This window comes from Leclercia sp. W17, assembly GCF_003336325.1.
Lineage (GTDB): Bacteria > Pseudomonadota > Gammaproteobacteria > Enterobacterales > Enterobacteriaceae > Enterobacter.
In genome coordinates, this window is record NZ_CP031101.1 from 4,645,599 (window position 1) to 4,703,269 (window position 57,671).

The 57,671-nt window shown below is 57.1% G+C and carries 52 protein-coding genes and 1 riboswitch (1 of these 53 only partly in view); of the genes, 29 read left to right on the plus strand and 23 right to left on the minus strand.

Going from position 1 to position 57,671, the window contains the following annotated elements:
* Positions 1 to 35 precede the first annotated feature (35 nt).
* Positions 36 to 211: riboswitch (cobalamin riboswitch) on the minus strand.
* Positions 212 to 314: 103 nt separating this feature from the next.
* The gene (gene trmA, locus DVA44_RS22980; protein ID WP_103825227.1) at positions 315 to 1,421 is read left to right on the plus strand and encodes a tRNA (uridine(54)-C5)-methyltransferase TrmA; all 1,107 of its coding nucleotides are present in this window, start codon (positions 315 to 317) and stop codon (positions 1,419 to 1,421) included.
* Between the two features lie 78 nt (positions 1,422 to 1,499).
* Here trmA and DVA44_RS22985 read toward each other — a convergent pair whose 3' ends face one another.
* Together DVA44_RS22985 and fabR are read right to left on the minus strand one after the other, a co-directional pair.
* A complete protein-coding gene (locus DVA44_RS22985) occupies positions 1,500 to 1,859 on the minus strand; it encodes a YijD family membrane protein (protein ID WP_103177480.1) in 360 nt (119 codons plus the stop codon).
* Positions 1,860 to 1,869: 10 nt separating this feature from the next.
* Positions 1,870 to 2,508, minus strand: a complete 639-nt coding sequence (gene fabR / locus DVA44_RS22990; RefSeq protein WP_032615233.1) for an HTH-type transcriptional repressor FabR — start codon at positions 2,506 to 2,508, stop codon at positions 1,870 to 1,872.
* 196 nt (positions 2,509 to 2,704) lie between these two features.
* Between fabR and sthA the strand changes: the two genes are divergently transcribed.
* On the plus strand, positions 2,705 to 4,105 hold the full coding sequence (gene sthA / locus DVA44_RS22995) for a Si-specific NAD(P)(+) transhydrogenase (RefSeq protein ID WP_103177481.1): 1,401 nt from the start codon (positions 2,705 to 2,707) through the stop codon (positions 4,103 to 4,105).
* On the opposite strand, the gene oxyR is transcribed toward sthA, so the two are convergent.
* From oxyR to argC, 4 genes are all read right to left on the minus strand, one after another.
* Positions 4,088 to 5,005, minus strand: a complete 918-nt coding sequence (gene oxyR / locus DVA44_RS23000; RefSeq protein ID WP_103825228.1) for a DNA-binding transcriptional regulator OxyR — start codon at positions 5,003 to 5,005, stop codon at positions 4,088 to 4,090. The genes sthA and oxyR overlap by 18 nt on opposite strands.
* Before the next feature lie 291 nt (positions 5,006 to 5,296).
* Positions 5,297 to 6,670: an argininosuccinate lyase gene (gene argH, locus DVA44_RS23010; protein ID WP_114388288.1), complete on the minus strand. Its 1,374-nt coding sequence runs from the start codon at positions 6,668 to 6,670 to the stop codon at positions 5,297 to 5,299.
* A gap of 74 nt (positions 6,671 to 6,744) precedes the next feature.
* Entirely contained in the window at positions 6,745 to 7,521 is a 777-nt protein-coding gene (gene argB / locus DVA44_RS23015) for an acetylglutamate kinase (protein WP_103177484.1), read from the minus strand.
* 6 nt (positions 7,522 to 7,527) lie between these two features.
* Complete coding sequence (gene argC, locus DVA44_RS23020; protein WP_114388289.1) at positions 7,528 to 8,532, minus strand: N-acetyl-gamma-glutamyl-phosphate reductase; 1,005 nt, start codon at positions 8,530 to 8,532, stop codon at positions 7,528 to 7,530.
* Positions 8,533 to 8,620: 88 nt separating this feature from the next.
* On the opposite strand from argC, the gene argE reads away from it, so the two are divergent.
* From argE to DVA44_RS23045, 5 genes are all read left to right on the plus strand, one after another.
* Positions 8,621 to 9,772, plus strand: a complete 1,152-nt coding sequence (gene argE, locus DVA44_RS23025) for an acetylornithine deacetylase (protein WP_114316394.1) — start codon at positions 8,621 to 8,623, stop codon at positions 9,770 to 9,772.
* Between the two features lie 247 nt (positions 9,773 to 10,019).
* Entirely contained in the window at positions 10,020 to 12,671 is a 2,652-nt protein-coding gene (gene ppc / locus DVA44_RS23030; protein ID WP_114316393.1) for a phosphoenolpyruvate carboxylase, read from the plus strand.
* 100 nt (positions 12,672 to 12,771) lie between these two features.
* Positions 12,772 to 13,542 (plus strand): AraC family transcriptional regulator, encoded by a 771-nt coding sequence (locus tag DVA44_RS23035; RefSeq protein WP_114388290.1) that lies wholly within the window; start codon positions 12,772 to 12,774, stop codon positions 13,540 to 13,542.
* Between the two features lie 128 nt (positions 13,543 to 13,670).
* Positions 13,671 to 14,333: a fructose-6-phosphate aldolase gene (fsa, locus tag DVA44_RS23040; protein ID WP_114388291.1), complete on the plus strand. Its 663-nt coding sequence runs from the start codon at positions 13,671 to 13,673 to the stop codon at positions 14,331 to 14,333.
* Positions 14,334 to 14,345: 12 nt separating this feature from the next.
* Positions 14,346 to 15,449, plus strand: coding sequence for a glycerol dehydrogenase (locus DVA44_RS23045; RefSeq protein WP_114388292.1), 1,104 nt, complete (start codon positions 14,346 to 14,348; stop codon positions 15,447 to 15,449).
* A gap of 111 nt (positions 15,450 to 15,560) precedes the next feature.
* Here the strand turns inward: DVA44_RS23045 and katG are convergent, their stop codons facing one another.
* The 4 genes from katG to metB all read right to left on the minus strand — a co-directional run bounded on the left by katG (position 15,561) and on the right by metB (position 22,570).
* Positions 15,561 to 17,732 (minus strand): catalase/peroxidase HPI, encoded by a 2,172-nt coding sequence (gene katG, locus DVA44_RS23050; protein WP_114316389.1) that lies wholly within the window; start codon positions 17,730 to 17,732, stop codon positions 15,561 to 15,563.
* Positions 17,733 to 17,876: 144 nt separating this feature from the next.
* A complete protein-coding gene (metF, locus tag DVA44_RS23055) occupies positions 17,877 to 18,767 on the minus strand; it encodes a methylenetetrahydrofolate reductase (RefSeq protein WP_114316388.1) in 891 nt (296 codons plus the stop codon).
* A 207-nt stretch (positions 18,768 to 18,974) separates the two neighbouring features.
* Positions 18,975 to 21,407 (minus strand): bifunctional aspartate kinase/homoserine dehydrogenase II, encoded by a 2,433-nt coding sequence (locus DVA44_RS23060; RefSeq protein ID WP_103825238.1) that lies wholly within the window; start codon positions 21,405 to 21,407, stop codon positions 18,975 to 18,977.
* 2 nt (positions 21,408 to 21,409) lie between these two features.
* Positions 21,410 to 22,570 (minus strand): cystathionine gamma-synthase, encoded by a 1,161-nt coding sequence (gene metB / locus DVA44_RS23065; protein WP_103177499.1) that lies wholly within the window; start codon positions 22,568 to 22,570, stop codon positions 21,410 to 21,412.
* Positions 22,571 to 22,848: 278 nt separating this feature from the next.
* Here metB and metJ point away from each other — a divergent pair, with 278 nt between their 5' ends.
* The gene (metJ, locus tag DVA44_RS23070) at positions 22,849 to 23,166 is read left to right on the plus strand and encodes a met regulon transcriptional regulator MetJ (protein ID WP_015966498.1); all 318 of its coding nucleotides are present in this window, start codon (positions 22,849 to 22,851) and stop codon (positions 23,164 to 23,166) included.
* Positions 23,167 to 23,214: 48 nt separating this feature from the next.
* On the opposite strand, the gene rpmE is transcribed toward metJ, so the two are convergent.
* Positions 23,215 to 23,427: a 50S ribosomal protein L31 gene (gene rpmE, locus DVA44_RS23075; protein ID WP_103177500.1), complete on the minus strand. Its 213-nt coding sequence runs from the start codon at positions 23,425 to 23,427 to the stop codon at positions 23,215 to 23,217.
* Positions 23,428 to 23,628: 201 nt separating this feature from the next.
* Here rpmE and priA point away from each other — a divergent pair, with 201 nt between their 5' ends.
* The 8 genes from priA to DVA44_RS23115 all read left to right on the plus strand — a co-directional run bounded on the left by priA (position 23,629) and on the right by DVA44_RS23115 (position 32,713).
* A complete protein-coding gene (gene priA, locus DVA44_RS23080) occupies positions 23,629 to 25,824 on the plus strand; it encodes a primosomal protein N' (protein ID WP_114388293.1) in 2,196 nt (731 codons plus the stop codon).
* Between the two features lie 134 nt (positions 25,825 to 25,958).
* On the plus strand, positions 25,959 to 26,984 hold the full coding sequence (cytR, locus tag DVA44_RS23085) for a DNA-binding transcriptional regulator CytR (protein WP_114388294.1): 1,026 nt from the start codon (positions 25,959 to 25,961) through the stop codon (positions 26,982 to 26,984).
* 93 nt (positions 26,985 to 27,077) lie between these two features.
* Complete coding sequence (ftsN, locus tag DVA44_RS23090) at positions 27,078 to 28,064, plus strand: cell division protein FtsN (RefSeq protein ID WP_114388295.1); 987 nt, start codon at positions 27,078 to 27,080, stop codon at positions 28,062 to 28,064.
* A gap of 94 nt (positions 28,065 to 28,158) precedes the next feature.
* Positions 28,159 to 28,689, plus strand: a complete 531-nt coding sequence (hslV, locus tag DVA44_RS23095) for an ATP-dependent protease subunit HslV (RefSeq protein WP_032615282.1) — start codon at positions 28,159 to 28,161, stop codon at positions 28,687 to 28,689.
* Positions 28,690 to 28,698: 9 nt separating this feature from the next.
* Positions 28,699 to 30,030, plus strand: a complete 1,332-nt coding sequence (gene hslU / locus DVA44_RS23100) for an HslU--HslV peptidase ATPase subunit (RefSeq protein ID WP_103177504.1) — start codon at positions 28,699 to 28,701, stop codon at positions 30,028 to 30,030.
* Positions 30,031 to 30,094: 64 nt separating this feature from the next.
* Entirely contained in the window at positions 30,095 to 31,021 is a 927-nt protein-coding gene (menA, locus tag DVA44_RS23105; RefSeq protein ID WP_103177505.1) for a 1,4-dihydroxy-2-naphthoate polyprenyltransferase, read from the plus strand.
* Positions 31,022 to 31,112: 91 nt separating this feature from the next.
* The gene (gene rraA / locus DVA44_RS23110; protein ID WP_103825243.1) at positions 31,113 to 31,598 is read left to right on the plus strand and encodes a ribonuclease E activity regulator RraA; all 486 of its coding nucleotides are present in this window, start codon (positions 31,113 to 31,115) and stop codon (positions 31,596 to 31,598) included.
* Positions 31,599 to 31,690: 92 nt separating this feature from the next.
* The gene (locus DVA44_RS23115) at positions 31,691 to 32,713 is read left to right on the plus strand and encodes a hypothetical protein (protein ID WP_114388296.1); all 1,023 of its coding nucleotides are present in this window, start codon (positions 31,691 to 31,693) and stop codon (positions 32,711 to 32,713) included.
* Between the two features lie 81 nt (positions 32,714 to 32,794).
* On the opposite strand, the gene zapB is transcribed toward DVA44_RS23115, so the two are convergent.
* Positions 32,795 to 33,034 (minus strand): septal ring assembly protein ZapB, encoded by a 240-nt coding sequence (gene zapB, locus DVA44_RS23120; protein ID WP_103177509.1) that lies wholly within the window; start codon positions 33,032 to 33,034, stop codon positions 32,795 to 32,797.
* A gap of 401 nt (positions 33,035 to 33,435) precedes the next feature.
* Here zapB and DVA44_RS23125 point away from each other — a divergent pair, with 401 nt between their 5' ends.
* From DVA44_RS23125 to fpr, 4 genes are all read left to right on the plus strand, one after another.
* A complete protein-coding gene (locus DVA44_RS23125) occupies positions 33,436 to 34,290 on the plus strand; it encodes an MIP/aquaporin family protein (protein ID WP_114388297.1) in 855 nt (284 codons plus the stop codon).
* A 21-nt stretch (positions 34,291 to 34,311) separates the two neighbouring features.
* Positions 34,312 to 35,823: a glycerol kinase GlpK gene (gene glpK / locus DVA44_RS23130; RefSeq protein WP_103825247.1), complete on the plus strand. Its 1,512-nt coding sequence runs from the start codon at positions 34,312 to 34,314 to the stop codon at positions 35,821 to 35,823.
* Positions 35,824 to 35,919: 96 nt separating this feature from the next.
* Entirely contained in the window at positions 35,920 to 36,930 is a 1,011-nt protein-coding gene (gene glpX / locus DVA44_RS23135; RefSeq protein ID WP_114316381.1) for a class II fructose-bisphosphatase, read from the plus strand.
* Between the two features lie 96 nt (positions 36,931 to 37,026).
* Entirely contained in the window at positions 37,027 to 37,773 is a 747-nt protein-coding gene (gene fpr / locus DVA44_RS23140) for a ferredoxin--NADP(+) reductase (RefSeq protein ID WP_114388298.1), read from the plus strand.
* On the opposite strand, the gene DVA44_RS23145 is transcribed toward fpr, so the two are convergent.
* A complete protein-coding gene (locus DVA44_RS23145) occupies positions 37,774 to 38,193 on the minus strand; it encodes a DUF805 domain-containing protein (RefSeq protein ID WP_114388299.1) in 420 nt (139 codons plus the stop codon).
* Between the two features lie 113 nt (positions 38,194 to 38,306).
* Between DVA44_RS23145 and DVA44_RS23150 the strand changes: the two genes are divergently transcribed.
* The gene (locus DVA44_RS23150; protein ID WP_114388300.1) at positions 38,307 to 38,903 is read left to right on the plus strand and encodes a DUF1454 family protein; all 597 of its coding nucleotides are present in this window, start codon (positions 38,307 to 38,309) and stop codon (positions 38,901 to 38,903) included.
* 110 nt (positions 38,904 to 39,013) lie between these two features.
* Positions 39,014 to 39,781, plus strand: a complete 768-nt coding sequence (tpiA, locus tag DVA44_RS23155) for a triose-phosphate isomerase (RefSeq protein WP_114388301.1) — start codon at positions 39,014 to 39,016, stop codon at positions 39,779 to 39,781.
* An 81-nt stretch (positions 39,782 to 39,862) separates the two neighbouring features.
* On the opposite strand, the gene DVA44_RS23160 is transcribed toward tpiA, so the two are convergent.
* From DVA44_RS23160 to cpxP, 6 genes are all read right to left on the minus strand, one after another.
* On the minus strand, positions 39,863 to 41,167 hold the full coding sequence (locus DVA44_RS23160; protein ID WP_114388302.1) for an SLC13 family permease: 1,305 nt from the start codon (positions 41,165 to 41,167) through the stop codon (positions 39,863 to 39,865).
* Positions 41,168 to 41,225: 58 nt separating this feature from the next.
* Positions 41,226 to 41,984, minus strand: a complete 759-nt coding sequence (locus DVA44_RS23165; protein ID WP_114388303.1) for a CDP-diacylglycerol diphosphatase — start codon at positions 41,982 to 41,984, stop codon at positions 41,226 to 41,228.
* Between the two features lie 110 nt (positions 41,985 to 42,094).
* On the minus strand, positions 42,095 to 43,084 hold the full coding sequence (locus DVA44_RS23170; protein ID WP_114316376.1) for a sulfate ABC transporter substrate-binding protein: 990 nt from the start codon (positions 43,082 to 43,084) through the stop codon (positions 42,095 to 42,097).
* A 213-nt stretch (positions 43,085 to 43,297) separates the two neighbouring features.
* Positions 43,298 to 44,260, minus strand: a complete 963-nt coding sequence (gene pfkA / locus DVA44_RS23175; protein ID WP_103825256.1) for a 6-phosphofructokinase — start codon at positions 44,258 to 44,260, stop codon at positions 43,298 to 43,300.
* 175 nt (positions 44,261 to 44,435) lie between these two features.
* Positions 44,436 to 45,341, minus strand: a complete 906-nt coding sequence (fieF, locus tag DVA44_RS23180; RefSeq protein ID WP_103825257.1) for a CDF family cation-efflux transporter FieF — start codon at positions 45,339 to 45,341, stop codon at positions 44,436 to 44,438.
* 153 nt (positions 45,342 to 45,494) lie between these two features.
* Positions 45,495 to 45,995 carry a cell-envelope stress modulator CpxP gene (gene cpxP, locus DVA44_RS23190; RefSeq protein ID WP_103177522.1) on the minus strand — a complete coding sequence of 167 codons (501 nt, stop codon included), beginning with the start codon at positions 45,993 to 45,995 and terminating at the stop codon, positions 45,495 to 45,497.
* A gap of 150 nt (positions 45,996 to 46,145) precedes the next feature.
* Between cpxP and cpxR the strand changes: the two genes are divergently transcribed.
* Positions 46,146 to 46,844 carry an envelope stress response regulator transcription factor CpxR gene (cpxR, locus tag DVA44_RS23195; protein WP_039032144.1) on the plus strand — a complete coding sequence of 233 codons (699 nt, stop codon included), beginning with the start codon at positions 46,146 to 46,148 and terminating at the stop codon, positions 46,842 to 46,844.
* Positions 46,841 to 48,214 carry an envelope stress sensor histidine kinase CpxA gene (gene cpxA / locus DVA44_RS23200; protein WP_103177523.1) on the plus strand — a complete coding sequence of 458 codons (1,374 nt, stop codon included), beginning with the start codon at positions 46,841 to 46,843 and terminating at the stop codon, positions 48,212 to 48,214. Before cpxR ends, cpxA begins: the two co-directional genes overlap by 4 nt.
* A gap of 26 nt (positions 48,215 to 48,240) precedes the next feature.
* On the opposite strand, the gene yiiM is transcribed toward cpxA, so the two are convergent.
* The 4 genes from yiiM to rhaS (DVA44_RS23220) form a co-directional block, all read right to left on the minus strand.
* On the minus strand, positions 48,241 to 48,924 hold the full coding sequence (gene yiiM / locus DVA44_RS23205) for a 6-hydroxyaminopurine reductase (RefSeq protein ID WP_114316373.1): 684 nt from the start codon (positions 48,922 to 48,924) through the stop codon (positions 48,241 to 48,243).
* 66 nt (positions 48,925 to 48,990) lie between these two features.
* Positions 48,991 to 49,611 (minus strand): superoxide dismutase [Mn], encoded by a 621-nt coding sequence (gene sodA / locus DVA44_RS23210; protein ID WP_103177525.1) that lies wholly within the window; start codon positions 49,609 to 49,611, stop codon positions 48,991 to 48,993.
* A gap of 185 nt (positions 49,612 to 49,796) precedes the next feature.
* Complete coding sequence (gene rhaR, locus DVA44_RS23215) at positions 49,797 to 50,645, minus strand: HTH-type transcriptional activator RhaR (protein ID WP_114316372.1); 849 nt, start codon at positions 50,643 to 50,645, stop codon at positions 49,797 to 49,799.
* 73 nt (positions 50,646 to 50,718) lie between these two features.
* The gene (gene rhaS, locus DVA44_RS23220) at positions 50,719 to 51,555 is read right to left on the minus strand and encodes an HTH-type transcriptional activator RhaS (protein WP_114388304.1); all 837 of its coding nucleotides are present in this window, start codon (positions 51,553 to 51,555) and stop codon (positions 50,719 to 50,721) included.
* A gap of 300 nt (positions 51,556 to 51,855) precedes the next feature.
* On the opposite strand from rhaS (DVA44_RS23220), the gene rhaB reads away from it, so the two are divergent.
* The 5 genes from rhaB to DVA44_RS23245 all read left to right on the plus strand — a co-directional run.
* Positions 51,856 to 53,325: a rhamnulokinase gene (rhaB, locus tag DVA44_RS23225; protein WP_114388305.1), complete on the plus strand. Its 1,470-nt coding sequence runs from the start codon at positions 51,856 to 51,858 to the stop codon at positions 53,323 to 53,325.
* Positions 53,322 to 54,581: an L-rhamnose isomerase gene (gene rhaA, locus DVA44_RS23230; RefSeq protein WP_114388306.1), complete on the plus strand. Its 1,260-nt coding sequence runs from the start codon at positions 53,322 to 53,324 to the stop codon at positions 54,579 to 54,581. Before rhaB ends, rhaA begins: the two co-directional genes overlap by 4 nt.
* 96 nt (positions 54,582 to 54,677) lie before the next feature.
* The gene (rhaD, locus tag DVA44_RS23235) at positions 54,678 to 55,508 is read left to right on the plus strand and encodes a rhamnulose-1-phosphate aldolase (protein ID WP_114388307.1); all 831 of its coding nucleotides are present in this window, start codon (positions 54,678 to 54,680) and stop codon (positions 55,506 to 55,508) included.
* A gap of 81 nt (positions 55,509 to 55,589) precedes the next feature.
* Entirely contained in the window at positions 55,590 to 56,576 is a 987-nt protein-coding gene (gene rhaS / locus DVA44_RS23240; RefSeq protein ID WP_114316369.1) for a rhamnose ABC transporter substrate-binding protein, read from the plus strand.
* Positions 56,577 to 56,644: 68 nt separating this feature from the next.
* Positions 56,645 to 57,671: the 5' portion of a sugar ABC transporter ATP-binding protein gene (locus tag DVA44_RS23245; RefSeq protein ID WP_114388308.1), read on the plus strand. It continues 476 nt past the right edge of the window; only the first 1,027 of its 1,503 coding nucleotides appear in the window; the start codon lies at positions 56,645 to 56,647; its stop codon lies off the right edge, out of view.

The window sequence follows — 57,671 nt, forward strand, 5'->3', positions numbered from 1 at the left end:
CCGCAGGCCCCATCGATAGCACGCGATGATGAAACCAAATGCGACGTGATCCCGGCAGGTCTTCGGGCTAGGTGGCGTTTAGTGGATGTAGACTTCCCATTTTCACAGTGTCTGTTAACTCATCCCGCCAGTCTTTACCGCTGCGCGTCAGCTCCAGATTTGCACTGGATTCCCTTTTCACTCATAAGAGACCGGAAACATAATGCTACATTTAGACACGTATAGATGTCCAGACTGCCGTTGACCATTAAGGCTGGACATCCCCTGTACAATCCCTACAATCCCCGCGTAATTCATCATCAACAGGAAGCATCATGACCCCAGAACACCTCCCGACAGAACAGTACGACGCGCAACTGGCAGAGAAAGTCGTCCGTCTGCAAAGTATGATGACGCCTTTTGCTGCGCCTGCGCCTGAGGTGTTCCGCTCCCCGGTTAGCCACTACCGTATGCGTGCCGAATTCCGCATCTGGCACGACGGCGACGACCTGTACCACATCATTTTCGATCAGCAGACCAAAAGCCGGATCCGCGTAGACAGTTTCCCGGCGGCCAGCGAGCTGATTAACCAGTTGATGACGCTGATGATGGATGGCGTGCGCAATAATCCGCTGCTGCGCCATAAGCTCTTCCAGATCGACTACCTGACCACCCAAAGCAATCAGGCCATCGTCTCGCTGCTCTACCATAAGGCGCTGAACGACGAGTGGCGCCAGGCTGCAGAAGCCCTGCGTGATGCGCTGCGGGCGCAGAACATCAACGTGCATCTGATTGGCCGCGCGACAAAAACCAAAATCGCGCTGGATCAGGACTATATAGACGAGCGCCTGCCGGTTGCCGGAAAAGAGATGATCTACCGCCAGGTGGAGAACAGCTTTACGCAGCCGAACGCCGCCATGAACGTGCAGATGCTGGAGTGGGCGCTGAATGCCACCGAGGGCTCAACCGGGGATCTGCTGGAGCTGTACTGCGGTAACGGCAACTTCTCGCTGGCGCTGGCGCGTAACTTCGACCGCGTACTGGCCACGGAAATTGCCAAGCCGTCGGTTGCCGCCGCGCAATACAACATCGCGGCGAACCATATTGATAATGTGCAAATCATTCGCATGTCGGCGGAAGAGTTTACTCAGGCGATGAACGGCGTGCGGGACTTTAACCGCCTGCAGGGGATCGATCTGAAGAGCTACCAGTGTGAGACCATTTTCGTCGACCCGCCACGTAGTGGGCTGGACAGCGAAACGGAGAAGATGGTGCAGGCGTACCCGCGTATTTTGTATATCTCCTGTAATCCGGAGACCTTGTGTCAGAACCTGGAAACATTAAGCCAGACGCACAAGGTTGAACGTCTGGCTCTGTTCGATCAGTTCCCGTACACGCACCATATGGAGTGCGGGGTGTTACTGACGGCTAAAAACGCGTAGGCCGGATAAGCGAAGCGCCATCCGGCGCTTTTTGGCAGGTGGCGCTGCGCTTACCTGCCCTACAGCACGGCAAGATGATTACTCCGGCAGTTGCTGCTTACGGTTACGCATTTTAATGCCAATCCAGAACACCAGCGCCACTGACAGCACAGCCGGCAGGAAGTTAGAGCCAATGTCCGGGTACTCTGCGCGCACCACGGTGCTATACAGCAGGACGCCCAGCACAAAGAACGCCGCCGACAATGCCGGTAACCCCACCGGCATGGTGCGATTCTGATAACGCTGATGCAGACAGTACACCGTCAGCACCAGAGAGATCATCGGGAAAACCGAGAACGGTACAATAGAGCTAAAAAGCGCTGCGAACGTACCGTTAATGGATAAGCCAGCGATCAATGCCAGCAATAATGTTCCTTTATCCTGTCCTGTCTGTTTCATTACTCACCTTTCACTCATCGGATTGATGCGCCAGTTTTTCTTGTTCACGGCGATACCAGTAATAAGCCCCTTTAGAGATCATCCGCAGTTGCAATACCAGTCGCTCTTCGAGTTGCTTGCGTTGTTCAACGCTCACATCCAGTGCTTCGGCGCCCGCACTGAAGACTATTGTTACCATCGCCTCGGCCTGCGCCTCAGTGAAGGCGCGCGGCATATGGTTTTCGAGTTCAAGATAGTCGGCAAGTTCCGCAATAAAATGCTGAATCTCGCGGGCCACGGCGGCACGAAACGCGGCCGAGGTGCCTGAGCGTTCCCGTAACAATAAACGAAACGCGTTGGGATTATTGCCGATAAACTCCATAAAAGTGGAAACAGAGGTGCGGATCACGCTGCCCCCTTTGGCGATACGCTGACGCGCCTGGCGCATCAGCTGGCGCAGCATCAGCCCGCTCTCATCCACCATGGTCAGACCCAGTTCATCCACGTCACGGAAGTGACGATAGAAAGAGGTAGGCGCAATCCCGGCTTCGCGTGCGACTTCGCGCAGGCTCAGACTGGCAAAACTTCGCTCAGCACTCAGTTGACTGAATGCAGCTTCTACCAGCGAACGCCGGGTTTTCTCTTTTTGTTGTGCTCTTACGCCCATCACGATAGTTGAATCCTTCCAAAGGCCCGCAGGCACTATACCAGAGAATAAAATTAATCGGATTACCTGGCTTACAGAATGAAGGTTTACATGTTGTTTGTGCTCCACCGCGCGAAAAGAGCACAACGATAATTGGGTTATCCTGTCAATGATGTTACTATTCTGTTGCTTTTATGTATAAGAACAGGTAAGCCTTACCATGTCACATTCCTACGATTACGACGCAATTGTTATTGGTTCCGGCCCCGGCGGCGAAGGCGCTGCTATGGGACTGGTTAAACAGGGAGCCAGAGTAGCGGTTATTGAGCGCTACCATAACGTTGGCGGCGGTTGTACCCACTGGGGCACCATCCCTTCCAAAGCCCTCCGCCACGCCGTCAGCCGCATTATTGAATTTAACCAGAACCCTCTCTACAGCGATCACTCCCGTCTTCTTCGTTCCTCCTTTGCCGATATTCTGAATCACGCGGATAACGTGATTAATCAGCAGACGCGCATGCGCCAGGGTTTTTATGAGCGCAACCACTGCGAAATTCTGCAAGGCAGCGCGCATTTTGTGGATGAACATACGCTGGCGCTAGAGTGTCATGACGGTTCTGTTGAGACCATCACCGCAGAGAAATTTGTGATCGCCTGCGGCTCACGCCCGTATCGCCCGGCCGATGTCGATTTCTCACACCCGCGCGTGTACGACAGCGACTCCATTCTGAGCCTGCACCATGAACCGCGCCACGTACTCATCTACGGCGCCGGGGTGATCGGCTGTGAATATGCCTCTATCTTCCGCGGTATGAACGTGAAGGTCGACCTGATTAACACCCGCGATCGTCTGCTGGCCTTCCTCGATCAGGAGATGTCTGACTCGCTCTCGTATCACTTCTGGAACAGCGGCGTGGTGATTCGTCACAACGAAGAGTACGAGAAGATTGAAGGCTGTGATGATGGCGTCATCATGCACCTGAAATCGGGTAAAAAGCTGAAAGCCGACTGCCTGCTGTATGCCAATGGCCGTACGGGTAACACCGATTCGCTGGCGCTGGAAAACATCGGTCTGACCACCGACAGCCGCGGGCAGATCAAGGTGAACAGCATGTACCAGACCGCCCTGCCGCATATCTATGCCGTGGGTGACGTGATTGGTTATCCAAGTCTGGCGTCAGCGGCGTATGACCAGGGGCGCATTGCCGCTCAGGCGCTGGTGAAAGGGGAAGCGACGGCGCATCTGATCGAAGATATTCCGACAGGTATTTACACCATTCCGGAGATCAGTTCTGTAGGGAAAACCGAACAGCAGCTGACGGCCATGAAGGTGCCTTACGAGGTGGGTCGTGCCCAGTTTAAACATCTGGCGCGGGCGCAAATCGTGGGAATGAGCGTCGGTACGCTGAAGATTTTGTTCCATCGTGAGACGAAAGAGATCCTCGGCATTCACTGCTTCGGTGAACGTGCGGCGGAAATCATCCATATCGGCCAGGCGATCATGGAGCAAAAAGGTGGCGGTAACACCATCGAATACTTTGTTAATACCACCTTTAACTACCCGACCATGGCGGAAGCCTATCGGGTAGCGGCGCTGAATGGCTTAAACCGCCTGTTTTAAGGTGCTGTCGAAATGGCCATCCATTGCACCACGGATGGCCTCCGCCAGCTGCTCATAGCGGCTGCGCAGCGGTGAACCCGGACGATAAACCAGGCCAATGGTACGCCGCGGCTCCGGCTTGATGCATGGCAGATAGACCACGCCATCACGCTTATGTTCGCGCGGCACGGCCAGCGCAGGCAGCAGCGTAATACCGCTTCCCGCCGCCACCATGTTACGCAGCGTTTCCAGGCTGGTTGCGCGGAAGTGGGTATCTTCATCGGCACCGGCTTCAAAACAGAAGCCCATCGCCTGATCGCGCAGGCAGTGGCCATCTTCCAGCATCAGCAGCTTTTCGCCGGCCAGATCGGCCATCGGCACGCGATCGCGGCTCGCCCACGGGTGATCCTCATAGATCGCCAGCATCATCGGCTCATCAAACAGCGGCACTTCGATAAAGGCTTCGCTCTCTTTGACCAGCGCCAGAATGGCACAGTCGAGCTTACCGCTATCTAACTGCGCCAGCAGCTGATGGGTTTGCGCTTCATGCAGGTACATTTCGAGTTTAGGGAAGGTCTGATGCAGCAAAGGAATAATATGCGGCAGCAGGTACGGGCCAACGGTTGGGATCAGGCCAATATGCAGCGGGCCGGACATTGTCTCCCCCTGCTGGCTTGCCATTTCCTTGAGCACTTTGACCTCGCGCAACACGGTGCGCGCCTGATCCACCAGCAGCAGGCCTGCCTGGGTGAACAGCACTTTACGACTGGTGCGCTCCAGCAGCATTACACCAAGCTCGTCTTCCAGCTTACGGATCTGACCGCTAAGGGTTGGCTGGCTGACGTGGCAGGAGTCTGCCGCGCGGCGAAAATGGCGGTGTTCGGCTAACGCCACCAGGTATTCAAGATCACGAATATTCATTATTCATCCTCCGTCGCCACGATAGTTCATGGCGATAGATAGCATAGCAACGAACGATTATCCCTATCAAGCATTCTGTTGAATAATGCATCACAGAGACGAGGCGGCACCGATTACCCTTGAAGTCCTGCCCCGTCTTACGAGTTTCTCTCAAAACTCGCACAACTAAAGCCAACGTGAACTTTTGCGGACCCCGTGGTCCGCTTTTTTTTGCGTAAAAAAGCCCAACACAGGGTTGGGCTTTGGTTTGTAGGTCGGATAAGGCGAAGCCGCCATCCGACATATCAGGCATCACACCAGACGGGTTTTCGCATCCGCAATGGCCTGCGCCACCTGTTTCGGTGACACGCCGCCTTTTGCGGCACGCTTGTCCAGACAAGACTGCAACGCCAGGATCGGGTAGACATCATCGCCAATCACGTTGCTGAATTTCTGCAGATCGGCAAGCGGGAGATCTTCCAGCGCTTTGCCCTGACGAATCGCTTCCACGACCGCTTCACCGACAATATGGTGCGCTTCACGGAACGGAACGCCTTTCGCCACAAGATAGTCCGCCAGCTCGGTGGAGTTGGCATAGCCCTGCTGGGCCGCTTCCTGGCAGCGCGGGCGTTTCACCTGAATGCCGTCCAGCACCAGGGTCGCCATATGCAGACAGTCCAGCCAGGTGTCCAGCGCGTCGAACAGCCCTTCTTTGTCTTCCTGCATATCTTTGTTGTAGGCCAGCGGCAGACCTTTCAGGGTCATCATCATTCCGGTCAGCGCACCCTGCACACGGCCACATTTACCGCGGATCAGCTCCAGCGCATCCGGGTTTTTCTTCTGCGGCATCAGGGAAGAGCCGGAGGTCACGCGATCAGACAGCTCAACAAATCCGGCTTCGCCAGAGTTGAAGAAGATCAGATCTTCGGCAAAGCGTGACAGGTGGACCATACCGATAGAGGCGTTGGAGAGCAGCTCCAGCACGTGGTCACGGTCGGATACGCTGTCCAGGCTGTTACGGGTCGCAGAGGCAAAGCCCAGCCAGCCCGCCAGCTGTTCACGGTCGATTTCATAGGCGGTGCCGGCCAGCGCGCCGCTGCCCAGCGGGCTTACGTCCAGACGCTTTAAGGTATCCTGCAGGCGGCTTTCATCGCGCGCCAGCATCTCGACATAGGCCAGCGACCAGTGAGCAAAGGTGACAGGCTGCGCACGCTGCAGGTGGGTATACCCCGGCATCACCGCATCCTGGTTATTCTGCGCGGTCTCAACCAGCGCGCTCTGCAACTGACGGTTAGCCGCCAGCAGTTCCGCCACGGTCTCTTTACACCACAGCTTCAGATCGGTTGCCACCTGGTCGTTACGGCTCCGGCCAGTGTGCAGCTTTTTACCCAACTGGCCGACTTTGTCGATCAGTTTGCCTTCCACCCAGCTGTGAATATCTTCAGCGTCGCTTTCAAGAATTTGCTGCGGGTTAAGGCGCACCTCTTCCAGCAGATTGTTCAGCGCCTCTTCCAGCTGCAGCTGTTCGTCTGCGGTCAGCACGCCAACGGTGACCAGCGCTTTGGACCAGGCCACAGAGCCGACGATATCCTGTTCGGCCAGGCGGTAGTCGAAGCGCAAAGAGTCGTTGAACTGTTTGAACCGTTGATCCGCTGCCTGTGTAAAACGCCCACCCCAAAGTGCCATAACATCGTTCCTTTATTCGTTAGTTCCGCCGGGTGGCGCTGCGCTTACCCGGCCTACGGTCATTCATTAAAAACTTACGCTAGAATACGCGTGCCAATCGGCGTGCCGTTAAACAGCGCCGGAAGCTGCTCTGCGTGACGCCAGGAGGCGATATCCACCGGGCGACCCAGCGTGCGCGCGGCATCCAGCGCGGCGTTCACTTTGACAATCATGCCGTCGGTAATAATGCCCTGATCGATTAGCTGCTCGGCTTTTGCCGCGGTCATCTCCGCGATGCGCTGGCCTTTACCGTCCAGAATACCGCTCACGTCGGAGAGCAGGATCAGGTCCGCACCCAGCGTCGCCGCCAGGGCGGTTGCCGCCTGGTCAGCGTTGACGTTCATCAGCTGCCCCTCTTCGGTTACACCGATAGAGCTGACGACAGGCAGGAAACCGCCTTCCAGCAGCGTATTAATCAGTTTTGGCGAACCCGGCTGGGCCAGGCCAACGTGGCCAAGCTCTTCATCGAGCTGGGTCACCTTAACGCTGTCGCCATCGCCCAGGTAGAGACCCACGGAGGCGATATGATGTTTCTTCGCCCATGCCAGCAGGGTTTTGTTTGCCGTCCCCGCCAGCGCACCGGTAATGATGTCAATCTGATCGGCAGGCGTCACGCGCAGGCCGTTCTTCTTTTTCACCGGCAGGTTCAGGCCTTTCATTAACTCATCGACCACACAGCCGCCGCCGTGAACAATCACCAGCGGGCGTTGATGTGACTCGCGATAGTTAACCAGCGCGGTAAACAGACGCTCCAGCGCCTCTTCGCTGTCCAGCAGTACACCACCAAGCTTGATAATTAATGGGTTCATCATCACACCTTAAATAAGAGACTGCGTTTCAGCATAGCCAAAACGAATATTTGCGCACTGCATTGCCTGGGCGGCAGCGCCTTTCAGTAAGTTATCTTCTGCGGCCACCACAATCAGGTGCTCGCCCTGCACGGCAAAACCGATGTCGCAGAACGGCAGGCCGACCACGTTTTTTAGCGCCGGCACGCCCTTGTCATACAGACGCACCAGCGGTTTATCCGCATACGCCTGGGTAAAAGCCTCACTCACCTGCTCTTTGGTCACGCCAGGCTTCAGGCGGCAAGTAATGGTTTCGAGGATCCCGCGCGGGAAACTGCCCAGGTGCGGGGTGAAAATGACATCCGCGCCCAGATGGGTAGTAATTTCCGGGTGGTGGCGGTGGTTAAACACGCCATACGGTTGCAGGCTCACTTCACAGAAGCTGTTGGAGATAGCCGCCTTGCGCCCGGCCCCGCTCACGCCGCTGGTGGCGTTGATCACCGGCCACTGATTCAGATCCAGCAGACCGGCGTCGATCAGCGGCTTCAGGGAGAGCTGCGCCGCCGTTGGGTAACAGCCCGGCACGGCAATCAGGTTCGCTTCTTTCAGTTTATCCGCGCTCCACTCCGCCAGACCATAGACTGCCTTTTCAAGCAGGTCCGGGTGCTGATGGGTGAAACCGTAGTACTTTTCATAGAACGTGGCGTCGTTCACGCGGAACGCACCGGAGAGATCGAATACCACACAGCCGGCGGCCAGGAACTGCGGCGCCAGGTCGTGGCTGACTTCATGGGCAGTGGCTAAAAACACCACGTCCACGCCGTCGGTAAACTCGCTGATATCCGACATTGGCTGCAACGGCAGATCGACAATCCCTTTAAGCTGCGGATGTAAATCGGAAATTAACTTTCCTGCATCATTGCTTTGCGCTGAGACAGTCAAAGCGGTTATGGTCATATGAGGATGGCGATTCACGTAGCTTACAAGCTCTGCGCCCGCATAACCGCTAGCGCCTACAATCAGCGTATTCAACATCGGGTTCCTTTATGCTCAACGTTAATGTATTTTTATTCACATTTATTGCATGAATATTGATACTATCACGACCTAAGGTGTGTCAACAATGAAAATGAATTTACCGCCATTTATCGAGATCTACCGCGCCCTGATTGCCACGCCGTCCATCAGCGCAACGGAAGAAGCCCTGGATCAGAGTAATGAGACTTTAATCAATCTGCTGGCAGGCTGGTTCAGCGATCTCGGGTTTAAGGTGGAGGTTCAGCCGGTGCCGGGAACCCGTAACAAATTTAACCTGCTCGCCAGTACCGGGACCGGTGCGGGCGGCCTGCTGCTGGCAGGGCACACCGACACCGTGCCGTTTGACGATGGCCGCTGGACGCGCGATCCCTTCACCCTGACCGAGCACGACAACAAGCTCTACGGGCTGGGCACTGCTGACATGAAAGGCTTCTTCGCCTTTATCCTCGACGCGCTGCGTGACGTCGACGTGACAAAACTGAAAAAGCCGCTCTACATTCTGGCTACCGCCGACGAAGAGACCAGCATGGCCGGGGCACGCTACTTCTCGGAAAACACGGCGATTCGCCCGGATTGCGCCATCATCGGCGAGCCGACCTCCCTGCAACCGATCCGCGCGCATAAAGGCCATATCTCCACGGCGGTGCGCGTGCTGGGCCAGTCCGGCCACTCCAGCGATCCGGCGCGCGGCGTTAACGCCATTGAACTGATGCACGACGCCATTGGCCGCATCATGACGCTGCGCGACGACCTGAAGGAGCGGTATCACTACGATGCCTTCACCGTTCCTTACCCGACGCTGAACCTCGGCAGTCTGCATGGCGGCGACGCGTCTAACCGTATCTGCGCCTGCTGTGAACTGCATATGGATATTCGCCCGCTGCCGGGCATGACGCTAAGCGATCTCGATGGCTTGCTGAACGAAGCGTTAGCCCCGGTGAGCGAGCGCTGGCCGGGCCGCCTGACGGTCTCTGAGCTGCATCCGCCAATCCCGGGTTACGAGTGCCCGCCGGACCATCAGCTGGTGGAAGTGGTGGAAAAACTGCTCGGCGAGAAAACCGACGTGGTGAACTACTGCACCGAAGCGCCGTTTATTCAGACCCTCTGCCCGACCCTGGTGCTTGGCCCGGGCTCTATTAACCAGGCCCACCAGCCGGATGAGTACCTGGAAACCCGCTTTATCAAGCCAACCCGCGAACTGATCGCTCAGGTTGTGCATCACTTCTGCTGGCATTAATGACTGTTCCCCTCTTTCGCGAGAGGGGAAAAATCTCATGATCTTCGTCACATTCTCATAAGCATCTCTTATCTGACGCAAAGCGAATTAAATTTCGTAAATTGCCCCTATTTATTCGTTTGCTGAACCGTTTTCGCAGCAATTGACGACGGGGGTTTTACGTGGCTTTATAAAGGGAGATGACAAAATAATGTCCGCGAGATGGCTTTACGGGCATAAACAAAAATGATGGGGTGACTGGGTTTTTATGAACGAACAATATTCCGCGTTGCGTAGTAATGTCAGTATGCTCGGCAAGGTGCTGGGAGATACCATCAAGGATGCGTTGGGCGAGAACATTCTCGATCGCGTTGAAACAATCCGTAAGCTGTCTAAATCTTCCCGCGCGGGTAACGAAGCCAATCGTCAGGAGCTGCTCACCACGCTGCAGAACCTCTCCAACGACGAACTGCTCCCTGTTGCCCGTGCCTTCAGCCAGTTCCTGAACCTGGCAAACACCGCCGAGCAGTACCACAGCATTTCGCCGAATGGCGAAGGGGCCAGCAACCCGGAAGTGATTGCCCGCACGCTCAGAAAACTCAAGGACCAACCCGATCTTAACGAAGCCACCATCAAAAAGGCCGTCGAGTCCCTGTCGCTGGAGCTGGTGCTCACCGCCCACCCGACCGAGATCACCCGTCGTACCCTGATCCACAAAATGGTGGAAGTGAACAACTGCCTGAAGCAGCTGGATAACAAAGAGATTGCTGACTATGAACGTAACCAGCTGATGCGCCGTCTGCGCCAGCTGATTGCCCAGTCCTGGCATACCGATGAAATTCGTAAGCACCGTCCAAGCCCGGTTGACGAAGCCAAATGGGGCTTTGCGGTGGTGGAAAACAGCCTGTGGGAAGGGGTGCCAAACTACCTGCGCGAGCTGAACGAGCAGCTGGAAGAGAACCTCGGCTATCGCCTGCCGGTGGATTTTGTGCCGGTGCGCTTTACCTCCTGGATGGGTGGCGACCGCGACGGCAACCCGAATGTGACTGCCGACATCACCCGCCACGTACTGCTGCTGAGCCGCTGGAAAGCCACCGACCTGTTCCTGAAAGATATTCAGGTGCTCATCTCTGAGCTGTCGATGGTTGAAGCCACGCCGGAACTGCGCGAGCTGGCCGGCGAAGAGGGTGCCAGCGAGCCGTACCGTTATCTGATGAAAAAGCTGCGCGGCCAGTTGCTGGCAACGCAGGCCTGGCTGGAAGCCCGCCTGAAAGGCCAGCGTCTGCCGAAGCCAGAAGGACTGCTGAGCCAGAACGAGCAGCTCTGGGATCCGCTGTATGCCTGCTATAAATCGCTGCAGGCCTGCGGTATGGGCATCATCGCCAACGGCGAACTGCTCGACACCCTGCGCCGCGTGAAGTGTTTTGGCGTGCCGCTGGTACGTATCGACGTGCGTCAGGAGAGCACCCGTCACACCGAAGCGCTGGGCGAGCTGACCCGTTATCTCGGCATTGGCGACTATGAAAGCTGGTCAGAAGCTGACAAACAGGCCTTCCTGATCCGCGAGCTGAACTCCAAACGTCCACTGCTGCCGCGCAACTGGGAGCCAAGCAACGAAACCCGCGAAGTACTCAACACCTGCAAAGCGATCGTTGATGCGCCGAAAGGATCGGTGGCCGCCTATGTGATCTCCATGGCGAAGACCCCATCCGACGTGCTGGGTGTTCATCTGCTGCTGAAAGAAGCGGGCATCGACTATGCCCTGCCGGTGGCACCGCTGTTCGAAACCCTTGATGACCTGAACAACGCTAACGACGTGATGACCCAGCTGCTGAACATCGACTGGTATCGCGGCTTTATTCAGGGCAAACAGATGGTGATGATTGGCTATTCCGACTCCGCAAAAGACGCGGGCGTAATGGCAGCATCCTGGGCGCAGTATCAGGCGCAGGACGCACTGATCAAGACCTGCGAGAAAGCCGGTATTGAACTGACCCTGTTCCACGGTCGCGGCGGCTCTATCGGTCGTGGCGGTGCGCCAGCGCATGCGGCGCTGCTATCCCAGCCGCCGGGCAGCCTGAAAGGCGGCCTGCGTGTGACCGAACAGGGCGAGATGATCCGCTTTAAGTACGGCCTGCCGGAAGTGACCATCAGCAGCCTGTCGCTCTACACCAGCGCCATCCTGGAAGCCAACCTGCTGCCGCCGCCAGAGCCGAAAGCCGCCTGGTGCCATATTATGGACGAGCTGTCGGACATCTCCTGCGATCTGTACCGCGGCTACGTGCGTGAAAACAAAGATTTCGTCCCTTACTTCCGTTCGGCGACACCGGAGCAGGAGCTGGGTAAACTGCCGCTCGGCTCCCGTCCGGCCAAGCGTCGCCCGACCGGTGGCGTAGAATCCCTGCGTGCCATCCCGTGGATCTTCGCGTGGACGCAAAACCGCCTGATGCTCCCGGCCTGGCTGGGTGCCGGTGCCGCGCTGCAAAAGGTGGTGGACGATGGCAAGCAGAGCGAACTGGAGACCATGTGCCGCGACTGGCCGTTCTTCTCCACCCGTCTGGGCATGCTGGAGATGGTCTTCTCCAAAGTCGACCTGTGGCTGGCGGAATACTACGACCAGCGCCTGGTAAAACCGGAGCTGTGGACGCTGGGTAAAGAGCTGCGCGAACTGCTGGAAGGCGACATCAAAGTGGTGCTGGCTATCGCCAACGATTCCCACCTGATGGCCGATCTGCCGTGGATTGCGGAGTCTATCCAGCTGCGTAACATCTACACCGACCCGCTGAACGTTCTGCAGGCAGAGCTGCTGTACCGTTCGCGTAAAGCGGAAGAAGAGGGTCAGGAGCCAGATCCGCGCGTGGAACAAGCGCTGATGGTCACCATCGCGGGCGTTGCGGCGGGAATGCGTAACACCGGCTAATGGGTTCTGCCGGGTGGCGCTTGCGCTTACCCGGCCTACAAAGGCATCACGCAGGCCCGGCAAGCGCAGCACCGCCGGGCATTACCTCAGAACCTCCACTATGCACCACGATATCACCTCTATTCTGACTGACCTGATAAAGGGTACGCCGCCGCTGCGTCAGGTGCATTTTGCGCCTTTGGCCGAACGGGTTCCCCATACTTCTCCTCGTCTGGTCATTGTTCCTGAAGGCGAAACGCATGATGCGGTCTTCTCTTCCGTCGGGTTTATTGACGATCTTCCGTCCGTCACCCTACTCAGCATCAGCTTCGGTAAGCAGCAGCTGACGATTCAACTCCAGCGTGACAGTACCGTTTTATGCCAACAGCAGGTTGCCAGGCGCGGCCCGAGAACGGGTGCCTTTCTGCTGCAAACGCTCGCGGAGTTGCAGATGCAGCCGGATGAACAGGAGACGGCCAGACTGGTGGTGTTAAGCCTGCTAAGTCACTGCCGCGATCTGCTGGGCAGCGATATCCACACCGCCTCCCGCGGCCGGGCGCTGTTTGAAGCCCTTCGTCGCTATATCGAAGAACACCATGCCACCCCACTTACCCGCGAGTCGGTGGCACAGGCGTTTTATATTTCACCGAACTACCTTTCTCACCTTTTTCAAAAGACCGGCAGCGTTGGGTTTAATGAATATCTGACCCACGTTCGTCTCGAACATGCCCGGCATTTGCTCAAAGGCTACGATCTGAAAATTAAAGATATCGCCGCGCATTGCGGCTTTGCCGACAGCAACTACTTCTGTCGACTGTTTCGCAGGCACACGGAGCGCTCGCCTTCGGAATATCGCCGCCAGTATCACAGCCAGCTCACTGCCAAAAACTAGCATTGTGATCGTCCTCTCACTTCGCTAAGGACCTTACATTTGTCCAGTATTTGGCAAATTTGACTTCTGGTTCACGCCATCTGGCCCGCCGTATCCTTAATTCATACCCGCTGACTTAAGGAAAAATAATGGAACTGTATCTGGATACCGCCAACGTGGCGGACGTTGAACGCCTTGCCCGCATCTTTCCCATTGCCGGTGTGACCACCAACCCGAGCATCATTGCCGCCAGCGGAGAGCCGCTCTGGGAAGTCCTGCCGCGCCTGCAGAACGTCATCGGCCCGCAGGGCATCCTGTTCGCCCAGACAATGAGCCGCGACGCCGAAGGGATGATTGCCGAAGCCAGACGCCTGCGTAAAGCGATCCCCACTATTGTGGTCAAAATTCCGGTTAACGCTGAAGGACTGGCCGCGATTAAAGCCCTTAAAAAAGACGGTATTACTACGCTCGGCACCGCAGTTTACAGCGCCTCACAAGGTTTGCTGGCGGCGTTAGCCGGGGCGAAATACATCGCGCCCTACGTCAATCGCGTGGATGCCCAGGGGGGCGACGGGATCCGCACGGTACAGGAACTGCAAAGCCTGCTGGAAATGCATGCGCCAGGGAGCAGCGTGCTGGCCGCCAGCTTCAAAACGCCACGTCAGGCGCTGGACTGCCTGCTCGCCGGTTGTGAAGCGATCACCCTGCCGACTGATGTAGCGCAACAAATGCTCAATACGCCAGCGGTAGAGTCAGCCATAGACAAGTTTGAGCAGGACTGGAAAAACGCGTTTGGTAGCCTCAACCTGTAAAGGAGACATAGGATGGATCGTATTATTCAATCGCCTGGCAAATACATTCAGGGTGCAGATGTGCTCTCACGCCTCGGTGACTACCTAAAACCGCTGGCGGCGCGCTGGCTGGTGGTGGGCGATAAATTTGTGCTGGGCTTTGCGGAAGAGACGCTGCGTCAGAGTTTTAAACAGGCGGAACTGTACGTAGAAATTGCGCCATTTGGCGGCGAATGTTCGCAGAACGAGATTGACCGGCTGCGCAAGCTGGCGAAAAGTGCAGATTGCCAGGCAATCCTCGGCATCGGCGGCGGTAAAACACTGGATACCGCTAAAGCACTGGCGCATTTCATGGATGTCCCGGTCGCCATCGCCCCGACCATTGCCTCTACTGATGCACCCTGCAGCGCGCTTTCTGTTATCTACACCGACAGCGGGGAATTTGATCGCTACCTGATGCTGCCGCATAACCCGAACATCGTGATTGTGGATACCAAAGTGGTGGCAGAGGCGCCTGCACGTCTGCTGGCAGCCGGCATCGGCGACGCGCTGGCAACCTGGTTTGAAGCCCGGGCCTGCTCACGCAGCGGCGCCACCACCATGGCGGGAGGCAAATGCACCCAGGCCGCGCTGGCGCTGGCCGAACTGTGCTACAACACCCTGATTGAAGAGGGTGAAAAAGCGATGCTGGCGGCAGAGCAGCACGTGGTGACTCCTGCCCTTGAGCGGGTCATTGAAGCCAACACCTATCTGAGCGGCGTCGGTTTTGAAAGCGGTGGGCTGGCAGCGGCCCACGCCATTCATAACGGCCTGACCGCCATTCCGGACGCCCATCATTACTATCACGGCGAGAAAGTGGCGTTTGGCACGCTGACCCAGCTGGTGCTAGAGAATGCCCCGGTTGAAGAGATTGAAACCGTCGCGGCACTCTGCCACAGCGTAGGGTTGCCCATCACGCTGGCGCAGCTGGATATTACCGAAGATATCCCCGCCAAAATGCGCCTGGTGGCGACAGCAGCCTGTGCGAAAGATGAAACCATCCATAACATGCCGGGCGGGACAACGGCGGATCAGGTCTATGCCGCCTTGCTGGTGGCCGACCAGTACGGCCAGCGTTTTATGCAGGAGTGGGAGTAGCCCTTATTGCCGGGTGGCGGCTGCGCCTTACCCGGCCTACAAAACCCGTAGGCCCGTGCAAGCGTAGCGCCGCCGGGCAAAAAAATCCCCGCCGGAGCGGGGATTTTCTGTTTACAGCAGATCGAACCGGTCGAGGTTCATCACTTTCACCCATGCCGCGACAAAGTCCTTCACGAACTTCTCGTGGGCATCGCTGCTGGCGTAAACCTCCGCCAGGGCGCGCAGCACGGAGTTAGAACCGAACACCAGGTCGGCACGGCTCGCCAGGTATTTCACTTCCCCGCTCACGCGGTCGCGACCTTCAAACAGCTCGCTGGATTCATCGGTGGCTTTCCACTGTGTGCCCATATCCAGCAGATTGACGAAGAAGTCAGTGCTGAGTACGCCCACGCGGTCGGTAAAGACGCCGCTCTTACCGCCATCAAAGTTGGCGCCCAGCACACGCAGCCCGCCCAGCAACACCGTCATCTCTGGCGCGGTCAGCGTCAGCTGCTGCGCTTTATCAATCAGCAACGATTCGGTGGTGGAGACGTCAATCGCCGCCCGGTAGTTACGGAAGCCATCGGCAACCGGCTGCAGCAGGGTAAACATGCCGATATCGGTCTGATCCTGGCGCGCATCAACGCGGCCTGGCGTAAACGGTACGGTGATGTTGAAGCCTGCCGCTTTCGCCGCCTGCTCAACGCCCACCACACCGGCCAGCACGATGATGTCCGCCAGCGACGCTTTATGCGCCGATTTATAGATCCCTTCCAGCACCGGCAGTACACGCGCGGCGACGGCGTTGACATCCCAGCTACGCTGCGGTGCCAGCGCCAGACGTGCGCCGTTGGCCCCGCCACGCTTATCGCCACCGCGGAAGGTGGAAGCCGACGCCCATGCCACCGACACCAGCTCGCTCACCGACAGGCCAGAAGCCGCAATATCCGCCTTCAGGCTTTCGATATCTTCAGCAGTCGGGTGGAAGAACGGCTGCGGCAGCGGATCCTGCCAAATCAGCTCTTCTTTCGGCACTTCTGGCCCGATATAACGGGAAATCGGCCCCATATCACGGTGGGTCAGTTTGAACCATGCGCGGGCGAAGGCTTCGTTAAAGGCCTGCGGATCGTTGAGGAAACGACGGGAAATTTTGTCGAATTCCGGATCGAAACGTAGCGTCAGGTCGGTCACCAGCATGGTCGGTTTACGTTTTTTCGACGGGTCGAAGGGATCCGGCATGATTTCCGGCGCATTCGACGCTTCGAACTGGATAGCACCAGCCGGACTGCGGGTTTGCACCCAGTCGTATTTGTAGAGGTTCTCAAAGAAGTAGTTGCTCCACTGGGTCGGCGTCTGGGACCAGATCACCTCCAGGCCGGAGGTAATGGCGTCCGCCCCGATACCGGTACCGTGGGTGCTGGCCCAGCCCAGGCCCTGAGCCTCAAGCGGACCGCCTTCCGGGTCGACACCCACATGGCTGGCTTCCCCTGCCCCGTGGGTTTTACCCAGCGTATGGCCGCCGGCGATCAGCGCGACGGTCTCTTCATCGTTCATCCCCATGTTGCCAAAGGTGGCGCGGATAGCCGCCGCCGCCGACAGCGGTTCACCGCTGGCGTTTGGCCCTTCAGGGTTAACGTAAATTAGCCCCATCTCGGTGGCGCCAATGGCGCTTTTCGCCAGGCTTTCCGGGTGACGATGCTCCAGCCAGGCTTTTTCATCGCCCCAGTTAACGTCCAGATCGGGTTCCCAGACATCTTCGCGTCCGGCACCAAAGCCGAAGGTTCTGAAGCCGGAGTTCTCCAGCGCCACGTTGCCCGCAAGGATAAACAGATCGGCCCAGGAGATTTTCTGGCCATATTTTTGTTTGATCGGCCACAGCAGACGACGCGCCTTATCGAGGCTGACGTTGTCCGGCCAGGAGTTAAGCGGAGAAAAACGCTGTTGACCGCGGCCTGCGCCGCCGCGCCCGTCTACAGAGCGATAGGTGCCCGCGCCGTGCCACGCCATGCGAATGAACAGACCGGCATAGCTGCCCCAGTCTGCAGGCCACCACGGTTGAGAATCGGTCAGGAGCGCTTTCAGATCGCCTTTCAGAGCGGAGTAATCCAGCTTGCTGAATTCTTTGCGGTAGTTGAAGTCTTTGCCTAGCGGGTTGGAACGTTCGGAATGCTGGTTGAGAAGATCAATACGAAGTTGTTTAGGCCACCAGTCCCGGCTGTTGGTGCCGGCACCTGCACTCTTGTCATAACTGCCCTGATGGAAAGGGCACTTACCTGAATTCTGGTTCTCGTCGGACGTACTCATCGCTCTGCTCCCTCTATGGTTTTATCGTTAGGATATACACCACCGGGAATAAGAGATAATTGAAACAATCCACAGATTTGATAGTTAATACCGTTGTTATCCGGCTGAAATAAAAAAGCCCTCATCTTACTGAGGGCCTGGTCTTTACAGACCCGGGCGAACCCCTAACGTGTGGCAGATCGCGTAGCTCATTTCGGCGCGGTTGAGGGTATAGAAATGGAAATCCTTCACCCCTTCGCGGCTTAAAATCTTCACCATATCCATGGCGATACTGGCACCCACCAGCTTGCGGGTTTCGGCGTCATCGTCCAGGCCTTCATACATCTTCGCCATCCAGTGCGGGATACGCACGTTGGTCATGTCGGCAAATTTCTTGGCCTGCTTAAAGTTAGAAACCGGCAGGATGCCAGGGATAATTTCCACGTCGATGCCGGCAGAGACGCAGCGGTCACGGAAACGCAGATAGCTTTCAACATCAAAGAAAAACTGGGTGATGGCGCGATTGGCACCCGCATCCACTTTGCGCTTCAGGTTGAGCAGGTCCGCCTGGGCGCTTTTCGCTTCCGGGTGCACTTCCGGGTAAGCCGCAACGGAGATGTCGAAATCGCCCACCTCTTTCAGCAGCGTTACCAGATCGGTCGCATACATGTCCGGCTTACCGCTGCCCGGCGGCAGGTCGCCACGCAGGGCCACGATGTGGCGGATACCGTTATTCCAGTAATCCTGGGCGATGGTGCGCAGCTCGTCGCGGGTGGCATCGATACAGGTCAGATGCGGGGCAGCCTCCAGACCGGTACGATCCTTAATGCCCTTGATGATACTGTGCGTGCGGTCGCGCTCGCCGGAGTTGGCGCCGTAGGTCACGGAGACAAATTTCGGCTTCAGGCTGCTCAGGCGATCGATAGAGGCCCACAGGGTCTGCTCCATTTCACTGGTGCGCGGCGGGAAAAATTCAAAAGAGACGTTAATCTGGCCGTTTACTTCTGCCAGGCTCTGATTCAGGGCTTCCCGCTGGTTGGCGTGAAAAAAGCTCATACCTTACCTCATCAATCGCGTGTCGTTGTTTATTATGCTTCGAACTTCTATACGTTTAGACGTCCAGATGTAAAAATGACGGAAAAGCGGACTGGCGTCAACTGAAAATATCACCATTGACGGTGAGGAATGCTCAGGGAAGATGAAAAAAGTTCAGGATGGGAAAAAAGAAGGCCCGGTAAGCGTTGCGCCACCGGGCATAGGGTTTTACAGCAGTTGTGCCAGACGGTTGATATCGGACTGGATCGCCCCGGCGGTGACGTCGCGGCCCGCGCCTGGACCACGGATCACCAGCGGGTTATCGCGATACCAGCGGCTTTCGATGGCAAAGACGTTATCGCACGGCAGCAGCGCCGCCAGCGGATGTTCCGGGCGGACAGCCTCAACCCCAACGCGCGCCTTGCCGTTGGCATCGAAACGCGCCACGTAGCGCAGCACCAGACCCATTTCGCGCGCCGCTTCCAGCCGCTGTAGCATCTGCTCGTTCAGCGCTTCACCGTTCTCGAAGAAGTGATCGACAGACCCCTCTTCGCAGCCCGCTGGCACCAGCGACTCCACGCGCACCTGATTCGGCTCGATGTCGTAGCCCGCTTCACGCGCCAGGATCACCAGCTTACGCATCACGTCTTTGCCGGAGAGGTCAACGCGCGGGTCCGGCTCGGTCAGCCCCTGCTGCCACGCCTGATCCACCAGGTCGGTGAACGGCACGGTGCCATCAAACTGCAGGAACAGCCATGACAGGGTGCCGGAGAAGATACCGCTGATCGCCAGAATGCTGTCGCCGCTATCGATCAGATCGCGCACGGTGTGGTTCACCGGCAGACCGGCACCAACGGTGGCGTTGTAGAGCCAGTGACGGCCCGTTTTTTCAAAGGCGTCGTGGATCTGACGATAGTTGCGGGTATTGCTGGCCCCCGCCAGTTTGTTAGCGCTGATGACGTGGAAGCCGTGGCTGGCGAAATCAAGATACTGATCGGCCAGCTGCTCGCTGGCGGTGACATCCAGCACCACCAGATCATCATAGGGGTGGGCACGCATCCACAGGAACAGCGACTCTTCATCCTGCTCGATGGCTTCATCGTTGAAGAAGGCCAGCGCACGGCTGGCGTCCAGCCCTTCATAACTGAGCAGGCTGCGGCGGCTGTCCACCACGCCCGCCAGTACAAATTCAAAACCGGTACGCGCCGAGAGCGTGGTTTGCTCGCGGGCAAACAGCTCCAGCCAGCGGGAACCGATATTCCCTTTGCCAAACAGCATCAGACCGATGCGTTTTTCGGCGCGGAACAGCGACTGGTGCAGGCCCTGGATCAGACTCTCCGTTGGCCCGGTACGCATGACCGCCACCAGGCTGATGCCCTCCTCGGACTGCCAGGTAAATTCAACCGGCTGCCCTTTCAACTGCTGCCAGAAACGGTGGCAGTGCAGCGGGTTACGGGTGACGCCCGCGCCCACCATCGCAATCAGCGCCAGCCCCTGACGCAGACGAAGCTCGCCCGGCAGGCCCGCTTCATCGAGAATCTTCAGCGCGCTGTCGGCCACTTCGGCGGTGTAGCAGAACTGCAGCAGGTGACGATCGGTATGCACACCCACGGCCAGCGGGCGCACCTGGGCACGCTTGAGGATCAGGTCGATCTCTTTATGCGCCAGTTTGAAATCCTGACCAGCAGGAACGAGGAACTCAATCAGGCAGATATCGTCATGGCTGGTGACAATACGCGCCCCGGTGCCGGAAGCCAGCACGCGCTCAATGCGGGTGGAACCCTGATCCGGCGTATAGCTACAGCGCAGCTGCAGATCGATATCGCTGCCGGAAACCGGCTGCAGGGTACGGGCGTGGAGAACCGGGGCCGCCAGACGGGCCAGCTCGCTGGCTTCATCGAGACGCAGCAGCGGCAGCAGGCAGGCATCTTTGACCTTGCGTGGGTCGGCGCTATAGACGCCCGCCACGTCGCTCCAGATGGTGACGCGCGACACGCCCGCCAGCGCACCAATCTGTGTTGCAGAGTAGTCGGAGCCGTTACGCCCCAGCAGCACGGTTTCACCCGCGTTGCTGCGGCTGATAAAGCCGGTCACGACAATACGTTTATTCGGATGCTGTACCAGCAGCTGCTGGAGTAGCGGATAAGAGAGGCCTTCATCAACCTGCGGCTGAGCGCCACGTTCGGCACGCAGGAAGTCCCGCGCGTCCAGCCATGCGGCCTCCAGCCCCTGCTGTTGCAGAACCGCCGCCATCAGACGGGCAGACCACACTTCACCGTGGCCCACCACCTCGGCGTAAACGGCATCGGTCACGCCGCTGTCGAGTAAAGCGGCCAGCCGCTCCAGATCCTGGATAAAGTTGCTGATCAGGCCATCGGCCACGTCGGCAGGCAGTAACCCGGCGATCAATTCACTCTGATAACGGCGTAACGCTTGTTGAACCTGATGCGCAGAGAGACGATCGGTCTGGCTTAACTTCAGCCAGCTAATCAACTGGTTGGTGGTGCTGCCCGCCGCAGAGACAACCATCATGTCCCCCGGCATCGAATACTCTGCCATGATCCCCGCGACCCGCAGGTAACATTTCACATCAGCAAGACTACTACCACCAAACTTGTGCAGCTGGCGACCCTTCGCCCCTGCCTGCGCTATCACACTCATGATTACCCCTTGGCTGCGATCCGGAAGCCATTTTCCAGATCGGCAATTAAATCTTCACAATCTTCAATACCGGTTGAGATACGCAACAGCGTCTCGGAGATCCCGGCGGCGGCACGCGCTTCTGGCGCCATGCCTGCGTGCGTCATGGTGGCGGCGTGGGAGATCAAACTTTCAACCCCACCTAAAGATTCCGCCAGCGTAAACAGTGACAGCCCGCTCAGGAAGCGACGTAGCGTCTGCTCATCGCCATCCAGCTCAAAACTTAACATCGCGCCAAAACCCTTTTGTTGACGCGCCGCAATCTCGTGTCCCTGATTCTCCGGCAGCGACGGGTGATAGAGCTTTTTCACCAGCGGCTGGGTCTTCAGGAAATCGACAATTGCCTGGGCATTACGCTGCGCCACATCCATACGCGGCGACAGGGTGCGCAGCCCACGCAGCAGCAGATAGCTGTCGAACGCGCTGCCGGTGACGCCGATGTTATTCGCCCACCATGCCAGTTCGGTGACAACCTCCGGATCTTTCGCAATCACCACCCCGGCAACCACGTCCGAGTGGCCGTTCAGATATTTGGTGCATGAATGCAATACCAGGTCTGCTCCCAGTGCCAGCGGGTTCTGTAGCGCCGGACTGAGGAAGGTATTATCCACTACACTTATCGCTCCCGCATCCCTTGCAAGCTGACAAATTTTTGCAATGTCCACGACGCGCAGCAGCGGATTGCTCGGACTTTCGATTAATACCAGCTTCGGTTTTTCTGCCAGCGCCTGTTTCAGCGCCTGCTCATCACCTTGATCGACAAACAGCACGCGATAGCAGCCACGCTTCGCCAGGCTGTCAAACAGGCGGTAGCTGCCACCGTAACAGTCGTGCGGGGCCACCAGCAGATCGCCTGGTTTCAGGAACACCGTGGTCACCAGGTGAATAGCCGACATGCCGGTATTGGTCATCACCGCACCTGCGCCACCTTCCAGCTCCGCCAGCGCGCGCTGGGTGACATCACGCGTAGGGTTACCACGGCGCGAGTAGTCATGGGCGCGTGGTTCATTAAATCCGGTGAAGTTATAGGTACTGGAGAGGTGAATCGGCGGGACAACGCAGCCGTACTGTTCGTCATCATTCAATCCGCTACGCACTGCGATGGTGGCCTGTTTACGCGTCATGGTGAAGGCTTCCTGGATTAATGGATGAAAAGTCAGGCACCAGAGTAAACATTGATTATATGGACGTCAATACATCTGGACATCTAAACTTCTTTGCGTATAGATTGAGCAATGCGCAAATAGCCGTTAAAATTATATGCTTTAGCGCATACCGCAGAGGCAATATCCGTGTCACAACGGCATCTCTACGGTAAACTACGCGCGATTATGGCTCGTACCCCGGCGTATCGCTGCGGTGTCAGCCTCATATTAATGACAGAGAGGATTAAAGGTATCTCATGGCTGAATGGAGCGGCGAATATATCAGCCCATACGCTGAGCACGGTAAGAAGAGTGAACAAGTAAAAAAAATTACGGTTTCCATTCCTCTGAAGGTGTTAAAGATCCTCACCGATGAACGCACGCGTCGTCAGGTGAATAACCTGCGTCACGCTACCAACAGCGAACTGCTGTGCGAAGCGTTCCTGCACGCGTTTACCGGTCAACCGTTGCCGAACGATGAAGACCTGCGCAAAGAGCGTAGCGATGAAATTCCGGAAGAGGCAAAGGTGATCATGCGTGAGCTGGGTATCGACCCGGAGACGTGGGAATACTGATTTACAGATACAAAAAAAGCGCCTTGCGGCGCTTTTTTTTCGGGAAACTTACTTGGAACCCGGGATGCTGAAACGCTTGTTGAAGCGGTCAACACGGCCACCGGTTGCAACGTCACGCTGCTTACCAGTGTAGAACGGGTGGCACTGGCCGCACACGTCCAGGTTCAGATCGTGACCCACGGTGGAGCGGATCTGGATAGAGTTACCGCAAGAGCAGTTTGCAGTAATCATTTCGTATTTAGGATGGATATCTTTTTTCATGGGAGAACCTCAGTTAAGGCCGCGTCGCTCTTCCAGCCCTAACGCCAGACACCACGCGATGTTGAATGTAAGTTCTTTGATGCAAAGTGCACCAAAGGCGGCGAATCATACAGAATTTAACCAGGGTATGCAAACTGATCCGCACGCCGCCTTTCACTAATGTGTATACTAACGCGCCACTTTTCAAGTCAGGAAGATTCGATGCCCGTTGCTCACGTTGCCCTGCCCGTTCCGCTTCCCCGCACCTTTGACTACCTGCTGCCAGACAACATGCAGGCTGAGGCGGGCTGTCGCGTGAATGTGCCGTTTGGCAAACAGCAGCGGGTGGGCATTGTTGTCTCCGTAAGCCAGCACAGCGAGTTGCCTCTCAGTGAACTCAAAAGCGTGGTCGAGGTGCTGGACAGCGAGCCAGTCTTTTCCTCCAGCGTCTGGCGACTGCTCCTGTGGGCGGCCGACTATTATCATCATCCCATTGGCGATGTGCTGTTTCACGCCTTACCCATTCTGCTGCGACAGGGCAAAAGCGCCAGCCATGCGCCGATGTGGTACTGGTTTGCCACCGAGCAGGGCCAGGCGGTAGATATTAATAGCCTGAAACGCTCCCCGAAACAGCAGCAGGCACTGGCGGCGTTACGCCAGGGCAGGATCTGGCGGCATCAGGTTGAGAGCCTCGACTTTAACGACGCGGCGTTGCAGAGCTTACGTAAAAAAGGGCTGAGCGAACTGGCCTGCGAAGCGCCGGCGCTTATCGACTGGCGCGACGGCTTTAGCGTCGCGGGCGACCGTCTGCGGCTCAATACCGAACAGGCGACCGCCGTTGGGGCGATCCACAGCGCGTCCGATCGCTTTTCAGCCTGGCTGCTGGCAGGCGTGACCGGTTCCGGTAAAACTGAAGTCTATCTGAGCGTACTGGAAAATGTACTGGCTCAGGGCAAGCAGGCGCTGGTGATGGTGCCGGAAATCGGCCTGACCCCGCAGACCATCGCCCGTTTTCGCGAGCGCTTTAACGCCCCGGTCGAGGTGCTGCACTCCGGCTTAAACGACAGCGAGCGCCTCAGCGCCTGGCTGAAAGCGAAAAATGGCGAAGCGGCAATTGTGATTGGCACCCGCTCATCCCTGTTTACACCCTTTAAAAATCTCGGGGTGATCGTCATCGACGAAGAGCACGACAGCTCTTATAAACAGCAGGAGGGCTGGCGCTATCATGCCCGCGACCTGGCGGTCTATCGCGCCCACAGCGAACAGATCCCAATCATTCTCGGCTCCGCGACCCCTGCGCTGGAGACGCTGCACAATGTGCGCCAGCGAAAATACCATTTATTACGCCTGACGCGGCGGGCGGGTAATGCCCGTCCTGCCATGCAGCATGTACTGGATCTGAAAGGTCAGCCGGTGCAGGCGGGGTTGGCTCCGGCACTGATCGCCCGCATGCGCCAGCATCTGCAGGCCGACAACCAGGTGATCCTGTTTCTCAACCGGCGCGGCTTTGCCCCGGCGCTGCTGTGCCACGACTGCGGCTGGATCGCCGAGTGCCCGCGCTGCGATCACTACTATACCCTGCATCAGGCCCAGCATCATTTGCGCTGCCACCACTGCGACAGCCAGCGACCAGTGCCGCGCCAGTGTCCCTCCTGCGGCTCGACCCATATGGTGCCGGTCGGTCTGGGCACCGAGCAGCTGGAGCAGGCGCTGGCCCCCTTCTTCCCGGGCGTGGCTATCTCACGTATCGATCGCGACACCACCAGCCGCAAAGGCGCCCTTGAGCAACAGCTGGCGGAAGTGCATCGCGGCGGAGCGCGTATTCTGATCGGTACCCAGATGCTGGCCAAAGGGCACCACTTCCCGGACGTGACCCTGGTGGCGCTGCTGGATGTCGACGGGGCGCTCTTCTCGGCTGATTTCCGCTCCGCGGAGCGCTTTGCCCAGCTCTATACCCAGGTGGCAGGCCGTGCCGGGCGCGCCGGTAAACAGGGCGAGGTGGTGCTACAAACCCACCACCCCGAGCATCCGCTGCTGCAAACCTTGCTGCATAAAGGCTACGACGCCTTCGCCGAACAGGCGCTGGCGGAGCGTCAGACCCTGCAACTGCCACCGTGGACCAGCCATGTGATTATCCGCGCCGAGGATCACAACAACCAGCAGGCGCCGCTGTTCCTCCAGCAGCTGCGCAACCTGCTGCAGGCCAGCCCGCTGGTGGATAATCAGCTGTGGATTTTAGGTCCGGTTCCGGCCCTGGCCCCCAAACGCGGCGGACGCTATCGCTGGCAAATCCTGCTGCAACACCCTTCCCGGGTGCGGCTACAGCATATCGTCAGCGGCACGCTGGCGTTGATTAACACCCTGCCGGAAGCGCGTAAAGTGAAGTGGGTCCTGGACGTTGATCCTATCGAAAGCTAAAAAAGGGTGGGAGGCGGATCGAAAAATTAAACACGACTCACACTTTTTATGAAAATTCTGTAACCGCTTCCATTCGCAATCTGATAAAACTGACTCAGTCAGAAGTGCGGTGATACGCCTGCGAGGAGAAGAAGTTGAAGTCCAGGAAAGAGGTTGCCTCGGCGACCATGAAAGATGTTGCCCTGAAAGCAAAAGTCTCAACGGCAACGGTATCCCGAGCATTAATGAATCCCGACAAAGTCTCTCAGAGCACGCGTAACCGTGTTGAGCAGGCTGCGCTGGAGGTGGGTTATCTGCCCCAGGCTATGGGCCGTAACGTCAAACGGAACGAATCCCGCACCATTCTGGTCATTGTGCCCGACATCTGCGATCCCTTTTTCAGCGAAATCATTCGCGGTATCGAAGTGACCGCCGCCGCCCAGGGCTACCTGGTGCTGATTGGCGACTGCGCGCACCAGAACCAGCAGGAAAAGACTTTTATCGACCTGATTATCACCAAGCAGATCGACGGCATGCTGCTGCTCGGTTCCCGCCTGCCCTTTGATGCCGGCATTGAAGAGCAGCGCAATCTGCCGCCGATGGTGATGGCCAACGAATTCGCGCCTGAGCTGGAACTGCCTACCGTTCACATCGATAACCTCACCGCCGCCTTCAACGCCGTGAATTATCTGCAGGAGCTGGGCCATAAACGTATCGGTTGTATCGCCGGACCGGAAGAGATGCCGCTGTGCCACTATCGCCTGCAGGGCTATGTTCAGGCGCTGCGCCGCACCGGGGCGACGGTGGATCCGCACTATATCGCCCGCGGCGATTTTACCTATGCCGCAGGCGGCCTGGCACTGGAAAAACTGCTGTCATTGCCGCAGCCGCCGACCGCGGTGTTCTGTCACAGCGACGTCATGGCGTTGGGCGCGCTCTCCTATGCCAAACGGCGCGGTCTGAAAGTGCCGAAAGACCTCTCAATTATCGGCTTCGATAATATTTCTCTGTCTGAATTTTGCGATCCTCCACTCTCGACGGTGGCGCAACCCCGCTATGATATTGGCCGGGAAGCGATGCTGCTGTTACTGGATCAGCTGAACGGACAAACAGTTAGCAGCGGCTCCCGTTTACTGGACTGTGAATTGATCGTCAGAGGTTCAACCCAAGCCCTGACTTAAAGTAAACGCCTTTCAGACGTCCTCATCTGGTCAAAGGCCCGTCGCTTAAGTAACATGACGGGCTGACAAACGAAAAAATACAGCGAAACGATAGTGGCACAACGAGATTATGTACGTCGCGGCCAGCCGGCACCTTCGCGACGCAAAAAGAGTAGCTCACGGAAACCGCAACGCAGCAGCCTGCCCGCAGTCTCACCGGCTATGGTGGCGATCGCGGCGGCGGTCCTGGTGGCATTTATCGGCGGCCTCTGGTTCATTACGCACCATAAAAAAGAAGAAGCAGAAGCGCTGCAGGGCAATAAAGTGGTCGGCAATGGCTTGCCCCCTAAACCGGAAGAGCGCTGGCGCTATATTAAAGAGCTTGAGAGCCGCCAGCCGGGTGTGCGTGCGCCTACTGAACCCTCTGCCGGTGGCGAAGTGGTGGATCCTAACCAATTAACCAACGAACAGCGTCAGCTGCTGGCACAGATGCAGGCCGATATGCGCCAGCAGCCGACCCAGCTCAACGAAGTGCCGTGGAATGAGCAGACGCCGGCACAGCGTCAGCAAACGCTGCAGCGTCAGCGCCAGGCGCAGCAGCAGGCTCAGCAGCAGCAACAGTGGGCGCAAAGCCAGACGGTACAGCAGCCGAAAGCGCAGCCGCGGGTGACGGAACAGCCGTACCAGCAGCCTAAGGTGGCACAAACGCAACCGGCGCAACAGCCGAAGACGCAGCCTGCGAAGCAAAATAGCAACACGCAGCCGTATCAAGATCTGCTGCAAACCCCTGCGCATACCACCGCGCAGCAGCCGAAAGCCGCGCCGGTCACCAAAGAGACCGAAGCGCCGAAGCAGACGGCTGAGAAGAAAGACGAACGTCGCTGGATGGTGCAGTGCGGATCCTTTAAAGGCGCAGAGCAGGCGGAAACCGTACGTGCCCAGCTGGCCTTTGAAGGCTTTGACTCACGCATTACCACCAATAACGGCTGGAATCGCGTAGTGATCGGCCCGGTTAAAGGCAAAGACAATGCCGATGGCACCATCAGCCGTCTGAAGATGGCAGGTCACACAAACTGCATTCGACTCGCTTCCGGGGGTTGAAACCCCCAAAATCCCCCCCATCTATCATTCTATTCAGCCCTGAGCACTGGCTCAGGGCCTCTATTTTCCGAATGTGTAACCAGGGGGTCTGCTCGTGACAACAATAGTAAGTGTACGCCGTAACGGCCAGGTGGTGATTGCCGGTGATGGCCAGGCCACGCTGGGTAATACCGTCATGAAAGGCAACGTGAAAAAAGTGCGTCGTCTGTATAACGACAAAGTGATCGCCGGTTTTGCGGGCGGTACTGCGGACGCCTTCACGCTGTTTGAGCTGTTTGAACGTAAACTGGAAATGCATCAGGGCCATCTGGTGAAAGCTGCCGTTGAACTGGCGAAAGACTGGCGTACCGACCGTATGCTGCGCAAGCTGGAAGCACTGCTGGCGGTGGCCGATGAAAATGCCTCGCTGATCATCACCGGTAACGGTGACGTGGTGCAGCCAGAAAATGACCTGATTGCTATCGGTTCCGGTGGCCCGTACGCCCAGGCTGCCGCCCGCGCGCTGTTGGAAAACTCCGATCTGGGCGCACGCGATATCGCTGTGAAGGCGTTGGATATTGCAGGTGATATCTGCATCTATACCAACCACTTCCACACCATCGAAGAATTGCCGTCTAAGGCGTAAGGATTTCTCATGTCTGAAATGACCCCACGCGAAATTGTCAGCGAACTGAACAAACACATCATCGGCCAGGATAACGCCAAGCGTTCCGTGGCGATTGCCCTGCGTAACCGCTGGCGTCGTATGCAGCTGGATGAAGTGCTGCGCCATGAAGTGACGCCAAAAAACATTCTGATGATCGGCCCGACCGGCGTCGGTAAAACCGAAATCGCCCGTCGTCTGGCTAAACTGGCCAACGCGCCATTCATCAAAGTCGAAGCGACCAAGTTCACCGAAGTAGGCTATGTCGGTAAAGAAGTGGACTCTATCATCCGCGATCTGACCGATTCTGCCATTAAGATGGTCCGCGTCCAGTCCATCGAGAAAAACCGCTATCGCGCAGAAGAGATGGCGGAAGAGCGCGTGCTGGATGTGCTGATCCCACCGGCGAAAAACAACTGGGGCCAGGCAGAACAGCCTGCTGAGCCATCCGCTGCGCGCCAGGCGTTCCGCAAAAAACTGCGTGAAGGCCAGCTGGATGACAAAGAGATTGAGATCGAGCTCGCCGCCGCGCCAATGGGCGTGGAAATTATGTCTCCGCCAGGTATGGAAGAGATGACCAGCCAGCTGCAATCCATGTTCCAGAACCTGGGCGGGCAGAAGCAAAAGCCGCGTAAGCTGAAAATCAAAGACGCGATGAAGCTGCTGATTGAAGAAGAAGCGGCGAAGCTGGTAAACCCGGAAGAGCTGAAGCAGGACGCTATCGACGCGGTTGAACAGCACGGTATCGTGTTTATCGATGAGATCGATAAAATCTGTAAGCGCGGCGAATCCTCCGGCCCGGACGTTTCCCGTGAAGGCGTACAGCGCGACCTGCTGCCGCTGGTTGAAGGCTGCACCGTCTCCACCAAGCACGGCATGGTGAAAACCGATCACATTCTGTTTATCGCCTCTGGCGCGTTCCAGGTTGCCAAGCCGTCGGATCTGATACCAGAACTGCAGGGCCGTCTGCCGATCCGCGTTGAGCTGCAGGCGCTGACCACCGAAGATTTCGAGCGCATCCTGACCGAACCAAACGCCTCCATCACCGTGCAGTACAAAGCGCTGATGGCGACCGAAGGGGTGAACATTGAGTTCACCGAAGACGGGATCAAACGTATCGCACAGGCCGCATGGCAGGTTAACGAAACCACCGAAAACATCGGTGCGCGTCGTCTGCATACCGTGCTGGAACGCCTGATGGAAGATATCTCTTATGATGCGAGCGACCTGAATGGTCAAAGCATTAAAATTGATGCCGACTATGTGAGTAAGCACCTTGATGCTTTAGTAGCAGATGAAGATCTGAGCCGTTTTATCCTATAATCGCGGCAATTGCATTTTCATCACAAATGATGGGGCTGAAAGGCCCCATTTTTATTGGCACATAATTACTATGACTGAAATCAGCCGCACGCAGGCCTGGCTGGAAAGCCTGCGTCCTAAAACGCTCCCTCTCGCTTTCGCCGCCATTATTGTTGGCACCACCCTCGCGTGGTGGCAGGGGCATTTCGACCCGCTGGTGGCTGCCCTGGCGCTGCTGACCGCCGGGCTTCTGCAAATCCTCTCTAACCTCGCCAACGATTACGGGGATGCCGTCAAGGGCAGCGACAAGCCCGACCGCATCGGGCCATTGCGCGGAATGCAGAAAGGAGTGATCACCCAGGAGGAGATGAAACGGGCGCTGATTATCACCGTCGCGCTGATCTGTCTTTCCGGGATTGCGCTGGTGCTGGTGGCCTGTAAAACCCCGGCGGATGCGGTTGGCTTCCTCGTGCTCGGTCTGCTGGCGATTGTCGCGGCCATCACCTATACCGTCGGCACCCGCCCTTACGGTTACATCGGGCTGGGGGATATCTCCGTGCTGGTCTTCTTCGGCTGGCTGAGCGTGATGGGCAGCTGGTATCTGCAGGCGCACTCGTTAATTCCTGCTCTGTTCCTGCCAGCCACCGCCTGCGGCATGCTGGCGACGGCGGTACTGAATATCAACAACCTGCGCGATATCGACAGCGATCGTCAGAACGGTAAAAACACCCTGGCGGTGCGGTTAGGCGCGGTGAATGCGCGCCGCTACCATGCCTGCCTGCTGATGGGTGCCCTGCTCTGTCTGGCGCTGTTTAACCTGCTTTCCCTGCACAGCCTGTGGGGCTGGCTGTTTGTGCTCGCCACGCCGCTGCTGGTTAAACAGGCGCGCTACGTGATGCGCGAGCAGAGCGCCTCGGCCATGCCGCCAATGCTGGAACGCACGGTAAAAGGCGCACTGCTGACTAACCTGTTGTTCGTGATAGGGATTATTCTTAGTCAGACGCTAAATTAGCTGACAAATATCAATTAACAATTGATGATTTTGCCAACAATGCAATTCGCGCGATATACTGAAAACACTCGCAGCAACTGAACTTAAGCCTATGAAATACGATACCTCCGAGCTTTGTGACATCTACCAGGAAGATGTGAACGTCGTAGAACCACTGTTTTCCAACTTTGGAGGACGGTCGTCGTTTGGCGGACAAATCATTACGGTGAAATGTTTTGAGGACAACGGGTTGCTGTACGATCTGCTCGAACAGAACGGCCGTGGACGCATTCTGCTGGTTGATGGTGGCGGCTCCGTGCGTCGCGCATTAGTTGATGCGGAACTTGCCCGTCTCGCCACCCAGAACGAGTGGGAAGGCATTGTGGTCTATGGCGCGGTGCGTCAGGTGGATGACCTCGAAGAGCTGGACATCGGCATTCAGGCGATTGCGGCCATTCCGGTAGGTGCCGCAGGTGAAGGCATTGGCGAAAGCGACGTGCGCGTCAATTTCGGCGGCGTGACCTTCTTCTCCGGCGACCATCTCTATGCCGATAACACCGGCATTATCCTCTCTGAAGATCCGCTGGATATCGAGTAACACGCAGTAAAAAGGCGGTGATTACTGCCTTTTTACTGTGCCTGACAGCCAGGATGGCTGTCGTTAAATGATACAAGCAAAAGGAACCTTGTTTGCGCGGCATTCTCTATTTTCTCAGTTTCGTTTCTATCCTCTGGTTACTCTATCGCTCGTTTCGCCTTCTGTTTTTTGCGCCTCCGCCGTTTATGCTGGCTGTCACCTTGCGTCTGGGTCTGGCGTTACTCATCTTTCTTGGCGCGGTGAACTTGCCCCGTAATCTGGCAACGTTTGATAAGCAATTTAAAGAAACCGTGGGTTATCCCTCCTCCCTTCTTACAATGCGATTCATTCATCTTGACGATGTTAAAAAACAACGGATTATGCGGGAAGCTGAGATCTATTTTTCCGATATCCAAAACGTGATTACCGTTGAAAATATCCCGACGCGTCATCGAACAGAGTCATACCTTGATCACCAGAGAAAAATTAAAATCCAACAAGATATTCTGCCAAATCGCTATCGCTGGCAGGGTGATCAGCTCACCATTGCCAGTGGCAGGCCATTAACTGACGAAGAAGCTGCCCGGCTGGAAGCGACCCTGACGCAGGCTTTAAACGGCATCACGTCACACTCAAGACTCGAGTCTCGTTTTGTTTTATCTCCCGCTATGCCAGGCAGCGCTAATCTGTGGCAAATACTGCTTGCTGAAGAAACGGATACCTTAGCGTTAACCTTCTCTGTCAGTGTGCATCCGAAGGTCTTTACTGCAACGTGCCCCAAAAATATGACGCTCTTATGCAGTAAAGCGCGCTTTTTCTGCCTGCTGCCGGTCGCAACGACGTTACCAGACTCTCTCACCACGCAATGGTTGCAACTGAATCATGATGAACCCATAAAGCTTACGGGGTCGCTCGGGCAGGAAAAATATCAGCTCTGGATAACCAAAGAGCGAGAACAAATAGCGCCATTTTTGGTGTTGTCATCGGACAACTTGGAGGTTGAGCGAGAGCGGTTTTGTCAACGGGAAAAACGAAATTTTATGATGCGCCACTTTAGCCAAGGTACAGATTTAAGCCAAATAAGTCAGTCACTTGAGAGTTTTAAGCTGGAACGCAATGTTCGGTTTCATCCGTAAAGAGAGGAAATAAAGCGAGGGGGCCGAAGTCCAAGAGTATAGTGAATGACATAAAGCGCCTTACGGCGCTTTATTCTGGAATCAGACCTCTTCCATGCGCCCGAGCAGGGCATGCAGACGATCCTGCCAGCCGTTCTGCTGTTCGCGCAGCTGATGGTTTTCACGCTCCAGCTCTTCACGTCCGTGCTGAGCAGTCTGAATTTCCTGCGACAGCGCGTTGTTTTTTTCTTTCAGCTCTTCGATTTCCATCTGCAGCAGGGTGATGGTATCAATCGCCTGCTGTACTTTCGATTCCAGTTTCTCAAACACTTCTAACGACATAATGCTACCTCTCCTGAATTTGCAAGGCGACGCTTGACGTAAACGCGCACAACACCTGGTGTCGATTGTATGGAGCCCCGCCCTCCCTGTCCAGCGGCAGACCGCGCAGATTGCGGTTTGCAACACTTTTCAGTCTCCTCCTGGTGCGTTCGCACCATATACCCCTAAATTGTTAATACTTTAGTTATTAAAACGCTTACTCCTCCTTTCGCTTACAGCAGTTTTTGCCCGCTTTATGGCGCGTTATCGCTCATTTTGTTGACGCGGCACACACATTTTAAGTTCGATATTTCTCGTTTTTGTTCGTTAACGATAAATTAACACTATGTCTACAGGACATCGTGCCGGTCATGGCGACCGTCGCGCCAACAATAACCATTAATCATTTTCAGGATCCGATTATGAGTGAAACATCAACCTTAAAAGGCCAATGCATCGCAGAGTTCCTGGGTACTGGGTTGTTGATTTTCTTTGGCGTAGGATGTGTGGCTGCACTGAAAGTGGCGGGTGCCAGTTTCGGTCAGTGGGAAATCAGTGTGATCTGGGGTCTGGGCGTGGCGATGGCCATCTACCTGACGGCGGGTGTTTCGGGTGCGCACCTCAACCCTGCGGTCACCATCGCGATGTGTCTGTTTGCCTGCTTCGACAAACGCAAGGTTGTGCCTTTTATTGTGGCGCAGTTTGCTGGTGCGTTTTGTGCAGCGGCGTTAGTTTACGGGCTCTATTACAATCTGTTTATCGACTTCGAGCAGACGCACCATATGGTGCGTGGCAGTACCGAAAGCCTTGAGCTGGCGGGGATCTTCTCCACCTATCCGAACCCGCACATTAACTTTATGCAGGCCTTCGCGGTAGAGATGGTGATCACCGCCATCCTGATGGGTACCATCCTGGCGCTGACCGATGACGGCAACGGCATTCCGCGCGGTCCGCTGGCGCCGCTGCTGATCGGCCTGCTGATTGCGGTGATCGGCGCATCGATGGGGCCACTGACCGGTTTCGCCATGAACCCGGCACGCGACATCGGCCCGAAAGCCTTCGCCTTTATTGCCGGGTGGGGTGACGTGGCCTTCACCGGCGGCAAAGATATTCCTTATTTCCTGGTGCCGCTGTTCGGCCCTATTGTAGGTGCTGCGCTGGGTGCCTTCGGCTATCGTAAATTGATTGGCCGCCACCTGCCGTGTGACACCTGTGTCGTCGAAGAGGCCGAAGAGAAGGAAACCACCTCTGGCGCACACCAAAACGCTTCGCTGTAATCTGACTACGGGACCACAACTATGACCGACAAAAAATATATCGTTGCGCTCGACCAGGGCACGACCAGCTCCCGCGCTGTCGTTATGGATCATGACGCGAACATCGTCAGCGTGTCACAGCGCGAATTCGAGCAAATCTATCCTCGTCCAGGCTGGGTTGAACACGACCCGATGGAGATCTGGGCGTCACAAAGCTCAACGCTGGTAGAAGTACTGGCGAAAGCTGATATCAGTTCCGACGAGATTGCAGCGATTGGCATCACCAACCAGCGTGAAACGGCCATCGTCTGGGAACGCGAAACCGGTAAGCCGATTTACAACGCCATTGTCTGGCAGTGCCGTCGTACAGCGGACATCTGCGAGAAGCTCAAGCGCGACGGCATGGAAGAGTACGTGCGTAGCGCCACCGGCCTGGTGGTAGACCCTTACTTCTCCGGCACCAAGGTGAAATGGATCCTCGACCATGTCGAAGGCTCCCGCGAGCGGGCAAAGCGCGGCGAACTGCTGTTCGGTACCGTAGATACCTGGCTTATCTGGAAGATGACTCAGGGGCGCGTTCACGTCACCGATTACACCAACGCCTCGCGCACCATGCTGTTTAACATCCACGATCTGGACTGGGATGACAAAATGCTGGACGCGCTGGACATCCCGCGCGCCATGCTGCCACAGGTGCGTAAGTCGTCTGAAGTTTACGGCCAGACCAATATCGGCGGCAAAGGCGGCACCCGTATTCCTATCGCCGGGATCGCCGGTGACCAGCAGGCGGCGCTGTTTGGCCAGCTGTGCGTAAAAGAAGGGATGGCGAAGAACACCTACGGCACCGGCTGCTTTATGCTGATGAACACCGGCGAGAAGGCGGTGAAATCGGAGCATGGCCTGCTGACCACCATCGCCTGCGGCCCACGTGGCGAGGTGAATTACGCCCTGGAGGGCGCGGTGTTTATGGCAGGCGCGTCCATTCAGTGGCTGCGTGACGAAATGAAGCTCATCAGCGACGCCTTCGACTCGGAATATTTCGCCACCAAGGTGAAAGACACCAACGGCGTCTACGTCGTGCCGGCCTTTACCGGTCTGGGTGCCCCCTACTGGGACCCCTACGCCCGCGGCGCAATTTTCGGCCTGACGCGTGGGGTAAACTCTAACCACATCATCCGCGCCACGCTGGAGTCGATTGCCTTCCAGACCCGCGACGTACTGGAAGCGATGCAGGCTGACTCCGGCATTCGTCTGCACGCCCTGCGCGTGGATGGCGGCGCGGTGGCGAACAACTTCCTGATGCAGTTCCAGTCCGACATTCTGGGTACCCGCGTGGAACGCCCGGAAGTGCGTGAAGTGACGGCGCTGGGTGCGGCCTATCTTGCCGGTCTGGCGGTCGGTTTCTGGCAGAACCTGGACGAACTGCAGGAGAAAGCGGTCATCGAGCGCGAATTCCGTCCGGGCATCGAAACCACCGAGCGTAACTACCGCTACAGTGGCTGGAAGAAAGCCGTGAAACGCGCGCTGGCCTGGGAAGAGCACGACGAATCTTAACACCTCCCCCTCACCCCGTCGGGGTGAGGGGTCCAAACCGCCTCCCCCACTCTGTGATAAACTTCGTGCAATTCCTTTTGATTGCACGAGTATCTGATGAAACGTGAACTTGCTATCGAGTTTTCCCGCGTAACCGAAGCTGCCGCTCTGGCAGGCTACAAGTGGCTTGGCCGTGGTGATAAAAATACCGCTGACGGCGCAGCCGTCCATGCCATGCGCATCATGCTTAACCAGGTCAACATCGATGGCACCATCGTGATTGGTGAAGGTGAGATTGACGAAGCCCCCATGCTGTTCATCGGCGAAAAGGTCGGGACCGGCAACGGCGATGCGGTGGATATCGCGGTAGACCCCATTGAAGGCACCCGCATGACCGCTATGGGTCAGGCTAACGCCCTGGCGGTACTGGCGGTGGGCGATAAAGGCACCTTCCTCAACGCGCCCGATATGTATATGGAGAAGCTGATTGTCGGCCCTGGCGCAAAAGGGGTCATCGACCTTAATCTGCCGCTGGCGGAAAACCTGCGTAATATCGCCGCCGCGCTCAATAAACCGTTGAGCGAACTGACAGTCACCATTCTGGCGAAACCGCGTCACGATGCGGTCATCGCCCAGATGCAGCAGCTGGGCGTGCGCGTCTTTGCCATTCCCGATGGCGACGTGGCGGCCTCCATCCTCACCTGCATGCCGGACAGCGAAGTCGACGTACTGTACGGCATCGGCGGCGCACCGGAAGGGGTGGTTTCTGCTGCGGTCATCCGCGCCCTCGACGGTGATATGCATGGCCGTCTGCTGGCCCGCCATGACGTAAAAGGCGATAGCGAAGAGAACCGCCGCATCGGTGAGCAGGAGCTGGCCCGCTGCGCGGCGATGGGGATTGCAGCCAATACCGTGCTGCGTCTGGATGATATGGCGCGCAGCGATAACGTTATCTTCTCGGCGACCGGCATCACCAAAGGCGATCTGCTGGACGGCATCACCCGCAAAGGCAATATGGCCACCACCGAAACGCTGCTGATCCGCGGTAAATCACGCACCATCCGCCGCATCCAGTCGATTCACTATCTCGACCGTAAAGATCCCGACGTACAGACCCACATTCTGTAAAACCGTTTGATCAATTGAGCTTTCCGGCCCGCCCGGGCTGGAAATCTCCCTCTCAGGTAAGGAAGATAGAACCCGAGATCAGTACAGGAGAACATCATGGCAGACTGGGTAACAGGTAAAGTCAAAAAGGTAGAGTTCTGGACCGATGCGCTATTTAGCCTCACCGTTCATGCACCCATCCAGCCTTTCACGGCCGGGCAATTTGCCAAGCTGGGGCTGATGATCGACGGCGAACGTGTACAGCGCGCCTACTCCTATGTCAACGCGCCGGATAACCCGGATCTCGAGTTCTACCTTGTCACCGTTCCCGATGGGAAACTCAGCCCGCGCCTGGCGGCACTGAAACCCGACAATGAGATCCAGATTGTCAGCGAAGCCGCAGGTTTCTTCGTGCTGGATGAAGTGCCAGACTGCGAGACGCTGTGGATGCTGGCGACCGGTACCGCCATCGGCCCTTACCTGTCGATCCTGCAATACGGGCAGGACCTGGATCGCTTTAAAAATATCGTTCTCGTGCATGCCGCGCGCTACGCCGCAGATCTGAGCTACCTGCCGCTGATGCAGGAACTGCAGAAGCGTTATGAAGGGAAAGTGAAAATCCAGACGGTGGTGAGCCGTGAAACGGTGCCGGGGTCACTCCACGGGCGCGTACCGGCCCTGATTGAAAATGGCGAGCTGGAAGCCGCCGTGGGTCTGAAGATGGAGGCCGACACCAGCCACGTGATGCTATGTGGCAACCCGCAAATGGTGCGTGATACCCAACAGCTCCTGAAAGAGACCCGGCAAATGACCAAGCATTTACGCCGTCGGCCGGGCCATATGACCGCAGAACACTACTGGTAATTAGCGGTACTTTACGTCGAGCGTATCTTTACCGTATTTATTCTCGCCCTGGGTGCCCACAAACGCGCCCAGGTCGACAATGATCATCACAAAAATAATGGTAGGGATCAGCCTGCCCACTACCCACGGCAGCATGGAGGGCAGCATCGACCAGTTGCCTGCCAGCAGCATCCACGCCAGTATCACCAGCAGCGCCCACAATCCCGAACGTCCGCGATCGTGCAGACGTTTTACTAACACCGCCGCGGTCGGCCACAGCAGCGACACCAGCGCGAAGGCCGCCGTCTGGGTGTTCAACCATGCGTTATTGGCAAAAATAAACAGAGCCAGCATGGCGACAATCCATACACCAATCCAGATCCAGAAATCACGGCGTCCAATACGCCCTTTGAATGAAAACAACCACTGCTGTATGGTCATGTCAGGTTCCTAAAAGTCATCGCGGCGCGTAGTTTACCCTGGAGTCGCCTCCTTTTGACAAGCCAGCCGGATCCCGTTTTAATCGTGGGCAGTAACATTCAGAGACTTTATTGATGAAGATGTGGTTTCACCTTATTTGGCTGGGTTTAACACTGTTGGGTGCAAGCGCACCTCTGCGTGCTGCTGAGACTTCCGTATCGGCTACCGCACCCTATGTGATGCCGGGCGCACCGACCTTTGATCAGTCTATCAGCCTGTTCCGTGAAGCCTTCAATCAGGACAATCCAAAGCTGCCACTCAATGAGTTTCGCTCCATTGATGGCACCCGCGACACCCCGAACCTGACCCGGGCTGCCAGCAAAATTAATGAGAATTTGTACGCCTCGACGGCGCTTGAGCGCGGAACCCTCAAAATCAAAAGTATGCAGATTACCTGGCTGCCGATTCAGGGGCCGGAGCAGAAAGCCGCCAAAGCCAAAGCGCTGGAGTATATGAGCGCCATTTTACGCGCCTTTACCCCTGCCCTGACCAAAGCGCAAAGCCAGCAAAAGCTGCAAAAGCTCCTCACAGCCGGTAAAAACAAGCGCTATTACGCCGAAACGGAAGGCGCGGTTCGCTATGTCGTGGCAGATAACGGCGAAAAGGGGCTGACCTTCGCTGTTGAACCGATTAAGCTGGCGCTATCTGAGGCACTCGGCGGGTCGAATTAATGACAAAAAGCAAAGCCTTTCGAGGGAAAATCTCTATACTGATTCACAGACCATGCTGCCCTGTCGGGCGGCCATATTCCTTAATTCGCTCTTGAGCGTGGAGAATTGAAATGCGACATCCTTTAGTGATGGGTAACTGGAAACTGAACGGCAGCCGCCACATGGTAAACGAGCTGGTAGCTAACCTGCGTAAAGAGCTGGCTGGTGTGACTGGCTGTGCTGTTGCTATCGCTCCGCCGGACATGTACCTGGATATGGCTAAGAAAGCGGCTGACGGCAGCCACATCGTTCTGGGTGCCCAGAACGTTGACGTTAACCTGTCTGGCGCGTTCACCGGTGAAACCTCCGCTGAAATGCTGAAAGATATCGGCGCAAAATACATCATCATCGGCCACTCTGAGCGTCGTACCTACCACAAAGAGTCCGACGAGTTCATTGCGAAGAAATTCGCTGTGCTGAAAGAGCAGGGTCTGATCCCGGTTCTGTGCATCGGTGAAACCGAAGCAGAAAACGAAGCGGGCAAAACCGAAGAAGTCTGCGCACGTCAGATCGACGCAGTCCTGACCACTCAGAGCGCGAGCGCGTTCGAAGGTGCGGTCATTGCTTACGAGCCAGTATGGGCGATCGGTACCGGCAAATCTGCCACCCCAGCACAGGCTCAGGCCGTTCACAAATTCATCCGTGACCACATTGCGAAAGCCGACGCGAAAGTTGCTGAGCAAGTGATCATCCAGTACGGCGGTTCCGTAAACGCCTCTAACGCAGCAGAGCTGTTCACCCAGCCGGACATCGACGGCGCGCTGGTTGGCGGCGCATCCCTGAAAGCAGACGCTTTCGCGGTGATCGTTAAAGCAGCAGAAGCAGCGAAACAGGCGTAAGAGCCTTTGTGGCGGGTGGCGCTTCGCTGACCCGCCCTACGATACTCCAGGCCCGGTAAGCGCCAGCGCCACCGGGCTTTTTTACAGCCGTCCCAGCAGGCTAAACCACAGATAATCCAGCGGCAGCAGCACCAGATAGGTTGCCACCGCCAGCGCCAGACAGAGCAGCATCCCCGCTCGTGCAGGCACTCTTCCCAGCCCCATTGCCACCACAATCGGCGACGCCTGATACGGCAGCAGCGGCGTGGAGTACCCCAGCACCTGAATCATAATCACCGACAGCAGCGGAAAGCCGGTGGCGTCCGAGAAGCTTTGCGCCAGGGTGGTATACAGCGCCGGTACGCCGTTGGCGGTCATAATGAAATTCAGGGCGGTGGTGATGCCGGTCAGGGCCAGGAAACTGGTGAACGGCGCATCGGCATCCAGCGGCATTACCCGCATCAGCGCCTCGCCCACGGCACTGCCAATACCGGTTTGCGTCACGGTGATCGCCAGCCCGAGAATACCCGCCACATAAATACAGGTGCGCATATTCACCCCCGCCGAGAATTCGTCCCCGGTGATAAAGCCAACCCGCGGCAGCATCACCACAATCGACGCCGCAAGCCCGGTCCATGCCGGTCCAATGCCGTGCCAGCTTTCGGTTACCCACATCACCAGCACCACCGCCAGCAGCCAGGCGAGGCGTTTTTCGTCGCGGCCCATCGGCTCTGGCGGGGTCAAATCCTTCGCCGGTTTTGGCGCGCCGGGGAACAGCCAGCAGATCAGGCCGATCAGGATCAGACCCTTGAGAATGCCCAGCACAGGCGTATGCAATAGCAGGTACGGCACATAGTTAAGATGGATGCCATACGAGCCTTCCGCCGCCCCGCTCATCACCAGATTAGGTACGTTGGCCGGAAGGATGGTGGCCGAAAGCTGGAAGGTGCCAAACCCCACCGCCAGTGCCAGGCCGAACCAAGCCCGCGTACCGTCGGCAATGCCCGCCCGCTTCGCCATCGCCGCCACGATGGGCATCAGCAGTGCAATACGCCCCATGTTGGAGGGCATCACAAACGCCAGCGCATAGGTGAGCAGCACCACGCTTGCCACCATCAGCGGCCAGGAGTCGGTCAGCCTGGCCGACAGCGCCCGCGCCGCCCTGTCCGCCAGCCCGGTTTTGCGGATCGCCACCCCCAGCACAAATCCGCTGAATACCAGCCAGAACGCTGACGAGGCAAAACCGCCAAAAATCACCTCCGGCGGGGCGATACGCGCGATCATCGCCGCGGTAAAGAACAGCAGCGCGGTGAGGAATTCCGGCAACAGCGAGGTGGCCCACAGGATGATGGTGACGACGATAATCAGCGAGGGCAGAAACAGCGGGTGAGTGAACCAGAGCGACATGCCTGTCTCCTGTAGAATTTTTCAGCAAGTCTACGGCGACAGGCAGGGCGAGTAAACGCTATTTATGGTGGGGTTCATTCAGGATAGTGCATTGATGATCCTGCAATTCCTCAGCGGAAGCACGGTTAAGCGCCAGCAAATTGCGCGCCGTTGCCAGTAATACAAACGATCCGTCCGCCTGCTGCGCCATCGCCAGCGCAAAGCGTCCCATATGGCCGCGCGCTTCCGGCAGCTCTTCTGCCAGCATCATAAACGGGCTGCGTTTCACCAGCTCCGCTTCTGTCACCCGACGCGCCAGATACTCATGCCCTTCCAGCCCACCGGGGAGTGGCAGCCACTGGGTGCTGATCTGCCCCTGATGTGCATTGAGCTTCTCGCGCACGTCCGGGCGCAGGCAGGAGATATGGATATGAAAATGATTTTGCGTGCGACCGGTCGGGGAGTTGATGGTCAGTGAAACTGCACTGTCGGGCACGTTGCTCCCCCGCTTCATGCTCATAAAGTGGCGCGACTGCCACGCCAGCCAGAAGAAATTGGGCGTATGGGCCTCGGTCAGAAGCGGGCTTTCGGTACCGTTGATGCGGTACGTGGGCATCAGCAGATATTGCAGCGGCCCGTTGCGATCTTTAAACACCACATATCCCGCATCCGTTTTTACCAGCGCACAGGGCGCCGGGTTACGGTTCTGCATCTGACCAGGCACACACTGGTCGAGAACGATATGCCGCAATGCGTTTGGGTTACCCGCTTTCAGCCAGAACCCGACACCTGTCGCGAGCGCAATCACAACCAGTACCAGCACGATTATTTTTTTCACAGCGCATTCCCTGTATCCACCTGACGCCAAAGAGTAACGCATAAAAATGAACAAATAAAAAACCCGGTGGATTTCTCACACCGGGTCCCGTGTCGTTCTTCAAAAAATGCTTAACGCTTGCTGATCTGATCGAAGGTGCCGCCATTCGAGAAGTGATCTTTCTGCGCTTTCGTCCAGCCGCCGAAGACCTCATCGATAGTGAAGAGCTTCAGTTTCGGGAAGGCGTTCTCATACTTCTTCGCCACCGCCTCATCACGTGGACGGTAGAAATTCTTCGCGGCAATCTCCTGGCCTTCCGGGGAGTAAAGGTATTTCAGGTAGGCTTCCGCCACGGCCTGGGTGCCTTTCTTATCCACTACTTTATCGACAACGGAGACGGTTGGCTCAGCCAGAATGGATTCGCTTGGAGTGACAATTTCAAATTTGTCTTTACCCAGTTCGTTAGTCGCCAGCAGCGCTTCGTTTTCCCACGCAATCAGCACATCACCAATGCCGCGTTCAACGAAGGTGTTGGTTGCGCCACGCGCGCCGGAGTCCAGCACTTCGACGTTTTTAAACAGCGCTTTCACGAAATCCTGCGCTTTAGCCTGATCGCCATTGTTCTGGTGCAGGGCGTAACCCCAGGCTGCCAGGTAGTTCCAGCGAGCGCCGCCAGAGCTTTTTGGGTTTGGAGTGATGACCGATACGCCCGGCTTAACCAGATCGTTCCAGTCATGGATCTGTTTCGGGTTACCTTTGCGAACCAGGAAAACGATGGTGGAGGTATACGGCGCGGAGTTGTCCGGCAGGCGTTTGATCCAGTTTTTATCGATACGGCCACGTTCCGCGATAGCGTCCACGTCATACGCCAGCGCCAGGGTCACGACGTCGGCTTCAATGCCGTTAATCACCGAGGTCGCCTGCTTGCCGGAGCCACCGTGGGACTGGCGGATCACGACGTTATCGCCGGTTTCCTGTTTCCAGTGTGCGGCGAACGCTTTGTTGTACTGCTCGTACAGTTCACGCGTCGGATCGTAAGACACGTTCAGTAACTGAATATCCTTTGCCAGAACGCTGGTCGATGCCAGCAATAACGTTAAACCCACGCCCCATTTATTCATCGCCCAACTCTCTTAATGTTGTGTTTGATGAGTGCAGGGTGCCAGAAAGCGAACCAATGATTAAAGAATAAAAAAAGATTGGCTATAACACAGGGGAATAAAAAGAGGGTATGAGCGCACAAAAAAGCCGGGTGGCAGCTACGCCTTACCCGGCCTACGAACCATGCTTTTGTAGGCCCGGTCAGCACAGCGCCACCGGGCAACAGCCGCCGATCAGTACAGCTTTTTCGCGCACTCCAGCCAGTCACCTTTGAACGGACGCTTCATGTTTTCAATAGCGTCGATGATGTCATGGTGAACCAGCTTTTCGTTCTGAATGCCGACGCAACGCCCGCCAAAGCCCTGCTGCAGCAGTTCAATCGCGTAAGCGCCCATACGGGATGCCAGAATACGGTCGTAAGGACCCGGAGAGCCGCCACGCTGGATGTGGCCAAGAACGGTCGCGCGGGTTTCGCGTTTGGTTTCGGCTTCAATGTACTTCGCCAGCTCGTCAACGTCGCAGATGTGCTCGGTAATGGCAACGATAGCGTGTTTCTTACCTTTGGCGATACCGGCTTTGATTTCTGCCACCAGATCTTCACGGCTGAATTCCACTTCCGGCACCACGATGAACTCACAGCCACCCGCAATCGCCGCCGCCAGGGTCAGGTCGCCACAGTAGCGGCCCATCACTTCGACGATAGAGATACGCTGGTGAGAAGAAGAGGTATCACGCAGACGGTCAATCGCCTCTACAACGGTGCCCAGTGCAGTGAAGTAACCGATGGTGTAGTCGGTGCCTTTAATGTCGTTGTCGATGGTGCCTGGCAGACCGATGCATGGGAAGCCCATTTCAGTCAGGCGTTTTGCCCCCATGTAGGAACCGTCACCGCCGATAACCACCAGCGCGTCCAGGCCGCGTTTTTTCATGTTCTCGATAGCCACTTCACGGATGCGCTCATCACGGAATTCCGGGAAACGCGCGGAGCCCAGGAAGGTACCGCCACGGTTAATCATGTCGGACACGCTGTAGCGGTCGAGCTGCACCATGCGATCTTCATACAGGCCCAGATAACCGTCATAGATACCAAAAACTTCCAGACCTTCCGTCAACGCTGCGCGCACTACACCACGAATTGCTGCGTTCATGCCGGGCGCATCACCGCCGCTTGTCAACACACCGATTTTCTTAATCATGACTACCTCTGAACTTAGGAATGCAAAAATGAAATCTGTTGCCGGAAGACGTCCTATCGACCAACGAATAGTGCAAATAGTATATCAATCACTTCCCGCTGAATTGATTCAGGTCAGACCAAATGGCGGTTATTTTTCCACAAAATGCTGCCCCGGTTCACTTTTTTACAACGAATTACGAAAGCCCAAAATGTCCAGTACCTGGCTTAGGCACGACTGAGCAGGGATCCTGGTGAATAATGACATCTGACCCCGGGAAACGCTGCAAAATCGCCTGTTCAACCTGTTCCGCCACCAGATGGGCCTGAACGAGCGGCAGGTTATCTTCCATTTCTAAATGAATCTGAATAAAGCGGGTCGGCCCTGACTGCCGCGTGCGAAGATCGTGAGCGCCGCTGACGCCGGGCCAGGAGGTCACAATTTCAAAGATTTCATGCCGTTCTGCGTCTGGCAGTGCGCGATCGAGCAGGGATTGCACTGCATCGTACCCCATACGCAACGCACTGTATAAAATATAGAATCCAATCCCTAACGCAAATAACGCATCGGCCCGGTGCCAGCCATACCAGGCCAGACCGAGCGCAATAAGAATCGCACCGTTCATCATAACATCAGACTGATAATGAAGCATATCTGCCCGTACCGCCTGACTCTGCGTTTTACGCACCACCCAGCGCTGGAACGTTACCAGAACTAATGTGCTTATAAGTGCAATAACGGTTACCACCACGCCGACGCCGGGATCTTTCATCGGTGACGGGGTATACAGATGCTGAATGCCAGTCAAAAAGAGGAACAGCGCTGAACCGGAAATAAACATGCTTTGCGCCAGTGCCGCCAGCGACTCCGCTTTGCCATGACCAAAGGTATGCTCTTCGTCCGCCGGCTGTAACGAGTAACGCACCACCCACAGGTTCGTCACCGAGGCGGCAATATCCACCAGGGAGTCCACCAGCGCCGCCAGAATACTGACCGAACCGGTATACCACCACGCGAAGATTTTAATGACTAACAGGCACGACGCCATGACCGTCGCGGCGATTGCGGCCCGGCTCACCAGCCGTCCATAGGATTGATTCATAAACACTCCTGTCACGCTATGCCGCTAGTATAACGGATGCAGAGGAGTCAATAAGATGAATAAACGGTTAACGCATTTTAATGATGGGCAAAAAAAACCCCCACATCATGTGGGGGAAGACAGGGATGGTGTCTATGGCAAGGAAAACAGGGTTTACTGGTTACTACGGGTGTTGCTACTAAAAAGCGTCGATTCAGCGTTCTTCTGCATCCGTGCAACCTCGCGCAACTGGTCCATACGTTGCTGGTGTTTCTGGTTCAAAACCGCTTGCTGCTCTGGCGTTAGCAGGTGAAACATCTGGTTGCGGACCCGGGCCATTTCGACCTGGCGGGCAACCTGTTCCTGCGCCATTTTGTTTGCCTGAGCGCGCACAGCGTTTTCGTCAAAATTTTCTGCGGTGACAAGGCGGTGCATTGTCTCCATTTCGCTAACATTAACAGGGGGCTGGTCATGACGAGCCCGCTGCATCAGATCTCGCATCTGTTGACGCTGATGTTCGGTTAAACTTATGCCGTCAAACATGTGGCCCTGGCCGTTTTGCTGCGCAATGCCCTCTGCTGAGGAACGGTTATCGCCGGTGATAGCTCCAGCAGCCTGGCTAAATGCACTAAACGCCAGCGTTGAGGCCATGACGGCAGCGGTAACTATGCGCATCACTTACTCCCAAAATCTTTCGTGTCGCGATTCAACGAGAGACAGTCTACGATTCAGGCTGCAAACATGCGTCAGGGGGTGTAAAACAACGTAAAGTCATGGATTAGATAGCCTTGATGACGTAATTTCTGCCTCGGAGGTATTTAAACAATGAATAAAATCCTGTTAGTTGATGATGACCGAGAGCTGACATCCCTTTTAAAGGAGTTGCTCGACATGGAAGGCTTTGACGTGTCGGTTGCCCATGATGGGGAGCAGGCGCTGAGCCTACTCGACGATAGCATCGACTTGCTTTTGCTCGACGTTATGATGCCGAAGAAAAACGGTATCGACACCCTTAAAGAGCTGCGCCAGACACACCAGACCCCCGTTATTATGCTGACCGCGCGCGGCAGCGAACTTGACCGCGTACTCGGCCTTGAGCTGGGCGCTGATGACTATCTGCCAAAACCGTTTAACGACCGTGAACTGGTGGCGCGTATTCGGGCGATCCTGCGCCGTTCCCACTGGAGCGAGCAGCAGCAAAACACCGACAACGGTTCCCCTACTCTGGAAGTGGACTCCCTGAGCCTCAATCCAGGCCGCCAGGAAGCGAGCTTTGACGGCCAGGCGCTGGAGCTGACCGGCACCGAATTCACCCTGCTTTACCTGCTGGCGCAGCATCTGGGCCAGGTGGTATCGCGTGAACATCTGAGCCAGGAAGTGTTGGGTAAACGCCTGACGCCGTTCGACCGCGCCATTGATATGCACATCTCGAACCTGCGCCGTAAGCTGCCGGAGCGCAAAGATGGTCACCCGTGGTTTAAAACCCTGCGTGGACGCGGCTATCTGATGGTTTCCGCTTCATGATAGGTAGCTTAACCGCCCGCATCTTCGCCATTTTCTGGCTGACGCTGGCACTGGTTTTAATGCTGGTTTTGATGTTGCCAAAACTCGACTCACGCCAGATGACGGAGCTCCTCGACAGCGAGCAACGTCAGGGTGTGATGATCGAGCAACACGTAGAAGCAGAGCTGGCCACCGATCCACCCAATGATTTGATGTGGTGGCGCAGGCTGTTTCGCGCTATCGAAAAATGGGCGCCTCCCGGACAACGCCTGCTGCTGGTGACCAGCGAAGGTCGCGTGATTGGTGCGGACCGCAATGAAATGCAGATCATCCGTAACTTCATTGGCCAGGCAGATAACGCCGATCACCCGCAAAAGAAAAAATATGGTCGGGTGGAGATGGTGGGGCCGTTCTCCGTCAATGACGGGGAGGATAATTACCAGCTCTACCTGATCCGCCCGGCGAGCAGCTCCCAGTCCGACTTTATCAACCTGCTGTTTGACCGCCCGCTGCTGCTGCTGATTGTCACCATGCTGGTGAGTTCACCGCTGTTGTTGTGGCTCGCATGGAGCCTGGCGAAGCCGGCGCGCAAACTGAAAAACGCCGCGGATGAAGTGGCGCAGGGCAACCTGCGACAGCACCCGGAACTGGAAGCCGGGCCGCAGGAGTTCCTGGCGGCAGGGGCCAGCTTCAACCAGATGGTGACGGCGCTGGAGCGGATGATGACGACCCAGCAGCGTCTGCTCTCTGATATCTCCCACGAGCTGCGCACCCCGCTGACGCGTCTGCAACTGGGCACCGCCCTGCTGCGCCGCCGCAGTGGTGAGAGCAAGGAGCTGGAGCGTATCGAAACGGAAGCCCACCGTCTGGACAGCATGATCAACGACCTGCTGGTGATGTCGCGCAATCAGCAGAAAAACGCGCTGGTCAGCGAAACGATGAAGGCTAACCACTTGTGGGGCGAAGTGCTGGATAACGCCGCCTTCGAAGCGGAGCAGATGGGTAAATCGTTCACCGTTAATTTCCCGCCGGGCCCGTGGCCGCTGTACGGTAACCCGAATGCGCTGGAAAGCGCGCTGGAGAATATCGTCCGTAACGCCCTGCGCTACTCGCATACCAAAATCGAGGTGGCGTTCTCGGTGGATAAAGACGGCATCACCATTAACGTGGATGACGATGGTCCCGGCGTCAGCCCGGAAGATCGTGAGCAGATTTTCCGTCCGTTCTACCGTACTGACGAAGCCCGCGACCGTGAATCTGGCGGCACCGGGCTGGGTCTGGCGATTGTCGAAACCGCCATTCAGCAGCATCGCGGCTGGGTGAAAGCGGACGACAGCCCGCTGGGTGGGTTGCGTTTAACCCTCTGGCTGCCGTTGTATAAACGTTCGTAGTTATTATGCCGGGTAGTGGCTTCGCCTTACCCGGCCTGGTTTCCCCACAATCTCCGCGAATTATTCTCGATCTTCCCGCTTAAACGCCGTTTCTGCATGGTTCTGGTCCAGCTTGTTGACAAGCCCGCCGCCGCCAGCAGACGCTGATACTGTTCGTCGTCAAACGGCATATGCCAGGCGATAGCGCAGGCGTCCTGTACCGATACGTCGCTCAGGCGTGACGCCAGCTCCAGGGGCGCATCCGCCGATACCTCTCCTGCCAGCACCACCCGATAGAGCCAGCCGGTTTTCGCCGCGTTCTGCATCTGCGTAGCCATATCGCTGATGCCGAAATGGAAGTTGAGTTTGAAGCACGGCGAGCGCGGCTGGGTCACCTGGATCAGGGCATCCCCCCAGCGAAAGATGTCGCCGATAAAGACGTTCTTCTCCGTCAGCCCCTCGGTTGAGAGGTTTTCGCCAAACGCCGGGGCGACAAAGAGATCGGCCTGAGCGGGAAATTCCCTTGCCCAGTGCTGATAGTGCTCTCGCGGATAGTGGCACAGCGCGCGATCGGGCCCGCCGTGGATCTTCTTTTCCGCCTGCTCGTCACCTGCCAGTCCAAGGTCGGTTAAGGTCAGCTCACCGTCGACCTGCACTTTAGCAATTGCGCTCGGGCGGCTGCCGTCGTAGTCCCTTACCTTGCCTGTAAACACATTCACCGGGTAATGCATCTCTACTCCTTCAGATACAAAAAAAGCGAGTCATCAGACTCGCTTCTCACAGAAGGCTTTGCAACCTTATTTTTTAGCAGCGAAACGTGCCGCAGCTTCGTCCCAGTTGACGACGTCCCAGAAGGCTTTGATGTAGTCCGGGCGACGGTTCTGGAATTTCAGGTAGTAAGCGTGTTCCCACACGTCCAGGCCCAGGATTGGGAAACCGGATGCGCCAGAGATTGCTTCGCCCATCAGCGGGGAGTCCTGGTTAGCCGTAGAGACTACCGCCAGTTTGTCGCCTTTCAGAACCAGCCACGCCCAGCCGGAGCCGAAACGGGTAGCAGCCGCTTTTTCAAACTCAGCTTTGAAGTTCTCAACGGAGCCGAAGTCACGCTCGATAGCGGATTTCAGGTCGCCCTGCAGGGTAGTGCCGGTTTTCAGGCCTTTCCAGAACAGGCTGTGGTTAGCATGGCCGCCCGCGTTGTTGCGCAGTACGGTTTTCTTGTCGGCTGGCAGTTGATCCAGTTTGGTGATCAGCTCTTCAACCGGCAGGCTCGCGAATTCTGGCAGGCTTTCCAGCGCCGCGTTGGCGTTGTTAACGTAAGTCTGGTGGTGTTTGGTGTGATGGATTTCCATCGTCTGCTTGTCGAAATGCGGCTCCAGGGCGTCGTAAGCGTACGGCAGGGATGGCAGGGTATAGCTCATAATCATCTCCATTATTGTCGGGCGGCAAACGTGTTAATGCCGCGTAAGCAGTTGGTTCATTATAGTTAATTAAATGATATTGAAAATGTTTATCAATGCCGTAGTTTTAATATGGTTATAACTTTTCGTTATGTCACTGATCTGGCGGGGGCTGCGGAGAAGTCAGGGGTAGAGCCGGGATTCTATTACGCGGCGTTATGGCTGCGGTGGCGCCACTGAACCGGGGTCATCCCTACTTCGCGGTTAAACACCACCGAGAAGTAGTTGCTGTCCTCAAAGCCGCACTGCATCGCCACTTCGCTGACCATCAGCTCGGTATGCTGCAGCAGATACTGCGCATGGCAGATCCGCAGCTGACGCAGATAGTGGTTCACCGTCATGCCGGTCTGGGTGCGGAACTGCTGGCGCAGGGCGCGCTCGCTGCACTGCTCCTGCTCGCAAAACTTCTCCAGCACAAAGCTGCGGTTCAGGCTGCCAGACAGCGCGGTGATGAGCTTATCCAGCAGCGCTTCCGGCTCGCTGGCGGTCGGGTTGTCCGGGGCGTAGCGGTAGCGTTTGAGCATGATCACCAGTTGGGCAAACAGCAGCTCCGCCAGGTCATAGCCGTGGGGATCGTCCTTCAGGCTCTCCTGCTCCAGCTGGGCAATGATCTGGCGCACCTGAGTCATACCGTTGCTGCCAAGCCGCCAGTGCGGTGCCCCGCGGGCGTTCATAAAGCCGGGGATGTTGGCTCCCCAGTCCACGTTGAGCTTCAGCCGGTCGGGGCAGTAGATGATGTTCTGCAGCACCAGATCGTTCACCGAGGCGTAGGAGTGTTTGTCTTCCGCGCGGATGTAAAACAGGTCACCGCGGGTAATACGGTAGGGGCGATCGTTGAGGATATGCAGGCCGTTGCCGCGCCACACCAGCACCAGCTCGCAGAAGTCGTGGGTATGTTCGGCAAAGACATTTTGCGGATAGCGATCCGCCACCGCGACGGCCTGAGCAGCGGATGCGAAAAAATCGGCTCTGCGAAGAATCAACTGTCCTGCCACGTCACAACCTCACCGGGGAATAACCTGACATTATTACCCGCTTTACGGCAATAAAACGGTGATTTTCCTCGCGTTACTGAAGTGAAGCATCCCGGCCCTGACGAATATCGCGCGGCGACCAGCTAAATTCCCGGCGAAACAGGGTTGAAAAGTGGTTACTGTCGCCGAAACCGCAGCGATAGGCGATATCCGTGACGCTATCATCGGTATGGCGCAGCAGATGCCGCGCTTTAATCAGCCGTAGCCGGTTGAGGTAGCGCTGCGGCGTCTGCCCGGTGTGCTGTTTGAGCTGGCGATGCAGGGTGCGCAGCGAGAGAGAGAATTTATCCGCCAGCGTCTCCCAGCAGACATCCTCCGCGTAGTGATCTTCCAGCCAGGCCATCAGCTGGTTGAGGCGGGCGTCGTTATCCGCCGCCCCTTCGACCAGGCTGCCGCGGCGCAGCAGCACCAGCAGCTGCATAAAGAGGATTTCACGGCTGGCGAGGGCGTGGGTCTCCTGCCCCTCTTCAGCCTGTTCCATCTGGCTCACCAGCTGGCGCACCTGTTGCAGCGTGGCCTGGTTCACCCGCCAGTGCGACGGATAGTGCCCGTCCTGCTCCTGGGGCAGCAGCTGATTCAATCCCGACAAAAACTGGAACGCCTCCGGGGAGCGATAGAGCACGTTGGTCAGGCACAGGTTATCGGTATGTTCATACATGTGCCGGTCATGATCGCGCACGAAGCATACCGTTCCGCCGCTGATAGTGTACGGCTGGCCGTTAAAGACATGGATACCCGTACCGTGTTCCACGATCACAATCTCATGAAAATCATGATGATGTTCCGGAAAGGCAGCCTGGGGCAGCCGCGGCTCAATCGCCACAGGCGAGTGGCCTGAAGGAAAAAAATCCACGCTGTGCAGTACAGTCATAACGGGTCACCAGATGATAAGAGTTCTCAAAATAGTAATTTAGGGCTCCCCGCCTCACCTTAAATTTTCGACAGCAAATGGCGCAAACCCTGTCGCTTTTTCAAGAAGCGGCGGGAAAGATCTGGAAATGCGGTCACCGTCACATCGCCTGCAAGTGCCGTTAAAAACGGAAAATGTGAACTCTCTCACGTTCATCTTTGCTTTCTTGCCAGCGCCTGAAATGCGCTGTCAGTGGCAAGAAGGTCGCCTTCCCTTCCCTTTTTTACACTGTCCGGCAATGACTTCAGGAAGGACCGGACCATGACTTTTCGCCATTGTGTGGCTGTCGATTTAGGCGCATCCAGCGGCCGGGTGATGCTGGCAAGCTACCACCGCGAGGCGCGTACGCTTTCGCTTCGCGAAATCCACCGTTTCGTTAACTGTCTGCAAAAGCGGGACGGCTTTGACTGCTGGGATATCGACACCCTGGAAGCGGAGATCCGCACCGGGCTGAATAAGGTTTGTGAAGAAGGCATTCGCATCGACAGCATCGGGATTGATACCTGGGGCGTGGATTATGTGCTGCTGGACAGCAACGGCCAGCGCGTCGGCCTGCCGGTCTCCTACCGCGACAGCCGCACCGACGGGGTGATGACGCACGCGCTGGCGCAGTTGGGCAAAGCGGAGATCTATGGCCGCAGCGGCATCCAGTTCCTGCCGTTTAATACCCTCTATCAGCTGCGTGCCCTGGTTGAACAGCAGCCGGAGCTGGTGGCGAAGGTCGCCCACGCCCTGCTGATCCCGGACTACTTCAGCTATCGCCTTACCGGCCAGATGAACTGGGAATATACCAACGCCACCACCACTCAGCTGGTGAACATCAATTCCGATACCTGGGACGAGAACCTGCTCAACTGGACCGGCGCGCCGCGCGACTGGTTTGGCACGCCGACCCATCCGGGCAATGTGATCGGTCACTGGATTTGCCCCCAGGAGAATGCCATCCCGGTGGTGGCCGTCGCCAGCCATGACACCGCCAGCGCGGTGATCGCCGCCCCGCTGGCCTCAAAGGATGCAGCGTACCTCTCCTCCGGTACCTGGTCGCTGATGGGCTTTGAGAGCAAAACCCCCTACACCAGCGATAGCGCGCTGGCGGCCAACATTACCAACGAGGGCGGCGCAGAGGGCCGCTACCGGGTGCTGAAAAACATTATGGGGCTGTGGCTGCTGCAGCGGGTACTGAAGGAAAAAGGTATCAGCGACCTGGCTGCCCTGATCGCTGAGACGGAAACCCTGCCGTCGTGCCGCTTCCTGATCAATCCCAATGACGATCGCTTTATCAATCCGGCCAATATGAGCGCCGAGATCCAGGCCGCCTGCCGCGAAAGTGCGCAGCCGGTGCCGGAGAGCGCCGCCGAGCTGGCGCGCTGCATCTTCGACAGCCTCGCCCTGCTCTATGCCGAGGTGCTGCACGAACTGGCCACCCTGCGCGGGAAGCCGTTCAGCGAGCTGCACATTGTGGGTGGCGGCTGCCAGAACCAGCTGCTCAACCAGCTGTGCGCCAACGCCTGCGGCATCACGGTGTTAGCCGGGCCGGTTGAGGCCTCTACCCTCGGCAATATTGGCATTCAGCTGATGACCCTCGACGAACTGAACAACGTCGACCAGTTCCGCCAGGTGGTGACCGGCAACTATGGCCTGACCACCTTTACCCCTCATCCCGATCATGAGATTGCCCGCTACCGGGCGCAGTTTCAGCAACAACGACCGACAAAGGAGCTTTGCGCATGACCACTCAACTTGAACAAGCCTGGGAACTGGCTAAACAGCGTTTCGCCGCCGTGGGCGTGGATGTCGAGGAGGCTCTGCGTCAACTCGACCGTCTGCCGGTCTCTATGCACTGCTGGCAGGGTGATGACGTCGCCGGTTTTGAGAACCCGGGCGGCGCGCTGACCGGCGGTATTCAGGCCACCGGTAACTATCCGGGCAAGGCGCGCAACGCCACCGAACTGCGGGCCGATCTGGAGCTGGCTCTGAGCCTGATCCCAGGGCCCAAGCGTCTGAACCTGCACGCCATCTATCTGGAATCCGACGAGCCCGTCGAGCGTAACGCCATCAAACCGGAACATTTTAAAAACTGGGTCGAGTGGGCGAAAGCCAACAAGCTGGGGCTGGATTTTAACCCCTCCTGCTTCTCGCATCCGCTGAGCGCCGACGGCTTTACCCTCGCCCACGCCGATGACGAGATCCGCCAGTTCTGGATCGACCATGTGAAGGCCAGCCGCCGCGTGTCGGCGTACTTTGGCGAGCAGCTTGGCACCCCATCGGTGATGAACATCTGGATCCCGGACGGGATGAAAGACATCACCGTTGACCGCCTCGCCCCACGTCAGCGCCTGCTGGCGGCGCTGGATGAAGCCATCAGTGAAAAGCTGAACCCGGCGCACCACATCGATGCCGTGGAGAGCAAGCTGTTCGGCATTGGCGCCGAGAGCTACACCGTGGGTTCCAACGAGTTCTACATGGGTTACGCCACCAGCCGCCAGACCGCGCTGTGCCTGGACGCGGGCCACTTCCATCCGACTGAAGTCATCTCCGACAAGATCTCCGCCGCGATGCTCTATGTGCCGCACCTGCTGCTGCACGTCAGCCGTCCGGTGCGCTGGGACAGCGACCACGTGGTGCTGCTGGATGACGAAACCCAGGCCATCGCCAGCGAAATTATCCGCCATGACCTGTTCGACCGGGTACACATCGGCCTCGACTTCTTTGATGCCTCCATCAACCGCATCGCGGCCTGGGTGATCGGCACCCGCAACATGAAGAAGGCCCTGCTGCGCGCCCTGCTGGAGCCCACCGCCGAGCTGCGCGCGCTGGAAGCCGCGGGGGATTACACCGCGCGTCTGGCCCTGCTGGAAGAGCAAAAATCACTGCCGTGGCAGGCGGTATGGGAGATGTACTGCCAGCGCAACGACGCCCCGGCGGGCAGCCAGTGGCTGGATACCGTGCGGGCGTATGAGCAGGACGTATTAGCCAGTCGCACGTAAATAACATTGCCGGGTGGCGCTTCGCTTACCCGGCCTACGTTTAGCTGTAGGCCCGGCAAGCGAAGCGCCGCCGGGCATTTTCAAAGGAATCAAAAAATGCAGACCATCACCCAATCCTGGTTCGTCCAGGGCATGATCAAAGCCACCTCCGACGCATGGCTGAAAGGCTGGGACGAGCGCAACGGCGGCAACCTGACGCTGCGCCTGGATGACGCGGATGTCGCCCCGTTTGAAGCGGATTTCCACGCCAAACCGCGCTATATCGCCCTGAGCCAGCCGATGCCGCTGCTCGCCAACACGCCGTTTATCGTCACCGGTTCCGGCAAATTCTTCCGCAACGTGCAGCTCGATCCCACCGCCAATTTAGGGGTGGTAAAAGTGGACAGCGACGGCGCGGGCTACCACATTCTTTGGGGGCTGACTGACGAAGCGGTGCCAACTTCTGAACTGCCGGCCCACTTCCTCTCCCACTGCGAGCGCATCAAAGCCACGGGGGGGAAAGATCGGGTGATCATGCACTGCCATGCCACCAACCTGATCGCCCTGACCTTTGTCCTGGAGAACAACTCAGACGTCATCACCCGCCAGCTGTGGGAAGGCAGCACCGAGTGTCTGGTTGTCTTCCCGGATGGCGTGGGCATTCTGCCGTGGATGGTGCCGGGTACCGACGAAATCGGCAGCGCCACGGCGGTGGAGATGCAAAAACATTCGCTGGTGCTGTGGCCATTCCACGGCGTGTTCGGCAGCGGCCCGACGCTGGACGAAACCTTTGGCCTGATCGATACCGCCGAGAAATCGGCGGAAGTGCTGGTAAAAGTTTATTCAATGGGTGGCATGAAGCAGACCATCACCCGGGAAGAACTGATTGCGCTGGGTAAACGCTTTGGCGTCAACCCGGTGCAGTCAGCGTTAGATCTCTACAAATAAGAACATCGCGCCCCGCTCATTGAGACGGGGCGAACCTACACCTGCAAACCCTACAAAACTCAATTAAGTGGAGTAAAAGCAATGAAAATAAAGACAAGCTTGATCCTCACCGTTGCCGCCCTGGCGTTGTCCGGTTCTGCTTTAGCTGAAGTGAAAATCGCCCTGGTGGCGAAATCCTTAGGTAATGGCTTCTTTGAAGCGGCAAACGTGGGTGCCCAGGAGGCAGCTAAAGAGTTGGGGGATGTCAAAGTCATCTATACCGGCCCGACCACCACCACCGCAGAAGCCCAGATCGAAGTGCTGAACGGATTGATCGCTCAGGGTGTCGATGCGATCGCCATCTCCGCCAACGATCCTGACGCCGTGGTACCGGTGCTGAAAAAAGCGATGCAGCGCGGGATCAAAGTGGTCTCCTGGGATTCCGGCGTGGCGAAAGCCGGGCGCCAGATCCACCTTAACCCTTCTAATAACGCGCTGATTGGCGAGACCAACGTCAAGCTGGCGGCCGACGCGCTGAAAGCGCTGAATGTGGAGAAAGGCGACGTGGCGGTGCTGAGCGCTACCCCTACCTCTACCAACCAGAACACCTGGATTGCCGAGATGAAAAAGGTGCTGCCGCAGTACCCGTCCGTCAATCTGGTGACCGTGGCCTATGGCGACGATCTCTCTGACAAGAGCTACCGCGAAGCGGTTGGCCTGCTGAAAACCTACCCGGATCTGAAAGTGATCGTCTCCCCGTCGTCAGTCGGCATCGTGGCGGCGGCGCAGGCGGTAAAAGATCAGGGCAAGATCGGCAAAGTGTACGTCACCGGCTTAGGGTTGCCGTCTGAAATGGCGGGCGCGGTGAAATCTGGCGCCAGCAAGAGCTTCGCCATCTGGAACCCTATCGACCTCGGGTATGCCGCGACCTATTTAGCGGACGATCTGGTAAAAGGCACGGCGACCAAAGACGAAGCCAGCATGGGTAAACTGGGCAAAGTGAAGCTGGATGCCGACGGCAGCGGCGCGATGGCTGAGCCGTTCGTTTACGATGCCAGCAACATTGATAAGTTCTCGAAAATCTTCTGATGCGTTTTGTGGGCCGGATAAGCGTAGCGCCATCCGGCCTACAAAATCCCCTATGGTGGAGAACTATCATGACCCCATTACTGGCACTCAACGGCATCACCAAGGTTTTCCCTGGCGTGCGTGCCCTTGAGAACGTGCAGCTTGAACTCTGGCCCGGCAAAGTCACCGCGTTGATTGGTGAAAACGGCGCGGGCAAATCGACGCTGGTGAAAGTGATGACCGGCATCTACCAGCCCGACGCGGGCGAAATCCTCTATAAAGCGATCCCCATTCAGCTGCCGACCCCTGACGCGGCGCACAAGGTGGGGATTACCGCCATCCACCAGGAGACCGTGCTGTTCGATGAGCTGTCGGTCACCGAAAATATTTTTGTCGGTCAGTACCTCTATAAAGGCTTTTTCAAAAAGCTCGACTGGCCGGAGATGCACCGCCGGGCGCAGGCGATCCTCACCCGTCTGGAGGTGCAGATTGACCCGCGCGCCACGCTGAAAACCCTGAGCATCGCCCAGCGGCATATGGTGGCCATTGCCCGGGCGCTCTCCTTTGACGCCCAGGTGGTGATCCTCGATGAGCCCACCGCCGCCCTGTCGCAGCATGAAATCCTCGAGTTCTATCAGATTGTCGAACGCTTAAAGCAGGAGGGAAAAGCCATCCTCTTTATCTCCCACAAATTCGACGAGATTTTTGAGCTGGCGGATCACTACACCATCCTGCGCGATGGCGTGTTTGTCGGCGCCGGGGCCATCAACGACATCACCGAAGAGCGGATGGTGGCGATGATGGTGGGTCGCGCCATTACCCAGACCTTCCCAAAAGTGGAATGTGAGAAGGGCGACATCGTCCTGGAGGTGCAGGATCTCTGCCACCCCACCGAGTTCGCCAATATTTCGTTTACCCTGCGCAAAGGCGAAATCCTCGGCTTCTATGGCCTGGTTGGCGCCGGGCGTACCGAGCTGATGCAGGCGCTCTCCGGCGTCTCGCGCCCCTCCTCCGGCAGCATTGTGCTGAACGGCAAAGCGCAGCATTTCCGCCAGCCGGCGGACGCCATCAAAGCCGGGATCGTCTGCGTGCCGGAAGAGCGCCAGAAGCAGGGGG

Coding starts and splice junctions, on each gene's coding strand:
- trmA (WP_103825227.1), top strand. CDS start 315: ATGACCCCAGAACACCTCCCGACAGAACAGTACGACGCGCAACTGGCA.
- DVA44_RS22985 (WP_103177480.1), bottom strand. CDS start 1,859: ATGAAACAGACAGGACAGGATAAAGGAACATTATTGCTGGCATTGATC.
- sthA (WP_103177481.1), top strand. CDS start 2,705: ATGTCACATTCCTACGATTACGACGCAATTGTTATTGGTTCCGGCCCC.
- oxyR (WP_103825228.1), bottom strand. CDS start 5,005: ATGAATATTCGTGATCTTGAATACCTGGTGGCGTTAGCCGAACACCGC.
- argH (WP_114388288.1), bottom strand. CDS start 6,670: ATGGCACTTTGGGGTGGGCGTTTTACACAGGCAGCGGATCAACGGTTC.
- argB (WP_103177484.1), bottom strand. CDS start 7,521: ATGATGAACCCATTAATTATCAAGCTTGGTGGTGTACTGCTGGACAGC.
- argC (WP_114388289.1), bottom strand. CDS start 8,532: ATGTTGAATACGCTGATTGTAGGCGCTAGCGGTTATGCGGGCGCAGAG.
- argE (WP_114316394.1), top strand. CDS start 8,621: ATGAAAATGAATTTACCGCCATTTATCGAGATCTACCGCGCCCTGATT.
- ppc (WP_114316393.1), top strand. CDS start 10,020: ATGAACGAACAATATTCCGCGTTGCGTAGTAATGTCAGTATGCTCGGC.
- DVA44_RS23035 (WP_114388290.1), top strand. CDS start 12,772: ATGCACCACGATATCACCTCTATTCTGACTGACCTGATAAAGGGTACG.
- fsa (WP_114388291.1), top strand. CDS start 13,671: ATGGAACTGTATCTGGATACCGCCAACGTGGCGGACGTTGAACGCCTT.
- DVA44_RS23045 (WP_114388292.1), top strand. CDS start 14,346: ATGGATCGTATTATTCAATCGCCTGGCAAATACATTCAGGGTGCAGAT.
- katG (WP_114316389.1), bottom strand. CDS start 17,732: ATGAGTACGTCCGACGAGAACCAGAATTCAGGTAAGTGCCCTTTCCAT.
- metF (WP_114316388.1), bottom strand. CDS start 18,767: ATGAGCTTTTTTCACGCCAACCAGCGGGAAGCCCTGAATCAGAGCCTG.
- DVA44_RS23060 (WP_103825238.1), bottom strand. CDS start 21,407: ATGAGTGTGATAGCGCAGGCAGGGGCGAAGGGTCGCCAGCTGCACAAG.
- metB (WP_103177499.1), bottom strand. CDS start 22,570: ATGACGCGTAAACAGGCCACCATCGCAGTGCGTAGCGGATTGAATGAT.
- metJ (WP_015966498.1), top strand. CDS start 22,849: ATGGCTGAATGGAGCGGCGAATATATCAGCCCATACGCTGAGCACGGT.
- rpmE (WP_103177500.1), bottom strand. CDS start 23,427: ATGAAAAAAGATATCCATCCTAAATACGAAATGATTACTGCAAACTGC.
- priA (WP_114388293.1), top strand. CDS start 23,629: ATGCCCGTTGCTCACGTTGCCCTGCCCGTTCCGCTTCCCCGCACCTTT.
- hslU (WP_103177504.1), top strand. CDS start 28,699: ATGTCTGAAATGACCCCACGCGAAATTGTCAGCGAACTGAACAAACAC.
- rraA (WP_103825243.1), top strand. CDS start 31,113: ATGAAATACGATACCTCCGAGCTTTGTGACATCTACCAGGAAGATGTG.
- zapB (WP_103177509.1), bottom strand. CDS start 33,034: ATGTCGTTAGAAGTGTTTGAGAAACTGGAATCGAAAGTACAGCAGGCG.
- DVA44_RS23125 (WP_114388297.1), top strand. CDS start 33,436: ATGAGTGAAACATCAACCTTAAAAGGCCAATGCATCGCAGAGTTCCTG.
- glpK (WP_103825247.1), top strand. CDS start 34,312: ATGACCGACAAAAAATATATCGTTGCGCTCGACCAGGGCACGACCAGC.
- glpX (WP_114316381.1), top strand. CDS start 35,920: ATGAAACGTGAACTTGCTATCGAGTTTTCCCGCGTAACCGAAGCTGCC.
- fpr (WP_114388298.1), top strand. CDS start 37,027: ATGGCAGACTGGGTAACAGGTAAAGTCAAAAAGGTAGAGTTCTGGACC.
- DVA44_RS23145 (WP_114388299.1), bottom strand. CDS start 38,193: ATGACCATACAGCAGTGGTTGTTTTCATTCAAAGGGCGTATTGGACGC.
- DVA44_RS23150 (WP_114388300.1), top strand. CDS start 38,307: ATGAAGATGTGGTTTCACCTTATTTGGCTGGGTTTAACACTGTTGGGT.
- tpiA (WP_114388301.1), top strand. CDS start 39,014: ATGCGACATCCTTTAGTGATGGGTAACTGGAAACTGAACGGCAGCCGC.
- DVA44_RS23160 (WP_114388302.1), bottom strand. CDS start 41,167: ATGTCGCTCTGGTTCACTCACCCGCTGTTTCTGCCCTCGCTGATTATC.
- DVA44_RS23170 (WP_114316376.1), bottom strand. CDS start 43,084: ATGAATAAATGGGGCGTGGGTTTAACGTTATTGCTGGCATCGACCAGC.
- pfkA (WP_103825256.1), bottom strand. CDS start 44,260: ATGATTAAGAAAATCGGTGTGTTGACAAGCGGCGGTGATGCGCCCGGC.
- fieF (WP_103825257.1), bottom strand. CDS start 45,341: ATGAATCAATCCTATGGACGGCTGGTGAGCCGGGCCGCAATCGCCGCG.
- cpxP (WP_103177522.1), bottom strand. CDS start 45,995: ATGCGCATAGTTACCGCTGCCGTCATGGCCTCAACGCTGGCGTTTAGT.
- cpxR (WP_039032144.1), top strand. CDS start 46,146: ATGAATAAAATCCTGTTAGTTGATGATGACCGAGAGCTGACATCCCTT.
- cpxA (WP_103177523.1), top strand. CDS start 46,841: ATGATAGGTAGCTTAACCGCCCGCATCTTCGCCATTTTCTGGCTGACG.
- yiiM (WP_114316373.1), bottom strand. CDS start 48,924: ATGCATTACCCGGTGAATGTGTTTACAGGCAAGGTAAGGGACTACGAC.
- sodA (WP_103177525.1), bottom strand. CDS start 49,611: ATGAGCTATACCCTGCCATCCCTGCCGTACGCTTACGACGCCCTGGAG.
- rhaS (WP_114388304.1), bottom strand. CDS start 51,555: ATGACTGTACTGCACAGCGTGGATTTTTTTCCTTCAGGCCACTCGCCT.
- rhaB (WP_114388305.1), top strand. CDS start 51,856: ATGACTTTTCGCCATTGTGTGGCTGTCGATTTAGGCGCATCCAGCGGC.
- rhaA (WP_114388306.1), top strand. CDS start 53,322: ATGACCACTCAACTTGAACAAGCCTGGGAACTGGCTAAACAGCGTTTC.
- rhaD (WP_114388307.1), top strand. CDS start 54,678: ATGCAGACCATCACCCAATCCTGGTTCGTCCAGGGCATGATCAAAGCC.
- rhaS (WP_114316369.1), top strand. CDS start 55,590: ATGAAAATAAAGACAAGCTTGATCCTCACCGTTGCCGCCCTGGCGTTG.